The organism is Sorangium aterium, from assembly GCF_028368935.1.
Classification (GTDB): domain Bacteria; phylum Myxococcota_A; class Polyangia; order Polyangiales; family Polyangiaceae; genus Sorangium; species Sorangium atrum.
This window is the reverse complement of the sequence record NZ_JAQNDK010000007.1, coordinates 460,718-518,388: the sequence shown is the minus strand read 5'-3', so window position 1 is coordinate 518,388 and position 57,671 is coordinate 460,718. Positions and strand designations below refer to the sequence as shown.

General features: G+C 70.9%; 45 protein-coding genes and 1 tRNA gene (2 of these 46 running past the window's edge). 26 read left to right on the top strand and 20 right to left on the bottom strand.

Annotated elements, in window-relative coordinates; genetic code table 11:
* The 12 genes from POL72_RS49850 to POL72_RS49795 form a co-directional block, all read left to right on the top strand.
* A protein-coding gene (locus POL72_RS49850; RefSeq protein ID WP_272104470.1) for a 30S ribosomal protein S1 crosses the window boundary here: on the top strand, positions 1 to 584 show its 3' portion. It extends 1,513 nt beyond the left edge of the window; the window shows 584 of its 2,097 coding nt (coding positions 1,514-2,097); the start codon falls outside the window, past its left edge; the stop codon is at positions 582 to 584.
* A 189-nt stretch (positions 585 to 773) separates the two neighbouring features.
* On the top strand, positions 774 to 1,337 hold the full coding sequence (locus POL72_RS49845) for a YfiM family lipoprotein (RefSeq protein WP_272104468.1): 564 nt from the start codon (positions 774 to 776) through the stop codon (positions 1,335 to 1,337).
* A 138-nt stretch (positions 1,338 to 1,475) separates the two neighbouring features.
* Positions 1,476 to 2,027, top strand: coding sequence for an HIT family protein (locus POL72_RS49840; protein WP_272104466.1), 552 nt, complete (start codon positions 1,476 to 1,478; stop codon positions 2,025 to 2,027).
* Entirely contained in the window at positions 2,024 to 3,484 is a 1,461-nt protein-coding gene (locus POL72_RS49835) for an AI-2E family transporter (RefSeq protein WP_272104463.1), read from the top strand. The genes POL72_RS49840 and POL72_RS49835 overlap by 4 nt, the downstream gene beginning before the upstream one ends.
* Positions 3,485 to 3,608: 124 nt before the next feature.
* Positions 3,609 to 4,556 carry a hypothetical protein gene (locus POL72_RS49830; protein ID WP_272104461.1) on the top strand — a complete coding sequence of 316 codons (948 nt, stop codon included), beginning with the start codon at positions 3,609 to 3,611 and terminating at the stop codon, positions 4,554 to 4,556.
* A gap of 160 nt (positions 4,557 to 4,716) precedes the next feature.
* Positions 4,717 to 5,658 carry a type 1 glutamine amidotransferase family protein gene (locus POL72_RS49825; protein WP_272104459.1) on the top strand — a complete coding sequence of 314 codons (942 nt, stop codon included), beginning with the start codon at positions 4,717 to 4,719 and terminating at the stop codon, positions 5,656 to 5,658.
* A gap of 152 nt (positions 5,659 to 5,810) precedes the next feature.
* The gene (locus POL72_RS49820) at positions 5,811 to 6,236 is read left to right on the top strand and encodes an HIT family protein (protein ID WP_272104457.1); all 426 of its coding nucleotides are present in this window, start codon (positions 5,811 to 5,813) and stop codon (positions 6,234 to 6,236) included.
* Positions 6,237 to 6,891: 655 nt separating this feature from the next.
* A complete protein-coding gene (locus tag POL72_RS49815) occupies positions 6,892 to 7,560 on the top strand; it encodes a carbonic anhydrase (RefSeq protein WP_272104456.1) in 669 nt (222 codons plus the stop codon).
* 107 nt (positions 7,561 to 7,667) lie between these two features.
* Positions 7,668 to 9,227, top strand: a complete 1,560-nt coding sequence (locus POL72_RS49810; protein WP_272104454.1) for a SulP family inorganic anion transporter — start codon at positions 7,668 to 7,670, stop codon at positions 9,225 to 9,227.
* A 111-nt stretch (positions 9,228 to 9,338) separates the two neighbouring features.
* Positions 9,339 to 9,500 (top strand): hypothetical protein, encoded by a 162-nt coding sequence (locus POL72_RS49805; protein WP_272104452.1) that lies wholly within the window; start codon positions 9,339 to 9,341, stop codon positions 9,498 to 9,500.
* Between the two features lie 199 nt (positions 9,501 to 9,699).
* Complete coding sequence (locus POL72_RS49800) at positions 9,700 to 11,304, top strand: FAD-binding oxidoreductase (RefSeq protein WP_272104451.1); 1,605 nt, start codon at positions 9,700 to 9,702, stop codon at positions 11,302 to 11,304.
* Between the two features lie 312 nt (positions 11,305 to 11,616).
* The gene (locus POL72_RS49795; RefSeq protein ID WP_272104449.1) at positions 11,617 to 12,207 is read left to right on the top strand and encodes a PDZ domain-containing protein; all 591 of its coding nucleotides are present in this window, start codon (positions 11,617 to 11,619) and stop codon (positions 12,205 to 12,207) included.
* 42 nt (positions 12,208 to 12,249) lie between these two features.
* Here the strand turns inward: POL72_RS49795 and POL72_RS49790 are convergent, their stop codons facing one another.
* The 6 genes from POL72_RS49790 to POL72_RS49765 all read right to left on the bottom strand — a co-directional run bounded on the left by POL72_RS49790 (position 12,250) and on the right by POL72_RS49765 (position 22,208).
* Positions 12,250 to 13,668: a pyridoxal phosphate-dependent decarboxylase family protein gene (locus POL72_RS49790; RefSeq protein ID WP_272104447.1), complete on the bottom strand. Its 1,419-nt coding sequence runs from the start codon at positions 13,666 to 13,668 to the stop codon at positions 12,250 to 12,252.
* The gene (locus tag POL72_RS49785; RefSeq protein ID WP_272104446.1) at positions 13,665 to 14,594 is read right to left on the bottom strand and encodes an alpha/beta hydrolase; all 930 of its coding nucleotides are present in this window, start codon (positions 14,592 to 14,594) and stop codon (positions 13,665 to 13,667) included. The genes POL72_RS49790 and POL72_RS49785 overlap by 4 nt, the downstream gene beginning before the upstream one ends.
* A gap of 125 nt (positions 14,595 to 14,719) precedes the next feature.
* Positions 14,720 to 15,685, bottom strand: coding sequence for a tetratricopeptide repeat protein (locus POL72_RS49780; protein ID WP_272104445.1), 966 nt, complete (start codon positions 15,683 to 15,685; stop codon positions 14,720 to 14,722).
* 1,092 nt (positions 15,686 to 16,777) lie between these two features.
* Positions 16,778 to 18,541, bottom strand: a complete 1,764-nt coding sequence (locus tag POL72_RS49775; protein ID WP_272104444.1) for a serine/threonine-protein kinase — start codon at positions 18,539 to 18,541, stop codon at positions 16,778 to 16,780.
* 353 nt (positions 18,542 to 18,894) lie between these two features.
* The gene (locus POL72_RS49770) at positions 18,895 to 21,393 is read right to left on the bottom strand and encodes a beta-glucosidase family protein (RefSeq protein ID WP_272104442.1); all 2,499 of its coding nucleotides are present in this window, start codon (positions 21,391 to 21,393) and stop codon (positions 18,895 to 18,897) included.
* 251 nt (positions 21,394 to 21,644) lie between these two features.
* Entirely contained in the window at positions 21,645 to 22,208 is a 564-nt protein-coding gene (locus POL72_RS49765) for a hypothetical protein (RefSeq protein ID WP_272104440.1), read from the bottom strand.
* Positions 22,209 to 22,592: 384 nt separating this feature from the next.
* Between POL72_RS49765 and POL72_RS49760 the strand changes: the two genes are divergently transcribed.
* Both POL72_RS49760 and POL72_RS49755 read left to right on the top strand, forming a co-directional pair.
* Positions 22,593 to 23,159 (top strand): DUF2127 domain-containing protein, encoded by a 567-nt coding sequence (locus tag POL72_RS49760; RefSeq protein WP_272104439.1) that lies wholly within the window; start codon positions 22,593 to 22,595, stop codon positions 23,157 to 23,159.
* Positions 23,160 to 23,250: 91 nt separating this feature from the next.
* Complete coding sequence (locus POL72_RS49755) at positions 23,251 to 23,859, top strand: hypothetical protein (protein ID WP_272104437.1); 609 nt, start codon at positions 23,251 to 23,253, stop codon at positions 23,857 to 23,859.
* Here the strand turns inward: POL72_RS49755 and POL72_RS49750 are convergent.
* Positions 23,848 to 24,468 (bottom strand): RNA ligase family protein, encoded by a 621-nt coding sequence (locus POL72_RS49750; RefSeq protein ID WP_272104435.1) that lies wholly within the window; start codon positions 24,466 to 24,468, stop codon positions 23,848 to 23,850. The two genes, POL72_RS49755 and POL72_RS49750, sit on opposite strands and share 12 nt — an antisense overlap.
* Before the next feature lie 187 nt (positions 24,469 to 24,655).
* Here POL72_RS49750 and POL72_RS49745 point away from each other — a divergent pair, with 187 nt between their 5' ends.
* Both POL72_RS49745 and POL72_RS49740 read left to right on the top strand, forming a co-directional pair.
* Entirely contained in the window at positions 24,656 to 25,786 is a 1,131-nt protein-coding gene (locus tag POL72_RS49745; protein WP_272104434.1) for an AAA family ATPase, read from the top strand.
* A 66-nt stretch (positions 25,787 to 25,852) separates the two neighbouring features.
* Entirely contained in the window at positions 25,853 to 26,614 is a 762-nt protein-coding gene (locus tag POL72_RS49740; protein WP_272104432.1) for a Uma2 family endonuclease, read from the top strand.
* 28 nt (positions 26,615 to 26,642) lie between these two features.
* Here the strand turns inward: POL72_RS49740 and POL72_RS49735 are convergent, their stop codons facing one another.
* From POL72_RS49735 to POL72_RS49725, 3 genes are read right to left on the bottom strand one after another with little or no spacing between them, the layout of a single operon-like run.
* Positions 26,643 to 29,771 carry an ATP-binding protein gene (locus POL72_RS49735; RefSeq protein ID WP_272104431.1) on the bottom strand — a complete coding sequence of 1,043 codons (3,129 nt, stop codon included), beginning with the start codon at positions 29,769 to 29,771 and terminating at the stop codon, positions 26,643 to 26,645.
* Between the two features lie 12 nt (positions 29,772 to 29,783).
* On the bottom strand, positions 29,784 to 30,539 hold the full coding sequence (locus POL72_RS49730; protein ID WP_272104429.1) for an enoyl-CoA hydratase/isomerase family protein: 756 nt from the start codon (positions 30,537 to 30,539) through the stop codon (positions 29,784 to 29,786).
* A complete protein-coding gene (locus POL72_RS49725; RefSeq protein WP_272104427.1) occupies positions 30,536 to 31,588 on the bottom strand; it encodes a RimK family alpha-L-glutamate ligase in 1,053 nt (350 codons plus the stop codon). The genes POL72_RS49730 and POL72_RS49725 overlap by 4 nt, the downstream gene beginning before the upstream one ends.
* A gap of 350 nt (positions 31,589 to 31,938) precedes the next feature.
* On the opposite strand from POL72_RS49725, the gene POL72_RS49720 reads away from it, so the two are divergent.
* The 6 genes from POL72_RS49720 to POL72_RS49695 all read left to right on the top strand — a co-directional run bounded on the left by POL72_RS49720 (position 31,939) and on the right by POL72_RS49695 (position 37,169).
* Entirely contained in the window at positions 31,939 to 33,108 is a 1,170-nt protein-coding gene (locus tag POL72_RS49720) for an acyl-CoA dehydrogenase family protein (protein ID WP_272104425.1), read from the top strand.
* 242 nt (positions 33,109 to 33,350) lie between these two features.
* A tRNA-Ala gene (locus POL72_RS49715) sits at positions 33,351 to 33,423 on the top strand.
* An 86-nt stretch (positions 33,424 to 33,509) separates the two neighbouring features.
* Entirely contained in the window at positions 33,510 to 34,598 is a 1,089-nt protein-coding gene (gene cobT / locus POL72_RS49710) for a nicotinate-nucleotide--dimethylbenzimidazole phosphoribosyltransferase (RefSeq protein WP_272104424.1), read from the top strand.
* The gene (locus tag POL72_RS49705) at positions 34,595 to 35,362 is read left to right on the top strand and encodes an adenosylcobinamide-GDP ribazoletransferase (protein WP_272104422.1); all 768 of its coding nucleotides are present in this window, start codon (positions 34,595 to 34,597) and stop codon (positions 35,360 to 35,362) included. The genes cobT and POL72_RS49705 overlap by 4 nt, the downstream gene beginning before the upstream one ends.
* A 15-nt stretch (positions 35,363 to 35,377) precedes the next feature.
* Positions 35,378 to 36,028, top strand: coding sequence for a histidine phosphatase family protein (locus POL72_RS49700; protein ID WP_272104420.1), 651 nt, complete (start codon positions 35,378 to 35,380; stop codon positions 36,026 to 36,028).
* A 22-nt stretch (positions 36,029 to 36,050) separates the two neighbouring features.
* Positions 36,051 to 37,169: an arginase family protein gene (locus POL72_RS49695; RefSeq protein WP_272104418.1), complete on the top strand. Its 1,119-nt coding sequence runs from the start codon at positions 36,051 to 36,053 to the stop codon at positions 37,167 to 37,169.
* Between the two features lie 6 nt (positions 37,170 to 37,175).
* On the opposite strand, the gene POL72_RS49690 is transcribed toward POL72_RS49695, so the two are convergent.
* Positions 37,176 to 38,048 carry a sulfurtransferase gene (locus tag POL72_RS49690; RefSeq protein ID WP_272104416.1) on the bottom strand — a complete coding sequence of 291 codons (873 nt, stop codon included), beginning with the start codon at positions 38,046 to 38,048 and terminating at the stop codon, positions 37,176 to 37,178.
* Positions 38,049 to 38,856: 808 nt separating this feature from the next.
* On the opposite strand from POL72_RS49690, the gene POL72_RS49685 reads away from it, so the two are divergent.
* Positions 38,857 to 39,102, top strand: a complete 246-nt coding sequence (locus POL72_RS49685; protein WP_272104414.1) for a hypothetical protein — start codon at positions 38,857 to 38,859, stop codon at positions 39,100 to 39,102.
* Between the two features lie 130 nt (positions 39,103 to 39,232).
* Here the strand turns inward: POL72_RS49685 and POL72_RS49680 are convergent, their stop codons facing one another.
* From POL72_RS49680 to POL72_RS49665, 4 genes are all read right to left on the bottom strand, one after another.
* Complete coding sequence (locus tag POL72_RS49680) at positions 39,233 to 40,828, bottom strand: DUF1552 domain-containing protein (RefSeq protein WP_272104412.1); 1,596 nt, start codon at positions 40,826 to 40,828, stop codon at positions 39,233 to 39,235.
* A gap of 14 nt (positions 40,829 to 40,842) precedes the next feature.
* Positions 40,843 to 42,321 carry a DUF1592 domain-containing protein gene (locus tag POL72_RS49675; RefSeq protein ID WP_272104410.1) on the bottom strand — a complete coding sequence of 493 codons (1,479 nt, stop codon included), beginning with the start codon at positions 42,319 to 42,321 and terminating at the stop codon, positions 40,843 to 40,845.
* Positions 42,322 to 42,789: 468 nt separating this feature from the next.
* Positions 42,790 to 44,412 carry a DUF1552 domain-containing protein gene (locus POL72_RS49670; protein ID WP_272104408.1) on the bottom strand — a complete coding sequence of 541 codons (1,623 nt, stop codon included), beginning with the start codon at positions 44,410 to 44,412 and terminating at the stop codon, positions 42,790 to 42,792.
* A 177-nt stretch (positions 44,413 to 44,589) separates the two neighbouring features.
* A complete protein-coding gene (locus POL72_RS49665; RefSeq protein WP_272104406.1) occupies positions 44,590 to 46,653 on the bottom strand; it encodes an O-linked N-acetylglucosamine transferase, SPINDLY family protein in 2,064 nt (687 codons plus the stop codon).
* Positions 46,654 to 47,266: 613 nt separating this feature from the next.
* Between POL72_RS49665 and POL72_RS49660 the strand changes: the two genes are divergently transcribed.
* Positions 47,267 to 47,833 carry a hypothetical protein gene (locus POL72_RS49660; protein ID WP_272104404.1) on the top strand — a complete coding sequence of 189 codons (567 nt, stop codon included), beginning with the start codon at positions 47,267 to 47,269 and terminating at the stop codon, positions 47,831 to 47,833.
* A gap of 198 nt (positions 47,834 to 48,031) precedes the next feature.
* On the opposite strand, the gene POL72_RS49655 is transcribed toward POL72_RS49660, so the two are convergent.
* From POL72_RS49655 to POL72_RS49645, 3 genes are all read right to left on the bottom strand, one after another.
* Positions 48,032 to 48,796 (bottom strand): hypothetical protein, encoded by a 765-nt coding sequence (locus POL72_RS49655; protein WP_272104402.1) that lies wholly within the window; start codon positions 48,794 to 48,796, stop codon positions 48,032 to 48,034.
* 205 nt (positions 48,797 to 49,001) lie between these two features.
* Positions 49,002 to 50,633, bottom strand: a complete 1,632-nt coding sequence (locus POL72_RS49650) for a DUF1552 domain-containing protein (protein WP_272104400.1) — start codon at positions 50,631 to 50,633, stop codon at positions 49,002 to 49,004.
* 19 nt (positions 50,634 to 50,652) lie between these two features.
* Positions 50,653 to 52,377: a DUF1592 domain-containing protein gene (locus tag POL72_RS49645; protein ID WP_272104399.1), complete on the bottom strand. Its 1,725-nt coding sequence runs from the start codon at positions 52,375 to 52,377 to the stop codon at positions 50,653 to 50,655.
* A 736-nt stretch (positions 52,378 to 53,113) separates the two neighbouring features.
* On the opposite strand from POL72_RS49645, the gene POL72_RS51100 reads away from it, so the two are divergent.
* Both POL72_RS51100 and POL72_RS49635 read left to right on the top strand, forming a co-directional pair.
* Positions 53,114 to 53,854 carry an FxLYD domain-containing protein gene (locus POL72_RS51100; protein ID WP_272104397.1) on the top strand — a complete coding sequence of 247 codons (741 nt, stop codon included), beginning with the start codon at positions 53,114 to 53,116 and terminating at the stop codon, positions 53,852 to 53,854.
* 251 nt (positions 53,855 to 54,105) lie between these two features.
* Positions 54,106 to 55,662: a helicase HerA domain-containing protein gene (locus POL72_RS49635; protein WP_272104396.1), complete on the top strand. Its 1,557-nt coding sequence runs from the start codon at positions 54,106 to 54,108 to the stop codon at positions 55,660 to 55,662.
* Positions 55,663 to 55,731: 69 nt separating this feature from the next.
* Here POL72_RS49635 and POL72_RS49630 read toward each other — a convergent pair whose 3' ends face one another.
* Both POL72_RS49630 and POL72_RS49625 read right to left on the bottom strand, forming a co-directional pair.
* Positions 55,732 to 57,381 (bottom strand): serine/threonine protein kinase, encoded by a 1,650-nt coding sequence (locus POL72_RS49630; protein ID WP_272104394.1) that lies wholly within the window; start codon positions 57,379 to 57,381, stop codon positions 55,732 to 55,734.
* 195 nt (positions 57,382 to 57,576) lie between these two features.
* A protein-coding gene (locus POL72_RS49625) for a DUF2254 family protein (protein ID WP_272104392.1) crosses the window boundary here: on the bottom strand, positions 57,577 to 57,671 show its final stretch. 1,564 nt of this gene lie beyond the right edge of the window; only the last 95 of its 1,659 coding nucleotides appear in the window; the start codon falls outside the window, past its right edge; the stop codon is at positions 57,577 to 57,579.

Sequence of the window (57,671 nt, the reverse complement as noted above, 5' to 3'; positions counted from 1 at the left end):
CGGGCAAGGTCCGATCGCTCACCGACTACGGCGTCTTCGTCGGGATCGAGGAGGGCGTCGACGGCATGGTCCACAAGAGCGATCTCTCGTGGTCGGTGCGCGTCAACAACCCGAGCGACCTCTACCACAAGGGCGACGACGTCGAGGCGATCATCCTCTCGATCAACCACGACGAGAAGAAGGTCTCCCTCGGCATCAAGCAGCTCTGGGACGATCCGTGGCCGAGCATGCTGACGGAGTACCCGCCCGGCCGCGTCCTCGACGACGCCCAGGTGGTGAGCATCGTCGACTACGGCGTGTTCGTGCGGCTGCGCGAGGGCGTCGAGGGGCTCATCTCCCAGGGCGACGTGCAGGAGCCCGAGGAAGGCAAGCTCAAGGTCGGCGACAAGGTGAAGGCCGAGATCTCGTCGCTCGACACGGTCGATCGCCGGCTCTTCCTGACGATGAAGAACATCGGCATGGAGCGCCCCGCGCCCGTCCAGCGCCAGCAGCAGAAGCGCAAGGACGACGACGACAAGCCGGTGGCCGGGACGATCGGTGATCTCATCAAGGAGAAGTTCGGCGCCAAGCTGGACCTGAAGTGACGCTGCCCGGCGCGCGGCGTCGCTGACGCGGCCGCGCGCCAGGCGCTCACCCGCCGCACGTCAGGTGCGGCGGGCCGAGGGCGCCCCGGTGCCCTCGGCTCGCCGAGTGGACCCGATGTCGACGAGAGGCGAGGCCCTCCCCAGGGCCTCGCCTCTTGCTTTTTCCGCGAGGCCGCGGACGATGCCGCGATGAGAGGCCTCCTTGCGCGCTCCGCCCTCGCGGCGCCCGTCCTCGCCGCCCTGGCGCTCAGCGCTCTTCCTGCCCGCGCCGACGGCCCCCGCACCTCGACGGCTCCCGCTGCCCGCGCCGACGGCCCCCGCGCCTCGGCCGCTCCCGCTGCGCGCGCCGGCGTCCCCCGCGCCTCGGCCGCTCCCGCTGCGCGCGCCGACGGCCCCCGCGCCTCGGCCGCTCCCTGGGCGGGGTTCCAGGCGCAGCCGCTCGGGCGCGCCTACGCCCCGCTCCGCGCCGCCGACCCGTGGTTCGGCGATGACAAGATGCGCCATTTCTGCGCGTCAATCGCCCTCGCCGGCGGCGGCTATGCGCTCGGCGCGCTCGCGACCAGCGACCTCCGCCAGCGGCTCGCTGTGGGCGCCGCGGTCGCGCTCGGCGCTGGGCTGGCGAAGGAGGTCTACGATGCCGCCGGGCACGGCACCCCCTCGGTCCGCGACTTCGTCTGGGATGCGCTCGGCACCTCCGCCGGGCTTGGCCTCTCGCTCTGGTTCGATCTCGCGGCCACGCCGCTCCAGTTCTGAGCCCCCATCGACGGCGCTGCGGCGGGGCGGCGGAACGGCGGAACGTGAGGCGCGCCTGCGCGGCAACTGCGAGGACGACGCGGCGACGAGCGAGCGGTGGTCCCGCGCGCGTTGCCGCCGTGCTAGCGTCTCCGCGACATGGGCAACCCCCTGTGGGCGCCCTGGCGCATCGATTACATCCTTGCGCCGAAGGGCCAGGCCGACTGCATCTTCTGCGGCATTCCCCGCGCATCCGAGCATGAACAGCGCGACCGGCTGGTCGTGGCGACGACCCGCCGCGCGTTCGTCATGCTCAACCGCTACCCGTTCGCGTCGGGCCACCTCCTCATCGTCCCGCACGCGCACGTCGCCTCGCTCGACGCGCTCGAGCCAGCCGATCACGAGGCCCTCTTCCGCCTCGTGCGCGAGTCGACGACCCGCCTGCGCGCCGCGCTCAAGTGCGAGGGCATGAACGTCGGGATCAACCTGGGCACCGCGGCGGGCGCCGGGATCGCCGAGCACCTGCACGTCCACATCGTCCCGCGCTGGCCCGGCGACACCAACTTCATGCCGGTGCTCGCCGACGTCCGCGTCGTCCCGCAGGCGCTCGAGGCGACGCGTGACCACCTGCTCGGCTTCTTCGCCGACCTCCCCGCGTCGCTCGTCGACGAGGGCACCCACGGCCGGGCCGCGCGCGGCGAGGCGCTGTGAGCGAAGGCCCCTCGCGGCGCACCGTGTTCCTGACGGTCAGCGCCGTCCTCACGGCGGCGCTGCTCATCGTCTCCCACGCGGTGCTGCTCCCGTTCGTGCTCGCGCTCGTGGTCGCCTACGTGCTCACGCCGGCGGTCCTCCGGCTCGAGCGCGCGCGCGTCCCGCGGTGGGCGGCGATCCTCGTCGTCTACGCGCTCGTGCTCTCCGGGATCGCGGGCTTCTTCGCCCTCAGCGTCCCGCGCCTCATCGCCGAGGGGAAGGCGCTCACCGCCGAGGCCCCGCGCCTCGCCGCGCGCCTCCGCGAGGAGTACCTGCCCGCGCTCGACGCGCGGCTCAACCGCTGGTCGGGCCGCGAGCCCGAGGCGCCGCCGCCGGCGAACGCGCCCGCCCAGGAGCCCGATCAGGCCGCGCGGCCGCCCGACTCCAGCGCGGCCCCTGCTGGAGGAGAGGAGAGCGCCGAGCGCCCGCCGATCCGCATCTTGCCCGGGCCGGACGGCTCATTCGACGTGCAGATCGCCGACGACGTCGAGGTCCGCGAGACGCGCGACGGCGTCTGGCAGATCGCGCAGGCGCGCCCGAGGCACCGCGGGCTCTCCAGCGCGAACATGCTCCAGGAGGGCTACGAGAAGGGTGCCACCTACCTGAAGGAGAACTCGCTCGCGGTCCTCCGGATCGGGCAGGCCATCGCGACGGCCATCTCGCGCGGCATCTTCAACCTCTTCATGACGTTGATGCTCGCCGGCTACATCATCCTGACGCACGAGAAGATCCTGCGCTTCTTCCGCGAGCTCTGGCACCCGACCTCGCGCGACTCGTTCGATCGGTTCCTGCGCCGGCTCGACCGGGGGCTCTCCGGCGTCGTCCGCGGGCAGCTCCTGATCTGCCTCGTCAACGGCGTCCTCTCCGCGATCGGCTTCTGGCTCTTCGACCTCAAGTACTGGCCGATCCTCTCCGTCCTCGCGGCGGTGATGTCGCTGATCCCGATCTTCGGCTCGATCCTGAGCTCGGTCCCGGCGGTCCTCATCGGCCTCACGCAGTCGTTCGGCACGGCGGCCGGCGTGCTCGCGTGGATCGTGGGCATCCACCAGCTCGAGGCGAACTTCCTGAACCCGAAGATCATCGGCGACTCGGCGAAGATCCACCCGGTCCTCGTGGTGCTCTCGCTGCTCGTCGGCGAGCACTTTTTCCAGATCACCGGCGCGCTCTTCGCGGTCCCCTGCCTCTCGCTCGCGCAGACGATCTTCCTCCACTTCCGCGAGTCGACGCTGGGCCTCGCCGATCCGACGGCCACGATCCCGCCGCAGCGCGGCGTCCCGATCATCGCCCCCACGATCGAGCCGCTCCCGCCGCTGCGCGGCTTCGAATCCGCCCGCCCGGCCTCCACGCCCGTCCCCGCCGCCGAGCCCGAGGGCGAGCCCAGCGCCCGCAGCAGCGACCCCGACAGGGCCGCGAGCTAGCCTCCACCGCCCGAGCCCCTTCCCCGGGGCCGATCGGCTCGCCCGTCCGCCTCCGCTGGCCGCTCCCCCGCAAGCCGGCTATGAGACCCCGCGCCCCGCGCAGGAAATCAGCTCCACGACCTCGATGAAGACCCCCGGCAAACCCACCCCGAAGAAGCAGAGCCCCAAGCAGCAGCGCGAGCAGGCCATCGCCGCCCTCCGCAGTGGAAAGCCCCCGGCCGACCCGCTCTCCCAGCTGAACCCGCGCTCGCTCGCCATCCGCGTCGGCATCCCGGCGCTCATCGTCTGGGCCATCGCCCTGGCCATCCCGGGGGTCTGGCCGAAGGCGGCCGCCGGCGTCCTGACGGTCATCGTCGGCGGCGTCATCGTGTGGGCGCTGCGCTTCGCGACCCGGACGCGCGCCGTCGCGCAGATCGTGCAGACCGCCGACTCCGCCGAGGCCCGCAAGGACGCGATCGCCAAGCTCGACACGGAGTTCAAGAAGGACGACGCGGCCGCGACGTTCGCGAAGGCGCAGCTCCAGATGCAGGAGGACCCGCGGGCCGCGCTCCGGACGCTGGAGACCATCAACCTCGACAAGGTGATGGCCCCGATGGCCGACGAGGCGCGCGCCCAGCGCGGCATGATCCACCTCATCCTGAGCGAGACGGACGAGGCGCGGGCGCTCGTCGACAAGATCGACATGACCCGCCACAAGGAGCCGAGGATCCGCGCCATGATGGCCGCCATCGTCGGCGAGGCGTGGGCCCGGACCGGCCAGGCCGGGAAGGCGGTCGAGCTGCTCGAGACCTTCGATCCGAACGACGAGGCGTTCGCCGAGCTCAAGCCGCAGCTGCTCCGCTCGCGCGCGTTCGCCTATGCGTGGGCGAACAACACGAAGCAGATGAAGACCACGCTGCGGAGCCTGAGCGCGCTCAACCCGCAGTACCTGAGCGGCTTCGTCACGAAGAAGAAGAGCCCCATGGGCGTGCCGCCGCGCGGCGTCCACCCGATGCTCGAGAAGGAGGCGTTCGAGATGCTGATGCGCTCGGGCGCCATCCCTCGCAAGATGCAGCAGGTGCGGCGCGGCTGACGCGTGGCGCGTGGCGCGTGGTGCGTGGTCGACCAACGAGCGGCCGAGGCCGACCAGCGCCGCGCCTCGCCGTCGACGCGCCGAGCTCGCCCGCCGAGCCCGCCCGCCGAGAGCGGCCCCTTGACGCGAGGCGCGGCGAGCGGCTCAGATGCGCGCCCTCATGAGAGGGACCGCGCTGCTCTACAGCTCCCATAACCGCTGCAACTTCATCCACGACCGCTACATCGCGCAGCGGGCGCTCTCGGGGCGGGACAACAAGCGCATCCTGTTCCTGCCGATGTCTGAGGCGCCCCGCGACGGCAACGAGCGCGAGCGGCAGGAGTTCGCGTACGGCAACTTCAGCTGGTTCTTCCGGTTCTACGAGCGGTTCGGCCTCGAGCACGTGCCGTTCTACTGGACCAGCAACCTGCGCAGGGAGGACGTGGACGTCCTGTGGCACTACCTCGCGTCGTCCGAGGTGGTGATCCTCGGCGGCGGCTACAGCACGACGGGGCTCTGGCGCTACAAGCAGCTCGGCGCGATGTTCGACGGAGAGCCCGGCAAGTTCGGGCGCCTCCTGCACGAGCGCCGGCAGCGGGGCCTGCTCACCGTCGGGTTCTCCGCCGGGGCCGACCAGCTCTGCCAGCACCTCTTCCGCCGGGTGTGGGACAGCCCCGGTGACAACGACGCGTTCGGCCTCGCGCGCGACACGCTCGTGACGCTCCACCACGAGCAGAGCCGCAACGGCGATCTCTGGCACGCGGCGCGGCGCATGCCCCGCTGCTTCGTCTTCGGGCTCCCGAACGACTCCGGGGTCCAGGTGGACTGGGGAGTGCTGCCGTCCGGCAACCTCTGGCAGGTCTACGAGCTCATCGTCGACACGTCGTGGGACGATCCCTCCGACGCGCTCCACGTCAAGACGCGGCAGGGCGCGCTCATCGACCACTTCGACCACACGGGCCGCCACTGGGCGTTCCACGGCGGCGATCACGTCGTGCGCGTCACGTCGCAGGACGGCGGCTTCGACAGGGCCTGGATGACGGCCGGCGGCCTTCTCCTGGACTACTGGACGCGCGAGCCTGCCACCTACGGCTCGATCGACGCCATCCTGGCGAGCCACTGACGACCGCGCGCGCCCTGCGCAGCCGCGCGTGCCCAGCGTGGCCACGGCCGCGCGCGCCCAGCGTCGCCGTGACCGCGGCCGCGCGCCGCTGCCCGCGCGGCCGGCATTGACGCCAGGCAGGCCGCGCGGCATCGAAGAGCGCGAGGCTCACCATGCCGTCCCGCCCCTGCGTGTTCTGCAGCATCGCCCGGGGCGAAACGCCGGCCCACGTCGTGCTCGACGAGCCGGAGGTCCTGGCGTTCCTGGATCACCGCCCGCTCTTCCCCGGCCACTGCCTGCTCATCCCGCGCGCCCATCACGAGGTGCTCACCGATATTCCGGCGTCGCTCGTCGGTCCGCTCTTCGCGACCGCCCAGCGCCTCGCGTGCGCCGTCGAGTCCGCATGCTCCGCAGACGGCTCCTTCGTCGCCATCAACAACCGCGTCAGTCAGAGCGTCCCCCACGTGCACATCCACGTGGTCCCGCGCCGTCAGCGGGACGGTCTCAAGGGCTTCTTCTGGCCTCGTTATAAATATGCGGGTGAGCACGAGATGCGCGCCTTCCGCGACGCCATCGTGACGGCATTGACGGCGGGTTGAATTCTGTCGCTGGTACGGGTATTTGGACGTGGCGCCGTGCTGGCTCAGGCGCGAGACGTCCGCCCCAGCGCGGGACATTCTGCCCCACACGATCTGCACCTCGTTGCGTCTTGCGACGAACCGAGACCGCTGCCAGGTTAGGGAATAGACAGGGCGCCTCCCTGGTTCCCGCGGCCGACAGCCTGTCACTCCTCGAACGATGCTGGCCCTCCGGTCATTTTTCCCTCGGATCGCGCTGCTCTTCCTGCTGATCCTCGCCCCCACTGCGCTGGGACGGGCGAATATCAGCATCATCGAAGCCGGCAACTCCGATGTTTCGGGATCGTTTCGTACCGGGGCCAGCGAGAACGACGGTGTGCTCGAGGCCTTGCAGCCGCCGGTCCGCGACGGGGCCCGTCGTTCCGTCGCCTCCCGATCGGCGCCGCGCGCCGGCGCGGCGCCGCCGCGCGCCGTCCTCGTCGCCGATCTCCGGCCCGTCCGCGTCCCGTCCCCCGTCCCCCACCCTCCCCTCCGTCGTCCTCCACCACGCTTCCTGAACTGATAGGCTAGCTCCGTGGCCGAGGCCGCTCGCGGTCCGGCTCGGAGTCGCTGGAATCGGAGGTGTTCACGACGGCTGCCGCGCCGGATCGGCGCGGCCAACGAGAGGGTTTATTCCATGCAGAAGCTCGCTGACGGGTTGCACAAGTTCCATGCCGAGGTGTGCGGTACACATCAGGACCTCTTCCGCCACCTGGCGAGGGGTCAGCGGCCCGAGGCGCTGTTCATCACGTGCTCGGACAGCCGCATCAACCCGAACCTCATCACGCAGACCCAGCCTGGCGACATCTTCATCGTGCGCAACGTCGGCAACATCGTGCCGCCGTACGGCGCCAGCAACGGCAGCGAGGCCGCCGCGATCGAGTTCGCGGCCGCGCACCTCGGGGTCAAGCACATCATCGTCTGCGGTCACACGCTCTGCGGCGCGATGCGCGGGCTGCTCGATCCCTCGGGCCTCGACGAGCTGCCGGCGGTCAAATCGTGGCTCCAGCACGCGGAGCTGACGCGCCGCCTGGTGCAGGAGAACTACCCGCACATCGAGGGGGAGGATCGGCTGACGATCACGGTGGAGGAGAACGTGCTCGCCCAGATCGAGAACCTCCGGACGCACCCGACGATCCGCGCGCGGCTCGCGCGCGGCGAGCTCTCTCTCTACGCCTGGGTCTTCAAGATCGAGACCGGACAGGTCTTTCAATTCGAGGCTTCGACCGGCCAGTTCGGGCCGATCGGTGACGCGGCGCCCCCGTCGGCGCTGCCGGAGACAGCGGTCTACCGGCGGGCCATCTGAGCGCCTGTTCGACACCGATCCACGTCTTAACTCGAATTGAGAGGGCCCGTTCGATGCAGCTTCCGAATCCTATCCATGCAGGCGCGGGGGTGAATCCCGCCGGCGCCGTGGCGCTTAGCTCCGAGAGCCCGGGTGCGAGCCGGGAATCACCGCCCGCGGAGAGCGCGCCGCCGCTCGATCCGCGCCTCATCGCGAACCTCAAGTACGACATCCCGGCCGGCCTCGTCGTCTTCCTCGTCGCCCTGCCGCTCTGCCTGGGCATCGCGCTCGCGTCGGGGGCCCCGCTCCTCTCCGGCATCGTGGCCGGCATCGTGGGCGGGCTCGTCATCCCGCTCGTGAGCCGCGCTCAGCTCAGCGTGAGCGGCCCGGCGGCGGGGCTCGCCGCCATCGTGCTCGCGGGCATCACCAGCCTGCAGAGCTTCCAGGCGTTCGCGATGGCCGTGGTGATCGGCGGCGTCCTTCAGCTCGGGCTCGGCCTGCTGAGGGCGGGCGCGATCAGCCATTTCTTCCCCTCCTCGGTCATCAAGGGGATGCTCGCGGCCATCGGCGTCCTGCTCATCCTGAAGCAGCTCCCCCACGCCGTCGGCTTCGACAAGGACAACTTCGCCTCCGAGTCGTTCAAGGCCGACGGCGGCAACACCTTCACGATGATCGGCCAGGCGGCGCAGGCCATCGAGTGGGGCGCGTTCCTCCTCAGCGCCGTCTGCCTCGCCATCCTGGTCGGGTGGGAGAAGTCGCGCCTCGCGAAGATCTCCTGGCTCCCCGCGCCCCTCGTGGCCGTGCTCGTCGCGACGCTCGGCAACGAGCTGTTCAAGGCGGCGATCCCGTCCCTCGCCCTCGAGCAGAAGCACCTCGTGACGCTGCCCACGGGCGACCTGGTCAGCGCGCTCCAGCTCCCGGACTTATCGGCGATGCTGCGGCCCGAGGTGTGGGTGCTGGGCGTGACGCTCGCGATCGTGGCGAGCCTCGAGACGCTGCTCAACCTGGAGGCGGTGGATCGGATCGATCCGTGGCACCGCAAGTCGCCGCCGAACCGGGAGCTCGTCGCGCAGGGGCTCGCCAACATGCTCTCCGGGTTCGCCGGCGGTCTCCCGGTCACGTCGGTCATCGTCCGCAGCAGCGCCAACACGAACGCCGGCGCGCGGACGCGGCTCTCCGCCTTCACGCACGGCGCGCTCCTGCTGCTCGCGGTGGTCTTCGCCGCGGGGCTGCTCTCGCGCATCCCGCTCGCGTGCCTCGCGACGATCCTGCTCGTGACCGGCTACAAGCTGGCCAAGCCCAAGATCTTCGCCGAGATGCGCCAGCTCGGCTGGAACCACTTCATCCCGTTCGTGGTGACGATCGTGGCCATCGTGCTGACCGATCTCCTGAAGGGCATCGCGATCGGCCTGGCGGTCGGCGTCCTCTTCGTGCTGAGGACCCAGATGTCCCGGGTCTTCGACGTGATCCACGAGGGGGCCCGGGTGACCATCCGGTTCAACAAGGCGGCCTACTTCTTCACCCAGGGCAAGCTCGTCACGCTGCTCGAGCGGCTGCCGAGCGACACCCACGTGGTCGTGGACGCCCAGGGGGTTTCCTACATCGACCATGACGTCGCAGAGCTCCTCCGGCGCTTCCAGCAGTCGGCGCACCGGCGCAACATCCACGTCGAGCTCCGCGGGTTCTGAGCGACACTCGGATACCTGCCCGTCGGCGCCCCGCGTAAGAGCCCCCTCCCCGGGGGCTCTTACGCGTTAACCAACGCTTCGCGCCGCGTTCTCCCACCTCTCAACGTTTACGTGGTCGTTTACGTGAACGTTTACGTGGTCGTTTACGTGAACGTTTACGTGGTCGTTTACGTGAACGTTTACGTGGTCGTGGTCGTGGTCGTGGTCGTTCACGGCTTACCGTTGACGACCACGACCACGACCACGACCACGACCACGACCACGACCACGTAAACGACCACGACCACGTAAACGTTCACGTTGGTACGAGCTTGGTTAGCGCCTCGGGCCCGGGGAGCTACCGCTGAAACGCGAAAACAGCGGCTAATTTGGCCGGCCGGGGCGGCTCGAGCGAAGCTGGTGGGATGCGCGCTGCTCCCGATTGGGCCAGGACGACGGGCGAGGTTCATTGCTGCCAGCCGTCGGGTTGAACATGGTCGCTCGATTCATCGGCGGGGCGCCCTCGGGCTCCCCTCGCGAAGACGAACGCGGCAGCGCCGGGCTCGCCCACGTCGGGGAAGCGCCGCTGGCGCCACGGATCGACGAGATCCGACGGAGACCGCTCTTCTCGCTCCAGGGCTACAGCGGGCTGCAACGATCGTGCGGAGACGTGTACTTCCCGGCGTCGGTCGAGGAGCTCAGGGTGCTCTTCCGCATGGCGAAGCGGACAGGGCGCAGGATCACGTTCCGCGCCGGAGGCCAGTCGTTCGACGGCCAGGCGCTGAACGACGACATCGTGATCTCGATGCACCACTTCAGATCCATCGAGATCGACACGCAACGAGCGCGGATGACCGTGGGCGCCGGCGCCACCTGGGGAGCCATCGCCCGCGAGCTCGCCGCCCGCGGCTTCGTGCCCTACACGGTCGTCTCGACGAGCCACGCCACCGCGGGAGGCACGGTCTCGGGGGACTGCCTCTCGCGCTTCTCGGGCATCGCCAGCAAAGAGGGACACTACGTCGAGCGGCTCTCCCTCCTCCGCCTCGACGGACAGCTGCTCTCCCTCAGCCCCGATGACGCGACGAGCGCGCTGTTCCACGCGGTGATCGGCGGGCTCGGCTACCTCGGCGCGGTGATCGATGTCACGTACCGCATCGCGCGCGTCGCCCCGGCAGGGACGCCGATCCGGGTCGTCACCCAGGCGACGCGCTGCACCTCGCTCGAGGAGCTCGCGACGGCGCTCCTCCCACGCCCGGAGCAGCTCCTGCCGTCCGAGGGAGGCACCGCGCTCGAGGACGGGTGGATCCCGGAGGCGCTCTTCTCCATCGCCTTCCATACCCTGGAGGGGACCAAGGGCATGGTCCTCCGGTCGCGGTACGTCCCGGGGACCTCGCACGAGCTCCGCCCGCTGCTGATCCATCGCCCCCGGCACGTGCTCCGCGTCCCGATCGAGTGGCTGATGCGCGCGTCCGTGGTGAGCCGGGGCCTCTGGACCCTCATCGACCGCTTCCTCTTCGATGTCTCACGCCCGTACGTCGATGAGCTCATGGGCTACCTGTTCTTCATGGACGGCAACGTCCGCGCGAAGCGCATCGCGCAGACCTTCGGGATGCCCATGCTCACGCTGCAGCAAGCGTTCATGATCCCTTACGACCCGCGCGCCCCGGAGGACAGCCTGCGCCGGCTCGTCGATTTCCTGGGCAAGGTGGATGAGATCGCTACCCGAGACGGAATACCGCCGCTCCTCCTCGACGTGCTCCACATCCAGGGCGACCAGTTCCTCCTCTCGGCGAACCACGGGACCGACGGGTTCGCGGTGACGCTCGCGTTCGAGGTCTCGGAGGAAGAGAGCGCCCACCGGCTCCGCCTCCGCCTCAGCGAGCTCAGCGCGCGCGCGCTCGAGCTCGGCGGCCGCGTCTACCTGGTGAAGAACGTCCACGCGACAGCGGAGCACCTCCAGGCGATGTACGCGCACGCGCTCCCGGAGTTCGTCCGCCTGAAGCGGCTCGTCGATCCCGACGGGCTCCTGCGCAACGAGTTCCTCGAGCGGGTGTTCCCCGCGCACTTCGGCCCGGCGCCACGGCCCGCCAGCCCATGAGCGCGGCGCGCCGGGGACGGACACCCTCCCTGCTTTCCGGTGAGTTCAAGGCGCGAGGACGCCGCTCGGGCTCGCGAGAGACGGAATTGCGAGGGCGCAGCGAGATAGAGAGAAGAACGCCCTCCGGGCCCGCCTCGCCCCGGTCTTCGCCGCGCGCCGAACAACGGCCCGGACAGCGGCGGGGAATCGGTGGTTGGGATCTTGCAGTTCTCGACGTGGGCGACGTGAGCGACGTGTAGCGACGTGAACTGACGTGAGCCACGTGAGCACGCGTGGCGAACGCGCAGAGGACACGCGGAGGACGCCGGGGCCATGCATGGCAGTCAACAGCGGGATCAGCCCCTCCGGACGCGCGGCGCGTACGGGTGGGTTCGACGCCTCTCAGGGGTGCTCACGCCGCTCGTCCCGCTGGCGGTCAGCGCGTGCCGCGGCGACTGCCCGCGCGTCGAGGCCTCGCAGCAGCGCGCCGAGGACATGCAGCAGCGCACCGAGGACGCGCAGCAGCGCACCGGCGCGCCGGCGAGCCCGGCGGCGATCGCAAGGCCAGAGAAGCGCGACAAGCGGTCGAGCCACGCGCCGACGGCCACCTCCGTGCCGGCGCCCTGGCTGCTCACCATCCAGCCGACCACCGGGGAGGGCGCGAGGATCGCGAGCATGGATATCCGCAGCTTCACATCCCCGCTGCTGGAGCCGGGCGACGTCATCCTCGCGGTCGATGGGCAGCCAGTCCACTCGCTGGCAGGCCTGGAGAGCTACCTGCGCGCCCGCGTGCCCGGCGACATGGTGGTGCTCACCGTGCTGCGCAACGAGACAACGATCAACTATGCGATGCTCCAGGTGCCGGCCGGCGACCCTCCGGTGCCCCCGTCGGCCGCGGCGACCGGGGCCAGAGGCGGCGGCTGACCGCCCCGCGTCCGCCCGCGGACGCGGCCCGGCGCGTGGTCGTCAGGGCGGCGGCGCGCGGTCGATGACGAGCGCCTCGATGCGCGCCGCGAGCGCCTCGATGTCCCCGTCCGTCGTCTGCGGGTTCATGATGACGAGGCGCAGCCACGACTCGCCGCGCAGCGTGGTGCGCGTGATGTAGAAGCTCCCCTCCTCCACGATCTGCCGCCGGACGCGATCCTGTACGGCCGAGTCGCGGCCGACACGGAAGCAGAGGATGTTGGCCTGCGGGGCGCCGAAGCACTCGAACGCCGGCCGGCGCGCGAGGAGGCCGTGGAAGCGCCGGGCGGCGTCGAAGAGGCGCTCGACGTGCGCGGACATGCCCGCCTCGCCGACGAGGGCGAGGTTGAAGAACAGCTTGAGCGACAGCTGCGCCTTCGTGCACTCGAACGTGAGCTTGGACAGATCGACGCCCTGCCGCTCGTCCTCGCCGTGCAGGTACGGCGCGTACTGCTCGTAGGTGCCGGCGAGCGCGGCGGGATCCTTGACGAGGACCGCGCAGGCCAGCGTCGATGTGCCGAGCATCTTGTGCATGTCGCAGACCAGCGAGTCGGCGAGCTCGACGCCGTCGAGGAGGTCCCGGTAGCGTTCGGTGAAGCGCGCCGCCGCGCCGTGGGCGCCGTCGACGTGGAGCCAGAGCCCCTCCCGCCGGCAGAACGCGCCGATCTCCCGCAGCGGGTCGAAGGCCCCGTTCGGCGTCGCGCCCGCGTTGGCCACCACGGCGAGCACCCGCTTGCCCGCCCGCTTCACCTCCTCGTACGCCCGCGAGAGCGCCCCCGGGACGATCCGCAGCGCGTCGTCCACGGCGACCTTCACGACGGCATCGCCGCCGAGGCCCATGATGGCGGCGGCGCGCGCGACGGAATAATGCGCCGCCTCGGAGGCGAGCAGGACGAGGCCGGGCGGGACGCCCGCCTTGAAGCTCCCCGGGGCGACGCGCTCCCTGCACGCGAGCAGCGCGCTCAGGTTGCCCAGGCTCCCGCCGTGGGTGATGACGCCGTCCCCCTCGGCGCCCCAACCGATCTTGCCCCGCATCCAGCGGAGGAGCCCGCGCTCGATCGCGGTCCCGGCCGGCCCCATCTCGTAGACGGCCATGCCGTTGTTGAGGACGCCGTGCACGAGGTCGGCGAGCGACGACGACAGCATCGGCACGGCCACCTGGTGACCGAAGTAGCGGGGATGGTGCAGCCGGTTGCTGTTGTCGAGGACGGTGGCGACGAGGGCGGCGAGATCCGCGCCGCCGTGCGCGACCGTGCGATCGAAGTCGAGCGCGGCGAGGATCTCCTCGATCGATCGCTGCACCAGCACCGGCCCTTCCCGGCGCTGCGCCCTGCGCACGTGATCCGCGAGCAGCGCGCCCAGGCGGGCCGCCTCGCGCTCGAGGAAATCGGGGGAGAGCGCGGTCGTCAGCGCGTCCTTCATCGCGATCCAGCTCCGCGCCCTCTGCCGGGCGCCTTGTCGCCGCCTCGCCTGCCGCTCAGGAACGCGAACGCCTGGTCGACCTGCTCGTCGGTCATCGCGTGCCCCGCGCGCGGCTTGCCGAGCGACCTCGAGGGCCACTTGAGCCTGCGGAGCATCTTCGCGAGCGCCACCTGGTCCTGGTGCGCCGGGTCCTTCCCTCCCCAGCCGACGAAGACCGGCGCGCGCAGCTTCGTCTGCGCGCCCGCCCGCTGCAGGTAGCGCGCGCCCGATCCGCCCGCGAACGCCGCGTAGCCGTCGACCGGCAGCCGCCCGCGCATCGCCAGCGACGTCGCGTAGTACGCCCCGTTCGAGAAGCCGAACACGAGCACCCGCTCGAAGCGCCCGCCCGCGCGCCGCTCGAGCTCCGCGCGCGCCGCGTCCCACTCGGCGATCAGGGCGTCCTCGTGGGCCGTCTGCGCGGCGGAGGCGGTGGGCCAGCACCACCAGTCTTCCATGGTCTTCGGACCGATCCCGCGCCGGCCGCGGGGCATCATCACGGCGACCCCGTGCCGGGCGCCGGCCCGCGCCGCGCCCCGCTGCTGCGCCCACTGCCACCCAGAATCGGGCTGAACGACGCCGTGCAGGAAGATCACGAGCACCCGGGGGCCAGGCGCCTCCCTGGCCGGCAGGAACGCGCAGACCTCACCGGGCAGCGACGCGAGCTCCGGCGCACACCAGCGCGCCGCCGCCGCGTCCTGCGGGGACGCGGGCGCGCTCGCCGTGGGCGCTGCCGCAGGAGGAGCGCTCGCCGCGGGCGCGGCCGCAGGAGGAGCGCTCGCCGCGGGCGCGGCCGCAGGGGGCGGGCTGGTCCCGTCGCCGTTGGCCGAGGCGGATGCGCCCGCGGCCAGGAGCGCGGCCAGGGACAGCACCGTCACGAGCGAGCGCATGGGCGCGCAGTACCATGTCCTCGCTTCCGCCGGGAAGTTCCCTCGCCGCCTCTATTTTGCGTCTTTTCCCCGTCCTGGCGTCGAGCGCTCGCCGCCGCGGTGGGCTCGGCGCGGGCCGCGCGGCCTCAGAGCCGCACCTCGATGCCCGCGCCGGACGCGCTCAGCCATGGCGTCACGGAGCCCGCCTTGGGCGTGCTCGGCGCGGGCTCCTTCAGCAGCAGGTAGAGCCCGACGCCCACGGTCGCGACACCGGCGACGCCGAGGACGTCGCCGGCGATCCCCTTGGCCCGCGCGGCGCCCGCGTCCGCGCCCGAGCTCGAGCGGGCATCGCTCGCCTGCCTCACGCCCGAGAGCCCGAGGATGGCTCCGCCGGCGAAGAGCGCGCCGCCCGCGCCCAGAACGACGAACGGGAGCGTCCGGCTCGACGATGCATCGGCAGCGCCGGCCACAGGAGGCAGAGCGCCCCCGGCAGCCGAGGCGTGCCTCGTCTCGGTCGTGGCTCGCGCCAGGGCGATCGGGACCTCGACCGAGCTGCCCGCGCCGACGCTGAACCGGGCGACCGCAGCGCGGAACCCTGGGGCGCTCGCGGAGATCTCGTGAGCGCCCGGGTCCAGCTCGATGACCTGCCCAGGCGCCGCGCGAAGCGGCCGCCCATCCACGGCCAGCGCAAGCCCGTCGATCTCGGCAGGCTTGACGGCGATCGTCGCTCGGCCGATGCGCCCTTCGAGCGCCGCGACCGCCTCGCGCGCCGGCCCGACGTAGGGCGTGGTCGTCGGCGTCGGCGGCTCGGCCAGGAAGGTGCGAAAGCTGGCGAGCGCCTCGACGAGGTGCCCGGTCTCCCTCTGCGCGACGCCGAGGCTGTAGCGCGTGAGGGGAGCCGCCTTGATCTGGAGCGATCTTGCGTACAGCGCGCGCGCCTCCTCCCAGCGCCCCTGCTTCGCCAGCTTGGCCCCCTGGACGAACAGCGCGCGCGCGGACTCCACATCGCCCGCGTCCTGCGCGGACGCGGGGAGCGGGACCGCGGCCATGAGCAAGGCCGCGGCGAGCGCGACGCCGAGCCGTGCGGATCGCGCTGCAGGGCGCGCGCTCATAAGCACTCTCCTTGCCGGCACTTCGTGCGGGCCGGGCATCTGTTGTCACAGGCGCCGCAATGAGCGTCGTTGTTCCACAGGTTGGTCTCGCAATGGTGCGCCGGGTCCCCGTCGCAATCGGCGAAATGGCCATTGCAGGTCGCCTCGCTGCCTGGGCCGCTGCTCGGTCCGGCGCCTCCGGCGCCTCCGGCGCCGCTCCCGCTGCTCGCGCTTCCCTCGCCGCTCGCGCCAGCACCGCCTCCGCTGCCCTCGCCTCCCTCGCCGCTCGCGCCAGCGCCCCCTCCGCTGCCCTCGGCGCTCCCGCTACCTTCGCCTCCCTCGCCGCTCCCGCTGCTCGTGGCAACGCCGCTTCCGCTCTCGCCTCCACCGCTGCTCAGGCTAACGCCGCTCCCGCTGCTCGGGCCAGCGCCACTCCCGCTGCTCGGACCAGCGCCACTCGGGCCAGCGCCGCTCCCGCTGCTCGGCCCAGCGCCACTCGGGCCAGCGCCGCTCCCGCTGCTCGGGTCAGCGCCGCTCCCGCTGCTCGGGCCAGCCCCACTTCCGCTGCTCGGGCCAGCCCCACTTCCGCTGCTCGGGCCAGCGCCACTTCCGCTGCTCGGGCCAGCACCACTCGCGCCAGCGCCGCTCCCGCTGCTCGGGTCAGCGCCGCTCCCGCTGCTCGGGTCAGCGCCGCTCCCGCTGCTCGGGTCAGCGCCGCTTCCGCTGCTCGGGCCAGCACTACTTCCGCTGCTCGGGCCAGCACCACTCGCGCCAGCGCCGCTTCCGCTGCTCGGGCCAGCGCCGCTCCCGCTGCTCGGGTCAGCGCCGCTTCCGCTGCTCGCGCTCCCGCTGCCTCCATTGCTCGCGGCGGTGCGGCTCGTGCCCTCGCCGCTGCTGCCGTTGACGTCGCCCCCACCACGCCCGTCGCCGGTCTGGTCCTCGAGCCCTCCGGCGCCCTCTGTTTCGTCGGCCTTGTCGGACAGCTCGTCGCTGATGAGAACGGAGCAGCCTCCCGGCCCGAGCGCCCCCGCGGCGAGCGTGACCAGGAGGAGCAGCAGATCGCCAGAACCACGAAGGCAACGGAGCTTCACCCCGGGAGTGCGCATGACCACCTCAGAAGTCGGGCGCCGCCGGCAGCGGCATGGACGTGGAGACAGGCCGCGGACGCGGGGACGCAGCTCGCGGAGCGCGCGGCTCGGCCACCCGAGCGCGCGGCTCGGTCACCTGAGCGCGCGGCTCGGCCACCTGGGCGCGCGGAGCGATCCGCTGGCCAGGCGGCTCGGCCACCTGGGCGTGCGGCTCCACCGGGGCCGGCAACAGCTCGTCCCATGGGTCGCTCGGCCCCTCCCAAGGATCGCTCTGCTCGTCCCGCTCGGGAGGCGCGCTGTCCGTCGGCGCGCCCCTCACGGCCGTCCCGGAAGCAGCCGCGCGCCGCGCGCCGGCATCGGGGGGCGCGACGCCGATGGCGGAGGCAGCCGACGCCGTCCCCCGCACCGCTTCCGACGCGCCCAGGCCGACGGCAGGAGCAGCCGCAACGACCGCCGTTCGAGCGGTGCCCGCGCTCGCCCTTCCACCCCGCGCGTCCAGCCCCAGGACGACGACCAGAGGCGCGGCGAAGGCGAGGACCCCGGCGACGAGGGCCTTCTGGAGCCACGGCGGGGGCGTGAGCCCGAGCGGAGCTCCGCGCCATGCCTTGGGCATCTCGATGGTGCTGCCCCGGCGCGCGATGGGCGTGGCCGCCGGCGTCGGCAGCGCGCCCGGCGCCTCCCGCGCGACGGCCGGGCGCCGCGCCGCCGCCTCCGCCCCGGAGGTCGCGCCCGCAGGCGCGGCGATCGTGGCCGCCGTCTCCGCCGCCAGCGGCGGCTCGGCCCCTCGCGCGAGCCACTGGTGAGCGAGCGACGTGCCCGCCACGTCCGCGGTGACCCCGCGCTCGATCGCCCAGGCGGCCAGGGCGCGGCCGAGCGCGCGCATGCTGGGCCATCGATCGGCCGGCGACTTGGCCAGCCCGCGCCGGAGGATCGCCCACAGCGCCTCGTCGCCGGCGCCGAGCTCCGTCGTCGGCACCGGCTCCTTGCTGAAGATCGACACGATCACGGCGCTGAGCGTCTCCCCGCTGAACGGCCGCCGCCCGGTGATGAGCTCGTACATCACCACGCTGAACGCCCAGACGTCGGTCTGCTCCCCGACGTCCAGCTGACCGTCGGCCTGCTCCGGCGACATGTACTCCGGGCTGCCGACGATCATCCCTCGCTGCGTGATCGCAGGGCTCGCCGCGTTGGCGAGCTTGGCGATGCCGAAGTCGACGACCTTCGGGACGTGGCCGCCCGCGCCGTCGGGCACGATGAGGATGTTGGCAGGCTTGATGTCGCGATGGACGATGCGCTGCGCGTGGGCCGTCGCGAGCGCACACGCGACCGGCAAGAGCATCTGGACTGCCTGCTCCGCCGGCACCCGGCCCCTCGCCTCGATCCAGCTCGAGAGCGGCGTGCCCTCGAGCAGCTCCATCACCAGGAACGGCTCGCCCGCGTCGGTCTCGCCGAAATCGAACACGCGCACGATCGCCGGATGGCCGAGCTTCGCCGTCGCGCGCGCCTCCCGGAGCAACCGCTCGGCGGCGTGGGCGTCGAGCTGCTCCTCGTGGAGCACCTTGATCGCCACGTCGACGTCGAGCCAAAGGCTGCGCGCCCGCCACACCGTGCCCATGCCCCCGGCGCCCAGCCGACCCACGATCTGGTACTTGCCCGCGAGGACCTCGCCCACGGCGCGCTCCCGCTGCGATCCACGGACGCTCGACGAAACGCCGCCCGTGCTCTCATCGCCTCTCCCGGCGAGCGCGAGCCATCCGCTCTGGCCGGGGACATGGTGCTCGTCCATCATGGGTCGCCCTCCAGGAAAGCAAGCGGCGAACCAGGAGCCGTCTCCTCACCTCCGCCGGCGCCTGCGCGGCGAAACACAGAGCCCACGTCCTGTCGCGCGCGCAAACGCCGGCGAGCTCGACGCTCACCCGCGCGCCCTCACGACAAGACCAGCACGGACTCCCCTTTTCGGCGGGGAATCGGCCGCGCGCATCGGTCACGCTGAGGCAATTTGCACCAAGGCATGACGAGGGGGGCGAGGCGCCCGCCATGATCCTTGGCAAAGCCTCGCTCCGGGCTCATCGATTCGATCCGGGGATCGTCGGATCGATCGCAGCGAGCGCGCGCAGCGCCCGGGGCCGCGCAGCTGCGCTCTCACTCGTGCAGGTGCACCGCGGTCTGTCTCGTCAGGACGGCGGCCGAGTGTCCCGCATGCAGCGTGTACGCGCCGGCCTCCACCTGCCATCGGCCCGCCGCCCAGTGCGCGAAGGCCCGCGGCTCGACGGTGACGGCGACGTCGACGGACTGATCGGGCTCGGCCTCGACGGACGCGAAGCCGGCCAGCCAGAGCGCGGGGCGCTCGACCCCGGAGTCCGGCCGCGACAGGTAGAGCTGGACCACGTGGCGCCCGCGGCGCGCCCCGGCGTTGCGCACGCGCACCCGCGCCTCGACCGCCGCGCCGGCGGCGACGCTCGGCGCTTCCACGTCGAGGATCTCCCAGCGCGTGTAGCCCAGGCCGTGCCCGAACGGGTAGGCCGGGGCGACGCCGGCGCGCGCCCAGGCGCGGTACCCGATGTGCAGGCCCTCGGCATAGACCAGCTTGCCGTTCTCGGGCTTCGTCGAGAGCACGGGCACGTCCTCCACGCGCGCGGGCCAGGTCGTGGGCAGGCGACCGCCGGGCTCCACGGCGCCGAGCAGCACGTCGGCGACGGCGGCGCCGAACTCCTGGCCCGGGAACCACGTGAGGAGCACAGCGGCCACCTCGTCGCGCCAGGGCATGGTCACCGGCCCGCCGGAGTTCACCAGCACGATCGTCCGGGGATTCACGGCCGCGACGGCGCTGATCAGCTCGTCCTGGCGGCCGGGGAGCCCGAGCGTGGTCCGGTCGAAGCCCTCGCTCTCGATCGCCTCGGTGGTGCCGACGACCACGATCGCGACGTCGGCGGAGCGCGCGAGTTCCACGGCGCGCGCCAGCTCGTCCTCGTCGGACAGCGCGGGCACCTCGGCGCCCAGGGAGAACGCCACCGCCAGCGTGCCCACGGGGACGGTGTGCGTCAGGGCGAGATCGACCTCCTGGCCGGCGGCCAGGGACAGCTCTGCCGCCCGCTGCGGCGGGGCGAGCAGGGCCGCGGCGATGTCTTCCTTGTCCGGCAAGATGGCCTCGTCGAAGAGGACCTGCCCGCCGGCGGTGAGGCGGTAGACGCCCACGCCGGCCACGCCGATCCGGTGGAGCCCCGCCTCGGCGGCGCGGAACCGCGCCGTCACCTCGATCGTCGCGGCCTCGTTCGCGCGCTGATCCCCGATGAACGTGAGGCGCCCGACGTCGCGGTGCTCCTCGTGCAGGACGGCGCCCTTCGCGTCGAGGAGCCGCACGTGGACGCCGTGCTGGCCGCTCACGGGGTCGACGACCTGGTCTCCGGACACCGGCACGAGCCCTTCGTGGATGCGGGTGCCGACGGCGTGGAGCACGTCGGCGCGCCGGCCGAGCGCGGCGCGCAGCCCGTCGAGCGGCGAGACCGCGTAGTGCGGGTGGACGCTGGCGCTGCCGCCGCCCTGGATCCGCCCGGCCGCGGCGTTGGGGCCGATCACGGCGATGCGCCGCAAGCTGGCCGCGTCGAGGGGGAGCGCGTCGCCCTGGTTGCGCACGAGCACCATGCCGGCCGCGGCGGCCTCGCGAGCGAGCGCCCCGGCCTCGGCGCCCGAGAGCGGGGCCGGGACGGGGGCGGCCGGCGCGACGCCCTCGAGGGCGCCGACCCGGGCGGCGAGGCGCAGCAGGCGGCGGACCTTGTCGTCGATGGCCTTCTCGGGCACCGCGCCGCGGCGGACGGCGGCGACGAGCGCCGCGCCCCACGGCCCTCCCGGGCCCGGCATGGCGAGGTCCAGCGCCGCGCGCGCCGCGGCCTCGGTGGAGCGGGTCGCGGTCCAGTCGGAGACCACGACGCCGTCGAAGCCCCACTCGTCCTCGAGCGGCGACGCGAGCAGCGCGCTCTCGGTCAGGGTCACCCCGTTGACGGCGTTGTACGAGGCCATCACGAGCCACGCGCCCGCGCCGGTGATCATCCGCTCGAAGGGCGCGAGGTAGAGCTCGCGCAGCGTGCGCTCATCGACCCGGACGTCGACCGTGAACCGCTCGGTCTCCGAGTCGTTGGCGACGTAGTGCTTGGGCGTGGCGCCGACGCCGTGGGCCTGCAGCCCTCGGACGTAGGCGGCGCCGAGCCGGCCGGTCAGCAGGGGATCTTCCGAGAAGCACTCGAAGTGCCTGCCGCCGAGCGGGCTGCGGTGCAGGTTGACGGTCGGCCCCAGGACGACGTCGACGCCCTTGCGCCGCGCCTCCGACGCCAGCGCGGCGCCGACGCGCTCCAGCAAGCCCTCGTCCCATGTGGCCGCGAGGGCGGTGGAGGAAGGGAGGCACACCGAGGGATCGCGCTCGTCCCAGCGCTCGCCGCGCACGCCGACCGGGCCATCCGAGACGACCACGCGGCGCAGGCCGATCGCGGGCTCGGGGTGCGTGCTCCAGAAGTCGGCGCCGGTGAGCAGGCGGACCTTCTGCTCCAGCGACAGCGCGGCGAGGGCGTCCGCCACCCGCCGTTCGACGGCCTCGGGCAGGTGATCGGTCTTCTGGGGACGAGCAGCGTGCGAGTCGGCGACGGCCATGGACCCTCCTGGATGCGCGGAGGCGCCGCAGACGGAGGCGGCGCCGAGCACAGTGCTACCACGGTCGAGGAAACACAGGGTCCACAGGAGCGTGACGGCCGCCGGTGAGCTCGCGCTCCGCCGGAGGTGTGGCGACCAACGCCCTTGTGCTGCAAACATGGCTCCTACCCGGGGTTTCCGATGGCGGCCGGCATCGCCGTCGATGCCGGCCGGTCCAGCTGCACCCGAGCCCGGGCTCCCCACCGGGGGCGCTATCCCTTCGCGGGCGCGGGGACCGCCGCCTCGGGCGCCGTCGAGCGCTGGTAGCGGCGGATCGCCGATTCCCCGATCGCCCGGGAGACGGCCGCCGCGGCGAGCGCCCCCGTCGCCACGGCGAAGGCCGGGTTCAAGCTCACCGCGAGGACGGCCACCGGCGCGGCGGCGCTGGCGGCACAAGCCGCCACCACGGCCGCGAGCTCCTTCACGCGCTCGGATTCGTCGATGTCCTTCCCGAAGAGCAGGGCTATCTCGAGGACCAGGTAAAGGTGCATCCTGGTAAGGATGGATGTGCCTGCGACGAACCCCACGCCTTCGTACACGATGCCGAACCCAGGGATGATGGAGGGCACATGGACGACGCCGCCCGCGGCCAAAGAGATCGCCTTGGTCGATGCGATCAGCCGGCGCGCCTGCTGCTCCGGCGACTCGTCTGGATACATGCGCCGCACGCGGGCCACCACGGACTGGATACGGGATTTTCGAAGCCTCAGGATGAAGTAGAAAAAATCATCGGTGAACAGGCTTTGCTGACCCGCTTGTTGCTGCCCGACGGCCATATGTACCCCACTTGCAGGAATGCCTCGCGCGGATTCTGCCCTGATCAAGAGATCATCGGCGAAACCCCATGATTATACACGCTGGCGGCCACGGCTGCCGCGGGAGCGGCCAGGCGCTGGCGAGGCAATGCCACGCAGCCGGCCAGGACGTCGCAGGCCACGGCCCGAGCTCCGTACACGTCGCGCCTGCTGCCGTCCTCGACACGCGTGATGTCAATGAGGTCGAGCTCCGCGAGCCCAGGGTCGCGCATGTCCCGAAGTTCGGGCCCATCCTTGCCTCGTGGCCGGGTTCGTTCCATGGCGTCCCGATGGTTGAGCTCGGCGGGCCTATTCGAGGTCGATACGGGCCGCCGCGCGCGGGAGACACGTGCCAGGATGGATCGCATGGCCGCCAGGGATCGATTCGCAGCCGGTCAGGCCCATGCTCTGCGGCGGGCGCTCGGCGTGCGCGTCATCATCGTCTACAAGCTCGCCAAATCGGTGCTGCAGATCGTGCTGGCGATCGCGATCTTCCTCCTGGCCTCGTCCGGGCTCGCCGCCAGGGCTCACGCGTTCGCGGTCACGCTGGGCAGGGAGAGCGCGAGCGCCTGGAGCGCCGCGCTGATGGACGTGCTCTCGAAGGCGACGACGCCGCACGGCGCCCACGTCGTGAGCGCCGCGCTCGCGGCGGACTCCCTGCTCAGCTTCATCGAGGGTTCGTCGCTCCGCCATGGCTACAGGTGGGCTCCCTGGCTGGTCGTCGGAGCGACAGCCTCGCTCGTCCCCTTCGAGATCATCGACCTCGTCGGCCATGGATGGCGACTGACGCGCATCGTCATCCTGGTGATCAACATCGTCATCGTGGCCTATCTGAGCCGGCGCGCTCGGCGCGAGCACCGGAGCTGCTCGGCAACCACAGGCGACGACACGACGCTCCCCCCTGGTGCCGGCGAGCGGACGACCGAAGGTTGACCATCCCGCCAGCTCCGTCGCGCGCGCGCCGACCGTTGCGCAGGGATGGCAACGGCGCGATGCTCACCGTCCCTCGAGCGAGGCCGCTGCCATGAGCCTCTCCACCGTGCTCCGCGTCCTCGGCCGCAACGACGGCGAGGTTCACAGCGTCTTCCGCGCCGGATCGCGCGTGTACGGCACCGCGTCCGCGACGTCCGACGAGGATTTCGTCGCCGTCCTCGCGCGGCGCGACGCGCGGCAGGACCTCGCCTTTGCGCCGGGCGTCAACGTCGTCGTCCACGGCCTCGACACCTTCCGCGGCGCCATCGCCGAGCACAGCGTCTTCGCGCTCGAGTGCCTGTTCTTGCCGCCCGAGCACCGGCTCAAGGAAGGGAGGCCGCCCTTCCCGTTCAAGCTCGACAGGAAGAAGCTCGCCGCGTCGGCCGCGAGCCGCTCCGCGTCCGACTTCAAGAAGGCCGGCGCCCGCTTCGACGACGAGCCGGAGGCCTCGAAGAAGAAGCTCTTCCACGCCCTCCGGGTGCCGCTCTTCGCCGTGCAGATCGCCGAGACGGGCGTCCTCCACGATTACGGCGCCGCGAACCCGTACTGGCGCGAGATCGTCGCGGACGAGCGCCTCGACTGGGAGGAGTACCGCAAGGCCTACGGCCCGATCCGCGAAGGCCTCTGCGATCGGCTCGCGGCGCTGGCCTCACGGCGGTGACGCGTCTACCGGCGCCGGCGCCGGCCCCGGGGCGAGGCGCTGGGGCCGGATCTCCTGGTGCATCCAGTGCTCGTCCGTCTGCACGTGCCCGCGCCGCACCCACTTGGCGAGCCGCCGCTGGAACGCCGCGTCCGGGAACTCGCCGGCGGCCCGCACCACCACGCCCTCGCGCGGGCCGCCGAACGCGGAGGGCTCGCGCGCGAGCGCGGTCGTCAGCGCCTCGAGCTCGCGCTCGCCCTCGACGATGCCCCGGAACAGGACAGGCACCGTGGGGAGCCCCAGATCGTTCGCCTGGGCCACGACCATGTCCCACTCCCAGAAGAGGCTCCGCACGTCGTCCCGCACGCCGAAGACGAGCGAATACCCCGGGAGCGCCTCGTACTCGATGGAGTGGACCGCATAGCAGTACTCACAGAAGAGCGACATGCCCTCCGAGAGCAGGTGCGCGATGCTCGCGTGCGTGGCCTTCGCGAGGTCGAAGCTCGGGTGGGACGGAGGGCCCGAGTGCGAGCGGGAGAAGACGCTCGCCCGCGTGTACGTGAGGTTGCTCCCGTCGCACTTCTCGGTGATGACGATCTCGACGCCGAGCAGCCCCGACACGTCCGCCATCCTCTTGTCGTCGGACGTTCCGCCCGGGGACCACGGCAGGTGGAACGAGCGAGGGTATTTGGCGGACATGGCGGCGTCAGGGTAGCACCGGCGTCCTTTCGCGGACATGCTACGGCCCTCACGCGCGCTGCGCGGCGCGCGGCGTTGACTGCGGAGCCGACCGCGCGCTCGCCAGGGGTCCTCCGTCATGTCCTCCGCGTCCTCGCTCCTCGACCTGCTCACGCCCGATCCGGGGCGTGTCCCCTGGAATGAGCTCCAGGTCTTCGACTGGGTCCGCGCGCTCGAGGCTTGCCCGCAGGACCCGATCCACCACGCCGAGGGCAACGTCTGGATCCACACCCGCATGGTGCTGGAGACGCTCCTCGGGCTGCCCGAATGGCAGGCGCTGCCGGCCGAGGAGCAGCGCGTCGTGTACCTCGCGTGCCTCCTCCACGACGTGGCGAAGCCGGCGACCACCCGCGAGGAGGACGGGCGGATCACGGCCAAGGGCCACTCTCGCGCGGGGGAGCTCCTCGCGCGCCGCCTGCTCTGGGAGCTCGGCGCGCCGTTCGCGCTGCGCGAGCAGGTGTGCGCGCTCGTGCGCTATCACCAGATCCCGTTCTATCTCATCGAGCGCGACGACGCGCGGCGCGTCGCCGCCGAGATCAGCCTCCAGGCGCGCTGCGACCTGCTCGCGCTCGTGGCCGAGGCCGACATCCGGGGGCGCGTCTGCGCGGACATGGGGCGCGTCGTCGACAACATCGAGCTCTTCCGCGAGTTCTGCCGCGAGGAGGGGTGTTACACCGCGCCGCGGTCCTTCGCCTCGGATCACACGCGCTTCGTGTACTTCCGCTCCGATCCCGCTGGCGGCCGCCACCCGGACGTCGAGATCTACGACGACACGCGCTCCGAGGTCGTGGTGATGAGCGGACTCCCGGGCGCCGGGAAGGATACCTATGTTCGACACCACCTCGCCGACTGGCCGGTCGTCTCCCTGGACGCGCTGCGGAGCGAGCTGGAGATCGATCCGGCGGACACGCAGGGACAGGTGGTCCAGGCCGCGCGCGAGCGGGCGAAGGAATACCTGCGGCGCGGCGAGCGGTTCGTGTGGAACGCGACGAACCTCTCGCGACAGCGGCGCGGCCCGCTGCTGCAAATGGCGGCCGACTACGGGGCGAGGATCCGCGTCGTCTACGTGGAGGTGCCAGCGTCCACGCTGTTCGCGCAGAACCGGGCGCGGGAGGCGGCGGTGCCGGAGGCGGTCATCCGCCGGATGATCGAGCGCTGGGAGATCCCGGCGAGGACCGAGGCCCACGAGGTGGTGCTGGCGGTGCGCTGACGCGCAGCCCCGGTCGGCCGGCTGCGCCAGCGCGCGGCATGGGGTACGCTGCGCCTGGAGCGACGTATGCCCTTCCAGAGCGAGAATTCTTTCATCCCGATTCCCCCGCCCGGCGAGGACGAGCTCCCGTACGACGATGGAGAGCCGATGGAATCCGAGCGCCACCTCGCGCAGATGGGCCTGCTCATCGAGGCACTGCAGCTGTTCTGGCGCGACCGGGACGACGTGTACGTCGCCGGCAACATGGCCATCTATTTCAGCGAGCTGCAGGCGAAGAAGAACGACTTCCGAGGCCCCGACGTGTTCGTGGTGCTCGACACCAACAGGCGCGAGCGCAAGTCCTGGGTCGTCTGGCAGGAGGACGGGAGGACGCCCGACGTGGTGATCGAGCTGCTCTCCGAGAGCACCCAGGCCGTCGATCGCGGCGACAAGATGCGGATCTACGCGAAGCTCCTGCACGTGCCGGAGTATTACCTGTTCGATCCGTTCTCGGGCGAGCTCGAGGCCTATGCGCTCGATCGAGCCACGCGGTCCTACCTACCGATGCCGCCCGAGGCGAACGGCGAGGTCGTGAGCGCGTGCCTCGGCCTGCGCCTCGGGGTGCGCCACGGCACGTACCGCGGCCTCGCGGTCGACTGGCTGCGCTGGATCGATACCCATGGGCGCGTGCTGCCGACCGGCGAGGAGCAGGCCCGCGCCGCCGAGGAGCAGGCCCGCGCCGCCGAAGAGCAGGCCCGCGCCGCCGGCGATGAGACGAAGCGGCTCGCCGCCCGGCTCGCGGCCTACGAGAAGCAGTTCGGCCCGCTGCCCGGCGGCGGCTCGGGCTAGCGGCTCCCCGACCGCCGAACGCCATGGGTCAGCCCCAGCCGACCCGCTCGCCCCGCCCGAACCCCGGCGCCAGCATCGCCGCCCACCGCGCCGGGCTCTTGATCCGCTCCCGCGCCATCACCGCGTCCGCCACGAGGAGCCGCTGGAGCCCCTTCTCCCCTCCGAGCAGCTCGCCCGCCTGGCGCCGCGCCGCCGCCGCATAGAGCGGCATGTCCGCCGCGTCGAACCCGGCCGCCGCCGCCTCCAGCTGCGTGATCGCCGCCTCCCTGTCGCCCCGTAGCTCGGCCGCGCCCGCGCGGATCAGCGGCACGAACGGGTCCGACCACGCCGTCTTCTCCCGGGCGAGCGCCGCGGCGTCCCGGAGCGCCACCTGGATCAGCGGCTCCGGATCGGGCGCCGCCTCGGCCACGGCGAGCGCCGTGCACGCGCGCTCGGCGTGGGCCATCACCCGGCTGTTCTGCATCATCAGCAGCATCGAGCCCTCGATCCTCGGCCAGGCGTCCGTGAGGCGCTTCATCGCGGCGCCGGCGCGGCCAGCGTACCGGTCGACGTAGGTCTCGCCGAGCAGCCCGACGAAATGCTCGAGGTGGAACCCCGACGTCGTCCACCTCGACAGCGCCCCCGCGATCGCGCCGCGCGCGCCCGCCACGTCGTCCGACGCGAGCGCCACCCACGTCGCCTGCGCGCTGAAGATCGCCACCGCGTAGAGATCCCCCCGCTGCTCGGCGGCGCGGAGCACCGCCGGCGTCGTCCGCGCGAGCGCGTCGATCTGCCCGCGGTAGTACCGCGCCCACGACGCCATCAGCTGCGTCGTCGCGAGCTCCCAGGACACGCCGGCGCAGCGGTCGCGCAGGAGCTCGTCGGCGACCTCGTACCACGCGGACGCGGCCTTCCAGCGCCCGGCCGTGAACGCCTCGAGCATGCCCGACACCATCATCGACAGGCCGAGGAGGTGCGGGCTGTCGAGCCGCTCCGAGAGCGCCCGCACCGCGGTGACGAGCTCCTCCGCGCGCGCCCGGCCCGGCGCCCCCATCATGCACGCGGACGAGGCCTCGAACGCGAGCGCGCGGCCGATGCGGTACGGCTCGCCGGCCCGCAGCGCGAGCAGCAGGGCGCGCGCCGAGAACTCGGCGGAGCGGACCATGTCGACCCCGGACAGCCCCACCGTCACCGTCCAGCAGGCGTCGATGCGCGCAAGCTCCTCCGGTCGCACCTCCGCCTCGGACCGCTCGCGGAACCGGAGGCCCCGCAAGCGCAGCTCCGCCCGGTGCAGGAGCAGCGCCACCAGCGCGCGCCGCGGCGTCTCCGGGAACGACAGGCCGACCGCCCGGAGGACGGCGCGGACGAGCTCGATCCCCTCGTCGATGTGCCCGCTCCGCAGGTACTGCTCGGCGGCCCGCCGGCGGAGCTCCAGCGAGAGCGCGCCGTCCGCCCCTTCGGCCGCCGCCGCGTAGATCCTCGCCGCCTCGGCGCTCTTGCCCGCGTTGACCATGGCGTCGGCGCACCGCACGCCGAGCGCGCGCCGCTCCGCCTCGGGGACGTCCGCCTCGCGCGAGCGCAGGCGGAGCGCGAGCTCGTAGAGCCGCGCCGCGCGCTCGAACGCGAGCGCCTCCGCCGCCTCCTCGGCCGCGCGCTCGGCGAGCCGCCCCGCCCGCGCCGCGTCCCCCGCGCCGAGCCAGTGCCGCGAGAGCGCCTCCGCGTCCGCCGTCCCCAGCGCCTCGAGCGCCCGTCCTAGCCTCCGGTGCCGCGCCGCGAGCTGCTCCGGGCCGAGCCGGCCGACCACGGCCGCGCGCACCCTGTCGTGCGACGCCTCGACGAGCTCGCCCTCGCCGGCGCGCCGCGCGGAGATCAGGTCCTCCATGAGCAGCAGCGTCATCGCCGGGGCGAGCTCGTCGTCGCGGAGCTTCGCCGCGCGCGCCACGACCGCCGCGTCGATCGACTCCCCGGCGACCGCGATCACCTCCAGCAGCCGGAGCGCCTGCCCCGGCAGGCGGCGGAGCCGCGCGTCGAGCGCCCTGCTCCACGCGGCGTCGCCCCGGGCGGCGTCCTCGCCCGAGAGCTCCTGCGCGTCGCGGGCGAGCTCGCCGAGCAGCCGCGGGTTGCCCCGCGAGGCGCGGGCGATGGCGTCCGCCCGCGCGCGGGTGACATCGTCGCGCGCGAAGAGGAGCGCGAGCGAGAGCTCCTCGGCCTCGAGCGGCGAGAGCGGGCCGACCGCGATCTCGCGCAGCTCGCCGTCCCGGCGCGCCGACTCCATCCGCCCGCGCGCGCCGGCGGTCTCGGCCTCGGCGGCGGCCGGGTGCTCGAGCCCCATCCCGTCGAGCAGCGCGCGGAGCGGCGCGCTCGTGGCGACGTCCTCGTCCCGGAAGCTGCCGAGGAACATCATCGCGGGCGCGTCGGGGGGCCGCGTGAGCTCGAGCAGGAGCGCCACGCTGTCGATGTCGCTCCACTGCAGGTCCTCGATCGCCACGACGAGCGGGCTGCGCTCGGCGATCCGCCAGAGCAGCTGGCGGAGCGCGGCGAAGCTGCGCTGCCGCAGCTCCTGCGCGTCGGGCGACTCGCTCGCGCGCGGCGCCGACGCGACGGCCGGCACGCCCGAGAGCACCGGGAACACCCGGGCGAGCGCGTGGACGTCGCGCGGCAGGAGGCGCTCCACCTCGTCGCCCGAGACCCGCCGGAGGAAGCGGCTCAGCGCCTCCATCACGCCCCCGAACGCCTTGTAGGACTCGCCCGCCGCGAGGGCGCAGCGCCCCCGCAGGACGACCGGCCCCCTGTCGCGGCGGAGCCCCATCAAGAAGTGGTGGATGAGCGCGCTCTTGCCCATGCCCGCGGCGCCGTGGACGAACACGGCGACGGGCCGCTCCAGCACGAGGGCCTCGGCGGCGCGCTGGAGCGCGCGCAGGTGCGGGCGGCGGCCGATGAAGTGCTCTATCGCCGGCGGCACGGGCGGGAGCAGCGCGCTCGCCGGCGCGGCCTCGGCGCTCGCCGGCGCGGCCTCCGCGCTCGCCGGCGCGGCCTCCGCGCTCGCCGGCGCGGCCTCCGCGCTCGCCGGCGCGGCCCCGACGCTCGCCGAGGCAACCCCGGCGCTCGCCGGCGCGGGCTCCGCGCCCTCCAGCGGGGGCTCGGCGCCCTCAGGGTCCTGCCGCTCCGCGCCCTCCACGCCGCGCCACCGTCACTTCTTGCTCAGGAACGTATCCATCGCACGCCGGTGCTCCGGGCCGTTCCACTGCTCGGCGAACGCCCGTCGCTCGACCTCGGCGGCGGAGGCGCGCAGCGCCTCGCGCACCTCGCGCAGGGACCGCTTCATGGCCGCGACCGACGCGCGCGGGCCCTCGGCGATGCGGCCGACCTGCGCGATCGCCCGGCTCCGCGCCGCGCCCGTGGGGACGACCTCGCTCACGAGGCCGATGCGGAGCGCCTCTGCGGCGTCGATCCTCTCCGCCGTCAGGAGCAGCCGCGCCGCCGCGAGCGGCCCCACCCGCTCGCAGAGCCGCGTCAGCCCGCCCCAGGCCGGGGACAGGCCCATCTTGACGTGCCGGAACGAGAGCGCGGCGTGCACCTCGACGATGACGAAATCGCAGAGCAGCAAGAGCTCGCAGCCGCCTCCCAGCGCGTCGCCCTGCACCGCGGCGACGATCGGCACCTCGCTCTCCTCGAAGGCAGAGAGGCCCTCGAACAGCCGGAGGACCTCGCCCCCCTCCGCGCCGCCGGCGGCGAGCGCGTGGAGCTCGCGGATGTCGCCGCCCGCCACGAAGACGTCGCTGCTCGTCGCGGTGAGCACGACGCCGCGCACGCGCGGGTCGGCGCTGGCGCGGCGGATCGCCTCGCCGAGGCGGCTCGCGAGGTCGCTGTCGATGGCGTTCCTGCGCTCGAGACGATCGATGGTCAGGACGACCGCATCGCCGGCCGCCTCGACCCGCAGGGTCACGAGAGGGCCCTCCGCGCGCCCCTCCCGCCGGTGAGCGCCGTGGCCTTCCGGCGGCTCGCGCCCGCCCCGTTCTCCGCCGCCGCGCGGCTGAGCCGCCGCGGCGCCGGCATGCGCTCGTCGTGGATCACCTCGGCGATCCTCGCCTCGAGCGTGCGGCGGCTGAGGCCGCGCTGCTCCGCCGCGTACCGCTCGGCGTAGGTGATGATCGCGCCCGCGACGTCGACGCCGCTCGCGCGCTCGATCCCCTCCAGGCCGGGCGAGCTGTTGATCTCGAGGATCTTCGGCCCGGAGCGCGCCTCGAGCATGTCGACGCCGGCGACCTCGAGGCCCATCGCCTTCGCGGCGCGGATCGCGACGCTCCGGTAGGCGCGCGGCAGCTTCACCCGATCGCCCTTGCCGCCGCGGTGGAGGTTCGAGCGGAACTCGCCCGGCTTGGCGACGCGGCGCATCGAGGCGACCACGCGGCCGCCGACGACGATGACCCGGATGTCGCGCCCCTTCGACTCGCGCACGTACTCCTGGAGCACGATGTCCTGGCCCATGGCCCAGAACGTCTCGAGCAGCGCGTGCACGGCGTGGGGCGTCTCGGCGAGCATGGTGCCGATGCCCTGGGTCCCCTGCTGGAGCTTCACGATCGCGGGGCAGCCGCCGACGAGCGAGAGCGCCGCCTCGACGCCGGCCGGGCTCCGGGCGCACACGGTGATCGGCACGTTGAGCTTGCGGCGCGTGAGCAGCTGGAGCGCGCGCAGCTTGTCGCGGCTCCTCGCGATCGAGACGGCGCCGTTCAGGACGGGAACGCCCATGAGATCGAACTGGCGGACGACGGCGAGGCCGTAGTTCGTGATGCTGGCGCCGATGCGCGGGATCACGATGTCGAAGCGGGGCACCGCCGAACCACCGACGAGCAACGACGGGCGACCGCGCGACACGACGATCTGGAAATCGAGCGGATCGATGACGCTGACGTCGTGACCACGCGCGCGCCCCGCGAGCACGATCCGGCTCGTCGAATAGAGGGACGCGTTGCGGGACAGGACGAGGAGTCGCATGTGGCCCGGAGGCTAGCAGAGCCGGCAGACTGCGTGGATGGATGCGCGTGCCGATTCATTTTTCGCTCTTCGGCGGTTCTTCTGCCGCTCGCGCCGCTCGCGCCGCGCCACCGCTCGCGCCGCGGCCCGCACGGTCGCGCGCCGCGCCATCGGCCCTCGTTTTCCATGGGGCTCCACGCGGCCCGCTCGGCGCCGCGTGGAGCCCGCGTGGCGCCGCGCGGCCCCGTGAGGTTCCCCGCGCGGTCCGCGCGGCGGCCCAGGCGCGGCAGAAGCGCGGAGATGCGGCGCTTGCGCTGGAAAATGTTTCGTGTACGAATCATCTCGGTCGTGCCGGCGAGGAGGGGTTCGCTATGTGGCAGCCGTTCACGGAAGAACATCAGCAGTTCAGGAAGACGGTGCGGGCCTTCGCAGAGAAGGAGCTCGCTCCTCATGTGGAGGAGTGGGAGGCGTCGGAGTGCTTTCCCAACTGGGTGTTCAAGCGCGCCGGCGAGCTCGGGATCCTGGGCGCGCACTTCCCGGAGGAGCACGGCGGCGCCGGGCTCGACTACTGGTTCTCGGCGGCCAAGGCCGAGGAGCTCGTGCGCTGCACGATGGCGGGCGTCTCGATGGGGCTGCTCGTGCAGAGCGACATGGCGACCCCGGTGATCAGCGACATCGGCACGAAGGAGCAGATCGAGGAGTTCCTCAAGCCGGCGCTCGCGGGCGACAAGATCGCCGCGCTCGGCGTCTCCGAGCCGGCGGCCGGCAGCGACGTGGCCGGGATCCGGACGATCGCGCGCAAGGAGGGCGATGATTACGTGCTGAACGGGCAGAAGACCTTCATCACGAACGGGACGCGCGCCGATTTCGTGACGTTGCTCGCCAAGACGTCGCCGGACAGGGGCGCCCACGGCTGCTCGTTCTTCCTCGTGCCGACGGCGCTCCGCGGCTTCAGCGTCGCGAAGAAGCTGAAGAAGATCGGCAACAAGTCCTCGGACACCGCGGAGCTCTTCCTGGAGGACGTGCGGGTGCCGGGGCGCTACCTGCTCGGCGAGCCCGATCAGGGCTTCGCGTACCTGATGCAGAACTTCCAGACCGAGCGGCTGGTCGCTGCGGTGAGCGCGATCGCGAGCTCGTTCATGACGCTCGACGGCACGGTCGAGTACGGGCGCGAGCGGGTGGCGTTTGGCAAGCCGATCATCAAGCGCGAGTCGTGGCAGCACAAGCTCGTGGACCTGTACACGCGCTGCGAGGCGGCGCGCGCGTTCGCGTACAAGTGCGTCGACCACTACAACGACGAGCGGTACGTGCGGAAGGTGCCGATCAGCTTCGACACGGTGAAGCTCATCTCGATGGCGAAGATCCTGGCCGGCGACGTGGCGAACGACGTCGTGGACACCTGCCTGCAGTTCCACGGCGGCTGGGGCTACATCGAGGACTTCCCGATCGCGCGCGCCTGGCGCGATCAGCGGCTCCTCCGCATCGGCGGCGGGACGACCGAGACGATGAAGTACTACCTGGCAAAGCTGATGAACTTCTGAGCGCCCCCGCGGCCCGGCGGCCGCATCGCCGCCAGGCCGCGCGCACCCCTCCGCTGGGCACACCCACCTGGCGACGAGCGCAAACGGAAGCGAACGCGCGCAAACGGAAGCAAACGCGCGCAAACGGAAGCAAACACACGCGAGCAGCCGCGAACCGACGCCCTCGGAACAAAAACGCGCCGGTCGAAAAAAAGTAGAGACAAGCGGCGCGAGAGGCTGTAGATATGCCGCTCCCAACGACCGGGGCTGTAGCTCAGCTGGGAGAGCGCATGACTGGCAGTCATGAGGTCAGGGGTTCGATCCCCCTCAGCTCCACCGATAGGACCGAAGGACTCCTGTTTCCGTAAGGAGTCCGCAGCGCCGTGCCCGCTTGCCGGCGTGTCGGAGTAGAGAACCCGGACATGGCTCTCTCGCCTCACTGGGTCTTTCCGGAGCTCGACGCGAGCGCGGTGGGCGCGGCGCGCGCGCGGCAGGACACGCTGACCAAGCCGCGCGGCAGCCTCGGCGTGCTCGAGGATCTCGCCGTGGCGCTCGCCGGCATCCAGGGCGGGCCGCCCGCGAGCCGGCCTGCGGCGGCGGTGCTCTTCGCCGCCGATCACCCTGTCGTCCGGCACGGCGTGTCGGCGTACCCGCCGGAGGTCACGGCGGCGATGGTGGCGAACTTCGTGCGCGGCGGCGCCGCCGCCAGCGTCCTCTGCCGGAACCTCGGCGTCGAGCTGCGGGTCGTGGACGTCGGCGTCGCCCACCCGTACGAGCGCGTCGACGGCGGCGATGGAGCGCGGCTGCGGCGCGATCCGGTCGCCGACGATCCCATGGGCGACCTGCGGATCGAGGACGCGCTCTCGGAGGCCGTCTACGAGCGCGCGCTCCGCGCGGGCGCCGCGGAGATCGACGCGCTCGGGGGCGACACGCGCGTCGTCCTGCTCGGCGACATGGGCATCGGCAACACGACGGCGGCGGCGGCCATGACGGCGCTGCTCCTCGGGCTCGCGCCGGAGGACGTCGTCGGCGCGGGGACCGGCGTCTCCGGCGACGCGCTGTCGCGCAAGGTCGAGGTCGTGCGCGACGCGACGCGGCGCGCGCAGGGCGCCTCGGGCGTCCAGCGCACCGATCCGCACCGCGTCGTGCAGGCGGTCGGCGGCAAGGAGATCGCCGCGCTGGTGGGCGCCATGGCGCGGGCGATCGAGCGGCGGATCGCGGTGCTCGTCGACGGCTTCATCGTCTCGGCGGCAGCGCTCGCGCTCGTCCGGATGTGCGCCGGGGCGCGATCGGGCATGCTCTTCGCCCACCGCTCGGCCGAGCGCGGCCACGCCCACGTCCTCGCGGCGCTCGACGCGCGCCCCTTGCTGGACCTCGGGATGCGGCTCGGCGAGGCGAGCGCGGCGCTGGCCGCGCTGCCCCTCCTCGACGCGGCCTGCGCCCTCCACGCCGGCATGGCGACGTTCGCGAGCGCGAGCGTGCCCGATCGCGCGCGGCCCGGGACTCCATGACAATGCCGCCGGTGCTGCGCGGCGCCCGCGCAGCGGCGACCTTCCTCACGCGCGTCCCGGTCGGCGGCTTCCCCTACGCCGAGGCGGACTGGCGCTGGGCCTCGGCCTGGTTCCCGTTCGTGGGCGCCGCGCTCGGCGCCGCCCAGGCCGCGGTGTGGCTGCTCGTCGACCGGGGCGGCGCCCTCGTCGCGGCGAGCGTCACCGTGGCCCTCGGGCTGCTGCTGACCGGGGCATTCCACGAGGACGGCCTCGCGGACACGGCCGACGCGCTCGGCGGCGCGCTCGATCGCGCGCGGATCTTCGAGATCCTCAAGGACAGCCGCATCGGCGCGTTCGGCGCGGCGGCGCTGATCGTGGTCCTCGTGCTGCGCGTCGCCCTGCTCGCGCGGCTCGACGCAGCGGCGCCCGTCGCCCTCGTGCTGACGCAGTGCCTCTCGCGCACCCCGCCGATCTGGCTGATGGTCGCGCTGCCTTATGTCACCCAGAGCGGCTCGCGCAGCCGCCCGGTGGCGCAGGCGGCGCTCCCGCAGGCGCTGCTCGGCTCGCTCTGGCCGGCGCTCGCGCTCGCCGCGGCGCACGCCGCAGGGGCCCTCACGGCGGCCGAGGCGGCGGGCATGCTCGTCGCGGCCGCCGCCGCCGCGACGATCTGCGGCCTCCGCTTCCGCGCCCGCGCCGGCGGGCTCACGGGCGACTTCCTGGGCGCGACGCAGCAGATCGCCGAGTGCGCCGCGCTGCTCGCCCTCGCGCTCGTGCGGGGCGGCTGAGCCGCGGGCGCGCGCGTGGATCCCCTCGCCCACGGCCTCATCGCCTTCCGCCACGCCCCTGTCGCGCTCTCCGGCGTCTGCTACGGCCGCCTCGACGTCGCCGCGGAGCTCCCCCCGGAGGCTGCCGCGGCCGCGATCGAGCGCGCGCTCCACGAGCTCTGCGTCCGCCCCGGCGTGGTCTGGTCGTCGCGGCTCTCCCGCTGCGCGCTCCCGGCCGCCGAGCTCGCGGCGCGCCTCGGGGTGCCGCGCGCCCTCGACGATCGCCTCGTCGAGATCTCCTATGGCGCCTGGGAGGGGCGCGCCTTCTCGGACATCGAGCGCGACGACCCGGCCGCATACGCCGCGTGGCTCGACGGCTGGGAGCGCGTCGGGCCGCCCGGGGGCGAGTCGGCGCTCGAGGTCGAGTCCAGGGTGCGGTCGTTTTGGCGCGAGCTCAGCGCCCCGCGCGCGCCGCGCGGCGTGGACGGCGTGGACGTCGCGTCCGACGCGGACGTCGCGTCCCGCGCGCGCCCGCACCTCCTCGTCGCGCACGCGGGCGTGCTGCGCGCGCTCCGGGTCGTCGCGCGCGGCGCCAGCTGGCCCGCGGCGATGAGCGCGCCGGTCCCTCACCTCACGGCCGAGCGCTTCCCTCTGCCCGCGTCCGCCCTTTCGCTGGCGGCCCCCTGAGGGGCGCGTACCCTCGTCGGGCATGACCCCGCAAGAAGAGCTCGCGCTCCTGCTGCGTCCGGCGGCCGGAGGCCTCTACCTCGTCTCGACCGGCCGCGCGCAGCAGCTCGAGGTCCAGCGGAGGCTCTACGGTGCCGCGACCGAGGAGGAGGTCCTCGCGCGGTTCCGCGCGTCGCTCGACCGCATCGCCGGCGCGCGCGCCGTCTTGCTCGGCGTGCCCTCCGACGTCGGCGCGGGGTTCCTCCGCGGCTCCAACATGGGCCCGCAGGCCATCCGGACCGCGCTCCTCGACGCCTTCCCGGGCTTCCCCGAGCGGGCGCGCGAGGTCGGGCTCGTCGACATCGGCGACGTGTTCGTCGTTCCCCAGCTCCTGCACGACGACATGCTCTCGGAGGCGCAGAAGGCCGCGTCGCGCCGCGCGCTCTACCCTGGCGTGCCCGAGCCCGCGGCGTCGCGGCTGCCGGTCTCGCCGCTCTCCATCGCGGAGCGCGCGCTCGATCTCGTCTTCTCGATCAACCCGGGCGTCGCCCCCATCGTGCTCGGCGGCGATCACTCCACGGCCTTGCCGGTCGCGCGCGCGCTCGCCCGCGCGCGGAAGCGGCCGTGGGGCATCGTCCAGCCGGACGCGCACACCGATCTCCTCGAGGAGCGGCTCGGCATCGCGTACTGCTTCGCCACGTGGTCGTACCACGCGAACGAGCTTGTCGGGCGGGGCGGCCGGCTGACGCAGGTGGGGGTCCGCGCGTCGCAGAAGCCGCGCGAGCACTGGGAGAGCCGCTACGGCGTGCGCCAGTTCTGGGCGGCCGAGTGCCGCGCCGATCCGGCGGCGGCGCTCGACGCCATCGTGGCCCACGTGAAGAGCACCGGCGTCGAGGGCGTGTATTTCTCGAACGACATCGACGGCACGGACGCCGCGTACGCCGACGCCACGGGGACGCCGGAGCCGGACGGCCTGTCGCCCGAGTTCGTCGTGGCGCTCATCCGCCGGCTCGGGCGCGAGGTCGGCCTGATCGGCGGCGACGTCATGGAGGTCGCGCCCGCGCTCCAGCCGACGCCGGAGAGCGCGGCGCGCACGGTCGCGCTGGCGGTGCGCTACCTGCGCGAGACGATCGAGGCCACGGTCGGCCGCGCGCTCGCCTGACGCCGCTCAGGGCTCGGGGCCTCTGGCTGCGGGCAGGGCGGCGTCGCGGGCCCAATCGCTCCAGGACCCCTCGTAGAGGATCGCGTCCTCGCGGCCGAGCGTCGCCAGGGCGAGGAGGTCGTGGCAGGCGGTGACGCCGGAGCCGCAGTAGCAGACCACGGTGGCTGCATCGAGCGCCCCGAGGTCGCGATAGCGCCGCTCGAGCTCGGCGCGCTCGCGGAAGGCGCCCCCGGGGGCGATGAGGTTCTCGACGAACGGGGCGGAGCGGGCGCCGGGGATGTGGCCCGGGCGGGCATCGACGGGCTCGGTCTGCCCCTCGTAGCGCTCGCGGGCGCGCGCATCGAGGATCACCGCCGCGGAGTCGCGGCGCAGCCTGTCGACAGCGGCCTTGTCCGCGACCGGGGCGCCGCCGGCGGCGAGATCCATGGTGGGCGCTGACGCGAACGAGGGTGCCTCGGTCGAGAGGGGGTGTCCCGCGGAGGTCCACGCCTGGAGCCCGCCGTCGAGCACGCGCCCGCCGGGATGACCGAAGTAGCGCAGCAGCCACCAGAGACGGGCGGCGATGGCCCCACCGGCGTCGTCGTAGCCGACGACCACCGAGCCTGGGGCCACCCCGATCCGGCCGAGCACGCGCGCGAACGCCGCCGCGTCGGGGAGCGGGTGGCGGCCTGGTCCTCCGTGCGCCGGGCTGGAGAGATCGGCATCGACGTCGAGGTGGACGGCGCCAGGGATGTGGCCGCGGGCGTACTCGTCGACGCCGCGGCGACCGCCGAGGTACCAGCGGCAGTCGACGACGCGGACGCGGGGATCGCCCGCGTGCGCTGCGAGCCAGGCGGCATCGACGAGCGGACCGGGGGGCACGAGGAAGGGATCGCTCATGGGCGAAGGGTACCCACCCTGCTCGCGCCAGGCCACATCGCGTCCTCGCCACGCTCGACGTGCTCGGCTGCGCCCGACGGCGCCGAGCAGCCGCCCGCGACTCCAGCGCTCGACGACGCACCCCGAAGCGACGGCATTTGCAAGCACTTTTGACAGTCGAGACCGGCTTGATGGATCAAGCATGTACGTCAATCGGCACGTACAGCATCGCTGGATGCGAGGAGTGCCATGACAAACCGCTTGATTCTCAAACGCTCTTGCTCGTCCTACCCACCCCGGACGGCACCTCTGGCCTCGCTCAGCGCCCCACCGAGCGAGCCGCCGGGGACACGGGCGACGTGCTCACAAAAGTTTGGCTTCATCAGATCCATTCATCGATCGTGCTTCGCCTTGAAGGTCCGACGGTTCGAAGCCTCTCCTTTGGTCCCAACAAGTGAGAGAGAGAGAGCTATACTTTTCTCTCCAACCACTTTAATCACGATCCATGAAACTTCGATTCTCAAATTACGCCGCCGCAGCGATCGTCACCCTCCTGTCCCCTCTTTCAGGCTGCTCCGACGATGGAAGCGCCGGCACCTCGGAAGCCGGCACGACCGGTGGAGGGTCTAGCTCGAGTGCATCCACGTCCGGCGGGGAGGGCTCGGGCGGGGATGGCGCCGGAGGGGCCACGGCCTCCAGCTCGAGCTCCGCTGGCACCGGTGGTGGCGGCCCGGCGGTCGACCCGACCTTTGAGACGGTCCGGGCGGTCGTCGCGCAAGCTGGCTGCTCCACTGCGAGCTGCCACAACGGCGAGGCGAAACCGACGCTCGTGGACGACAACACCCTTTACACGACCCTGACGACGCACATCTCCGAGGCTTGCGGAGACATTCCGCTCGTCACCCCCGGCGAGCCGGAACAGAGCGCCCTCGTCAAGATCCTGAAAGGCCCCTGCGGGAACATCGCCCGCATGCCCAACGGATGCGTCGGCGTGCCCGGCCCGGAATACACTTGCTTGCTCCAGGAATACATCGATGCGATCGAGCAGTGGGTCGCGGACGGCGCGCCGCAGTGAGCGGCCGATGACGACGACGCGGGCTCCGCCCTGGAGCTCCGCGACGTCGTGCTGATGAAAGGAGGCCCCTCCCTTCACGAGGAGCCTTCTTGCATTCCGCTCAAGCGGGTCGACCCGGCCCGAGCGACGATCAGCCGTTCGCGCGGAGCATCTTGAACTCACCAGGATCCTTGATGGACACTGGGTTGTTCTCGCTGACGAAGAGCTTTGTGTCGTCGTGCTTGCCGAAGCAGGTCACCTCTGCCGAGCCGCCGATCGCCGGGAAGCCGTCCGCGCCAGCCTTCACCCCGATGGCGTTCAGCAGGTTGCAGAAGTATTTGTTGATCGGCTGCGTGGCGACATCCGGCGGAGTCCCTGTGCCATCGATCGCGGCGAAGTCGAGCTTCGTCTGGCCCGGTCCGCAGGCAGCCTCGCTGCTGCCGACGGCCAGGTCAGCCTTGCCACCTTCGACGTTCACGGCCTGGCCCACCTTGAAGTAGCCGCCGCAGTCCCCCGCCTGGAGGATCGGGAGGTTGTTGAGGTTGTGGCTGTTGCCGTCGGAGTCTTCCTGGAACCAGACGGTCGCGGTGTTGTCGAGGAGCTTCCGGTCGCCCTCGTCGATGCTGTCGAGCCGACCGACGAGGTAGGCGAACTTCTTCGCGTACCAGTCGTCGATCTCGTGAATCATCTCGATGACACCAGGAACGCAGTCCCCGCCCATGTTGGCGTCGCCGACGCGGTGGGAAATGCCATGGGAGTCCTTCGAGTGGTTGATGCCACCCCACTTGAACGTGACGCCCCCGGGGAACTTCATGAAGATGACGCGGTTCTGGTCGCAGATGGCCGAGAGCACCGCGAGGTCCATCATGACGTTCGTCGACTTCGACAGGTCGACGCCGAGGCCACCCCCCTGCGAGGCCGCCTGCACGGACTGGGCCGTCAAACCGAGCGCCTCTGCCTGGGCGGCGCTGCACTGGGCCCTGACCGTGTTCGTCGTCTGGTGGAGGAGGTCCTTCCAGTCGGAGAGCCGCTGCTTGTCCGCCTTGCTCATCCTGACCCTCTCGAAGGACTCCAGATCCTCCCGCACGACGTCGATCACGCTCTTGCCGCGGGCCACCTTGTACGTATCCTGCGACACGGGGCCTTGACCGAAGAGGCCCGTGAGGTTGTTGTAGATCGTCGTCGGAGACCCGATGCCAGGGAAGATCTGCTTGGGCTGGTCGTACGAGAAATTGGAGAAAGAATCCTGCCGCACCCCGCCGATCTGCATCACGAGGGGAGCCGCGCCGTTGGGGTTGACCTGCTCCGCGGCGATGTGATCGAGCGACCGCCCGGTCGACTTCGCGTTGAACTTGTCGCTCTCGGGCGTCACCGGGTAGCAGGTGAAATACGACCCCATGACCTGACCGTGCGGGTCATTGTTCTGGCCGTGGGTCCGCCCGAAGCTCCACTCGTTCATCGCCCGGATGCCACGGGGCATCAGGAGCTTCTTTGCAAAGGGAGCGAGGTGCTTGAGCGTCGTCGCCTCGTAATCGGCGGCGGTCAATTCGCCGTGGGACTTCTTCGGGAACCAACGGTTCGTCAGGCAGCCATAGTGCGTGAAGAGCACGATCAGCCGCTTCGGGGCGCCGCCGCCGGCCGACTGCGCCTCCGCGTCACGCTCGGCGACAGAGCCCAGGAAAGGTGCAGCGACGACAGCTCCACCCAGGCCTCGGAGGAATACTCTTCGGTTGAGGTTCTTCATCATGGTCGTATTCCTCCTCAGTTCCCGACGATGGTGCGCAGGCGGAACGAGTCGGCCTGGGTAAGATCCGTGAGCAGATGGATGATGGTGTAGCCGTCGTTGGACAGCTTGTCGCTGAGCTCGTTGACGGTGCAGGCGTCGTTCGTGTTCGGCACCCTCCGGCGAGCCCAGGAGACCCACTGCTCGGCATAGTGACGCTTGGCGATCTCCCCCGCGCCGAGCTCGGTCATCATCTCCAGGGGCGTCGTGATCGCCTTGGTGTTGGTGTCGCTGAAGTAGACGTCGCCCGTCGCGTCGATGTCACCGCCGAGCGGATCCTTCGTCTGCACCTTGCCAAGGGAGTCGAACCTCTCGAGCACGAAGCCCGGCGGGTTGACGAACTTGCTGTGGCATTCGACGCACCCCGCAGGGGAGGTCAGCGCCTCGATGGCCTCACGCTCCGTGGAGAACGGGCCCGGCGGCCGCGGCGTCTGGTCCGCGCCGGGCGTCGGCTTCAGGGTGAGCCCGAGCAGCCTGTTGGAGACGAACGCGCCCCGGAGGATCGGGCTCGTGGCGCCGAAGGACGAGTAGGAGCTCAAGAACCCAACGCGGGTCAAGAACCCCGGCCGCTCGGTCGGGTCGAGCTCCACCCGCGTCAGCTCCGCGCCGTAGTCCGCGGCGTTGAGCCCGTAGATCGGAGCGGTGTCCTTGTTGACGTAAGCGACGTTGCTCAGGAAGATGTCCTTGAACGACCCCCCCTCGAACGCCACCTCCTCGAAGAAGGCGTCGATCTCGGCCAGCATCGGAGCAACGATGTCCGGGGAGTAGTCGGGGAACCGGGTCGTGTCGTGCTCGACCGTTCCCCAGTGCGACCCCTGACGAATGTCCGCATAAGCACGATGGAACAGGGCCACGATCGGCGCCGTCTTGGCGCGGTCCTGGACCATCCGCCCCGCCTGCGCGAGGATCTGCTCCTTGGTGGTGAGCTGACCGGCGTCTGCGGCCGTGTTCAAGGCGTCGTCTGGAATGGAGCCCCAGAGCAGGAACGCGAGCCTCGTCGCCACCTCGTGGCTGGAGAGCTGGATGGCGCCGCTCTCCGCGTCGTCCGTCAGCTCGGGGACCGTGATGAACGAGGGCGAAGCGAGCATGGCGAAGAGGATGGCCTCGGCGACCTCTGCGGGCGTGCCCTTGGGCTCGAGCGTGTTGAAGCGCATGTAGCGCTGCACCTCTTCGTCCGTCACAGGGCGGCGGAAAGCCTTGCGGCCGAAAGCGCGGATCGTCGACTCGAGGCACCCGGCCGCGGCCGGATCGCAGGCAATGAACTTGGACTTGTTCGCCCCGGCCATCACCTCGGCGGCGATGCTCTCGGCAGTCACGAGGTAGGAGTTCCAGGCGATATCCGTCATGCTGCCCTCGAAGTCGGCCACGAGGAGCGAGGACGGGTTGCCCGTGGGGGCGTTCGGCAGGTTCGTCACGCCGAGCAGATCCCTCACCACCGCGTCGTACTCCCGGTTCAAGAGCCGCGGGACCTGGGATGTCGCCCATATGCCGGGGGTGCAGACATCCGGGTCGCCGGGGTCCGGCTCCTCCGGTCCGCCCCCCGTACCGGCGCCAGAGGTCTCCCCACCGCTGGAGGAGACCCCCGGTTCACCGGGCGCGATCTCGCCAGTGCAACCAGCGAGAAAAGTTGATGACGTCAAAAATGTCGCCGTACCGATGTACGCTAGTTGCCGCAGCGTTCGCATAACGACACTATCCCCGACCCGCACAGAACTGATCCCCTAGCGCAGGATTCCAACGCGGCACAACCAGCAAGCCCCCGATTCGGTGAGTTGGCGCCCGCAATCGCTTTTGCGGCCGCTCGCGCGGCAGAATCTTCGCGCATGACTCTACGAGAACGTGTCATGAGCGCGGAGCGCCGGAGCACCGGGCCCACGCGGCGCACTCATCACTCGAGCGCGCGACAGGCTCGGGAACGAGACCGCTCAGGCGTTCGCCCTGAGCGCGGTGAACTCGCCTGGATCGTGGATGGTGGAAGGATTGGTCCCGCCACCGATGAAGTCTTCCGTCCGGTCGTACCTGCCGAAGTGGGTCACCGGCTCCGAACCGCCCTTTGCCGGGAAACCATCCGTGCCTGCCTTGACGCCAAGGGCGTTCATCAAGTTGCAGAAGTACTTGTTGATCGGCGCGTTGGCGAGCGACGGATCGGTCCCCGTTTCCTGGGAGACCCCGTCGACCTGGTCCGACGTGCCAGGGGCACACGTGATCTCGCTGTTGCCGGTCGTTAGATCGGGCGAGCCGTCGTCGACGTTCACGGCCCAGCCGGTCTTGAAATAGCCGCCGGCGCTGCCGGCCTGGAGGATCGGCATGTTGTTGAGGTTGCGGGCGCAGCCGTCCGACACGTCCTGGAACCAGACCGCCGCGCAGTTGTCGAGGAGCGTCCCGTCCCCCTCGTCGATACGGTTCAGCTGGCCGACGAGGTGGGCGAACTTCCTCGCATAGTAGTCGTCGATCTTGAGGAGCATGTCGAGCACCCCCGGGACGCAGGTCCCCGTGATGTTCGCGCTGTCCAGGCGACCCGAGATACTGGCGCTCTCGTACTCCAGGCCGAGCCCCTTGAACAGGAAGGTCCCGGGGTACTTCAGGAAGATGACAGGGTTCGCGTTGCACGCCGCCGCGAGCACGGCGAGGTTCGAATGGAGGTCCGCTCCGTCCAGACCATCCGAGATTCGCCGCGTCAGCCGGTCGTCGACGCTCGGGGTCGTGCTCGCCAGGTCGACGTTCTCCTGCGTCGCGCCGAGCGCCATGGCGAGGGAGGCGTCGCACTGCGATGAAGCCACCACGCTTCCTGTCGCGTCGAGGAGCTCCTTCCAGGCCGCGAGCTTCTGCTTGTCGGCACGGCTCATGTCGAGCCGCTCGAGCCTCTGCAGATCATCCTTCACGATGTCGAGGACGCTCTTGCCGCGCATCGCCGCGTAGGTGTCCGGAGACGTCGGCTTCCCCGGTTCGAAGATGCCCGTGAGGCTGCTGAAGGCCTGCGACGCGTTGAGGCCCTTGAAGAGGGTCTCGGCGGCGGAGTAGGAGATCGCCGAGAAAGCGCCGTCATTCTGACCAGCGGTGTTCAAGAGCAACGGAATGCCTTGCGGGCTGAGCTGTCGCGCGATGACGTGGTCCAGCGAGGGACCGGTCGGCTTGGCGTTGAACTTCGTCGCTTGGTCGAAGCTGAACGGGTCGTCGCTGTTGGGAGTGACCGGGTGGCAAGTGAAGTACGACCCGTTCACCTGCAAGTGGCGATCGTTCCCCTGCCCCCGCTCCAGCCCCACCGTCCACTCGTTCATCGCGCGGATGCCTCGGGGCATGAGGAGCTTGTCCACGTACGGCGCCAGGTGCTTGAGCGTCGTCGACTGGAGGTCCGCGGCGGTGAGCGGGCCGTGCGACTTCCTCGGGAACCACCGCGTCGTGATGCAGCCATAGTGCGTGTACATCACGATCAGCCGCTTCGGTGGCGTGACCGGCTGCGCCATCACGGTGCGGTCGGTGAGCGAGCCGAGGAACGGCGCCGCGACGCAAGCTCCGCCCAGCCCCCGGAGGAAAATTCTTCGGTTCACACGCTTTGCCATGGTCGTACTTTTCTCGCTTCAATGGAAGTAGCCGCCCGGCTGCCACCCGGAACGCCCTCCGGATGCCCGCGCGTGCCACCTCTCCATCACCCCTGCAATCCCCGCGGGCCCGCGAACGTATTTGTAATTCGTCCGGCCGGGCGCGTTCGTCGAGCGGCCTTCGCCTCAGGTTCGAGCGCAGAACCGGCGCCAGATGTCGCGGTAGATCGACTCGAGGTTGCGGGCGAAGCGCGGGCCGTCCATGAGCGGCGATCGCTTCATGCGATCGCGCAGCGTGCGGCGAAGCTCGCCCAGGTGCTCGAGGTCCCCGGCGAGCGCGCTGGCGACCCGAACGTAGTGTTCCTGAGTCGTCGCGATGAGCTCCGGCAGGCCCAGGTTCATCGCCTGGCAGACGCCGGCGCGGCCGACCACGGTCTCACCTGCGAGGGTCACCATCGGTACGCCCATCCACAGCGCGTCCAGGCTCGTGGTGTGGCCGTTGGAAGGGAACGTATCGAGACAGACGTCGATCTCGCGGTACCTTCGCAGGTAGTCGAGCCGCCCGCACCGATCGACGAACTCGATCCGATCGAGCTGGACGTCCCCTTCCGCGAGGATCGAGCGCACCCGGTCCCGCGCCCTTCCCTGAGGCGCCATGAGCGTGAGCCGCGACCTGGGCACCGCGGCCAGAACCCTCGCCCAGACGCGAAGCACCCCTTCATTCACCTTCCTGAAGTGGTTCAGACAGCCGAAGGTGACTCTCCCCTCCGCGAGAGCGGGGAGAAAGCTCACGTCGGGTACGTCGGTGAGCGGGTCGTAGCACCAGAAGGAGTCGGGGAGCCGGAGGGTCTCCTCCGAGTAGACGTCCGTTTTTGCGTCGAGGGGATCGAGGAAGGGATCGGACAGGCGATAGTCCATCGACTCGAGGCCCGTCGTCCCGGGGTACGCCAGCCAGCACACCTGAACGGGCGCGGGCCGGCGGGCGAAGACCAGAACGCGGCGGTCGGTCATGTGCATGGTGAGGTCGACAAGGATATCGATCCGATCCCGTCGGATGACCTCGGACAGGGCAGCGTCGTCCAGGGCGGCGACCTCGCGAAAAACATCCGCGTATCCGCGGATGCGCTCGGTCAGGTTATCCGGCCTGTCCGCGCTCGAGTAGCAAAAGATCTCGAACTGCCGGTGGTCGTGGTTCTGGAACAGGGGGATCGTGAAGAGAGACTGGACGTGGGTTCGGAAGTCGGGTGACACGTAACCGATGCGGAGCCGCCGGTCGGGGGAGCGATCGGTTGTGTGTGGGGGAGCCTGCGCGGCGAGGGGGCGGGCATGCCGCGCATTCCACGCGCGCGCCTCGGCGAGGATGTCGCTCTCGGTGACGTTCGGCCAGAACGGCATGTTGAAGAGAAGAGCGCTGTGAGCAGCGGGATCGTCGGGACACAGGGCGACGGCTTCGCGGTACATCGCCTGGGACTCGTCGAGGAGCCCCGACTCGCCGAGCGCGGTGGCGAGGTACTCCCGAGCGACATGGAAGCTCCGGTCGATCTCGAGCGCTCGACGCAGATCGTCGATCGCCTCGTCGAAGCGTCCTGCGTCCGCGTGAATCGCGCCGAGCGCAGTGTACGCGTTCGCCATCCGCGGATTCAGCCTCAGCGCCACGCGGTACCAGACCGCGGCGTCGTCCGGCCGGCCGCCGAGGCGCAGCGTCTCGCCGAGGGCCGCCAGGGCGTCGGACGCGCTCAAGCTCGATTCGGGGCTGCGCGCCGCTGCCGGACCGACCCCGGCGGCCGACGCGTCCCGTTTGCCCTTCAGGCTCGCGAGGCGCTCACCCGCCTGCAATAAGCCGGGTTCGAGATCGCGGGCGCGCTCGTAGCACACCGCCGCCGCATCCAGGTCGCCTTGCTCCTCGAACGTGAGAGCGAGGTTGAACACCGCCTCGGCGAAGTCGGGCTTTCGAGCGACGGCCATGAGCAGCACGGCGACCGCCTGGGGTCTCCGGCCGAGACAGCGATATACGTCGCCGAGATGCGACAGGTAGAGGGCGTTGTTCGGGGCGACGCGGACGGCTCGCTCGAGGAGCCCGCCAGCCTCCGCGAGCCGACCGGCTTGGGCGGCGAGCACGCTGAGGAGAAACAGCGCATCGCCATGCCCGGGCGCTTGCTCGAGCACGCCGCGATAGAGGAGCTCTGCTCGATCGACTTGCCCGGCTCGATGAAACTGCACTGCCAATTCGAAGAGCGAAGCGGCGGTCACGGGGAGCTCCTTGTCGGAGGAGTGCGAGTCGTCGCTGCGAAGGATGGCTGCGCCCGGGCGCTGGGCGCAAGGCGGTTTGTAGTTCAACCAGCGCGTCCAGCATGGCTGTACGATGAAACGGCCACTCCGAGGCGCTTGACATCCGGTTCGCGTCTGGATCTCCTGCCCCCCGACGCGGCTCGTGCCGGACCCAGCCAAGCAGCCGAGCGCGGGCGCAGCGCGAGGCGCGGCGACGAGCCCTGCTGAGATGGTGCGACGAGGAGCAACGACGCGATGCGCACGACCCCGGCTATCTGGTAACCTGGTCACGCGTGGTCTTGAGAGGCGCTCTTGGACACGTGAGACCGGCTGGAGGGCACAAGGCACGAATGTCAATCGACGCGTACAGCAGGGCTGTACACGAGCATGGCCCCCACGAACCGCTTGATTTTCGGCTCGCGTTTGCTCATTCTATCCGTACAAGAGGACGTTTCTCGCCTCGCGCAGCTCTTGCCCACGGGCGACGCGGTCAGAGATCGCACGTCGCCTCTGCCTTCCGAAGCTCGAAGCCTTTTGCTTCGATCCAACGGGAACGAGAGCTAAACCTTCTCTCTCACCATCCTCGTCGTGAACCATGAAAGTTCGAATCTCAAGCTTCATCGCGGTAGCATTCGTCGCCGTCCTGTCACCGCTTCCAGGCTGCTCCGACGACCCTGACGATACCGGCGCTGGAGGCGCTGGCGGCACGGATGCCAGCAGCACGAGCGCCAGTGTGTCTACCTCGAGCGCGGTCGGGTCCGGCGGTTCGGGCGGGGCTGGCTCGACCAGCGCGAGCACCGGTGGCGACGGCGGCTCGACCGGCAGCGGCAGCGAGATCGAACCGACGTTCGAGACGCTGCAGTTCGTCATACAAAACGCCTGTTTCGGGGCGGGTTGCCATAACGACGACATGAACCCCCTGAACTTGATGATCGACGGAGAGCTTCACACGAGGGTGAGCTCTCACACAACCAAGAATTGCGGCGATCTCATCAATCCCGGTAATCCGGAAGAGAGCGGGCTCATCAAGATCCTGAAGGGGCCGTGCGGCGCAACTCCGCGAATGCCCCTTGAATGCGTCAACGATGGGGATTCCAAGTGCATACCCCCGGACTACATCCAGGCGCTCACGCAATGGATCGCCGACGGCGCTCAGGAGTAGCAGTGCTTGGCGAGTAGCCGCCGACGGGTTGCGGCGCCCTCCAGGCGCAGCGTGAAGGAAGCTGCCTTCGACGGCAGCTTCCTTCACCGCGCGTGACGCGTCTCCGCACACGCGTGCCCTGGGTTGCACGCGCGCAGGCGCCGGCTGCTTTTCGGAAACGCCTCGTGTCAGGGTTAGCCGAGCGGCTCATGGGATGGTCTACTGCTTTGCCATCGCGCCTGCCGGATATGCGGCTTGATCAGCTCCGGGCGTTTCCACGGTGTTCGTCTCGAAGGCCCAGCTGCCGCCCGGCGGCACCTGGACTGCGCCGCTGGCGATCGCCACGCCGAGCGGACGCCCGACGCGATTGACCGAGAAGACCGTGGCGGAGGGATCGTTCACCGCGACGTCGAGTCCGTTGAAGAGCGTGCCCGTGTACGCCGTGCCGGAGCCACCCGTCACGGCCTTCACGTCGCTGATGGTGAGGCCATCGATGGGAACGACGTCGAGGGCAAAGTAAGGGCACCGGTAGACGACGTATCCCACGTCTTCGATCACGATGTCCGAGGGCAGATCCGTCACCGCGGTCATGGTCACGTCACCTGGACCCACGCACGCGGCGATCGCGTCCGAGCCGTCCGTGACTCGATAGAAATGCTGAGTCAGCAGCCCGTTGATCCCGGATGCCACGGACTGCTGGGCCTTGTTGTAGAGCTCGACGGAGAGGGCAGCGCTGCAGGCCGGGGTATCCCCGTCGTTCCTCAAGGCGGCGTAGAGCTCGGTGTTGGTCGGCCCTCTGCGAAGAGTTAGCGCGATCACGTTGAGCACGCCGTTTCCGCCGGGGAGCGCCATGATCGTGAGGTCTTCCGGGACGACGAGCGCGTCGTCACCAGTGTCCTCGCCCACCCCGGCACCTTCGCTCGCCTCGCTCGAGCAGGCCAGCGGGAGGAGCACCGCAGCCGGGATGAGGAGACGCTTCGCCATCAGGAACATGAGAAGAGATGTCCAGCTTATCGCTGTCCGCCATCGTCGAGCAGCACAAAGTCGCAAAGTGAGACACACCACAGCGAGCGGCGGATTCTCGATACCCGCGGTCACCGACGGCGCACAAACACAAAGACCCCTTCGGGAAGAAGGGGTCTTTGGACCCGAACTCGTCGGGGTGTTCAGGACCTGGCCCCGAGAGCGCTCAGGCCTTGAGCTCCGTGAACCCGCCCGGATTCTTGATCGAGGCGCCGGCGACCGCGCCCTTGCCGCCGATGAACTCTTCCGTCTTGTCGGAATAGCCGAACTTGGTCACCTCCGCGGAGCCACCCTTCGCAGGGAAGCCATCCGCACCCGCCTTCACACCCATGGCGTTCATGATGTTGCAGAAGTACTTGTTGATCGGCGCGTTACCGACCTTCGGATCGGTCCCGGTGCCTTGATTGATACCGTTGACCTGGCCGGAGCCGTTGGCGCACTGCGACAGGCTGTTGCCCTGCGTCGGGGTCGACCCGGGGTCGACGTTGATGATCTGACCCTGCTTGAAGTACCCGCCGCCGCTGCCGGCCTGAATGATCGGAGCGTTGTTGAGGTTGTGCGCGTTACCGTCCGACATCTCGTTGAACCAGATGGCGACGCTGGTGTCGAGGACCGTCTGCCCATTCCCCTGGGGGATGCTGTCGAGCATTCCGACGAGCTTCGCGAACTTCTGCGCGTAATACGTGTCCACCTTGACGAGCCACTCGAGCGCGTTGGGCAGGCAGCTGCCCGTCATACCTGCATTGTCGAGGCGGTGCGAGAGGGAGTGCGACTCCATGGTGATGCCGAGCCCCTTGAAATTGTAGTTTCCCGGGTACTTCAGGAAAATGACGGGGTTGGCGTTGCAGGCGGCCGCGAGCGCCGCGATGGCCGAATAGATATCCGCTCCATCCAGATCGCCGGAGACCTTGGTCGTGAGGACGTCGACGCCCAGGCCACCGCCCGCCGCCTTGGAGGCGTTCGCGGACGTCGCACCGAGCATCACGCCGAGCTCCTCGCTGCACTGCGCGGAGGCCACGACCGTCCCTGTCTGGTTGAGGAGCTCCTTCCAGGCTGCGAGCTTGCGCTTGTCGGCCTGGCTCATATCGAACCGCTCGAGCGTCTGCAGATCATCCTTGACGAGGTCGAGGATGCTCTTGCCACGGAGCGTCGCGTAGGTGTCCGGATTCATCGGCTGCCCCGCCTGGAAGAGGCCCGTCAGGCTGCTGAAGGCCTGCGACGCGTTGAGGCCCCTGTAGATGGTCTCGGCGGCGGAGTAGGAGATCGCCGACTGGGAGTTGTCGTTCTGGCCAGCCGTGGCCATGAGCAACGGCGTGCCCTGCAGGCTGAGCTGCTGGGCCATGACGTGATCCAGCGAAGGACCGACAGGCTTCGCGTTGAACTTCGTCGCCTGGTTGAAGCTGAACGGGTCGTTGCTGTTCGGAGTGACCGGCTGGCAGGTGAAGAACGACCCCACGATCTGCGTGTGGGAGTCGTTCCCCTGTCCACGCTTCATGTTGGAGGTCCACTCGTTCATCGAGCGGATGCCGCGCGGCATGAGGAGCTTCTTCGCATAGGGAGCGAGGGCCGCGAGGCTCGTCGACTCGAGATCGGCAGCCGTCAGCTCACCCTGGGTCTTCGTGGGGAACCACTTGTTCGTGACGCACCCGTAGTGGGTGAACATCACGATGAACGCTTTCCCACCGGAAGCGCTCTGGGCCTTGGCGTCGCGCTCCCACACGGAGCTGAGGAACGGCGCAGCCAGGGCGGCTCCGCCCAGGCCACGAAGGAAGATTCTGCGGTTCAGTTGCTTGCTCATGGTCAAGTTTCCTCAGCTTTCACGGCGTTTCGCGGACGCGCACGCGGAAGGAATCCGCTTGAGTGAGATCGGCCAGCAGGTTGAGAATGCTGTAGCCACCCTCAGACAGCTTGGTGTCGATCTGATCGACGACGCACTTATCTTTCCCGTTCGGATCCCGCCCAAAGGCGTAGGAGACCCACGCCTCGGCGTAGAGCTGCTTGGCCTTCTTGAGCTGAGTGATCTCCTGCATGAGCTGCAACGGAGAGGAGATCTCCTTCACATTACCGTCGCCGAAGTCGATGGTGTTCGTCGTGACGCTCGCGTCGATCGCTCCACCGAGCGGATCGGTCGTCTGCAACTTTCCGATGCCGTCGAAGCCCTCCATCACGAATCCCGGCGGATTGATGATCGAGTGGCAGCCGTTGCAGGTCGCAGGCTCCGTCAGCTTCTCGATGCGCGCGCGCTGCGTCGCGAAGTCGCCCTGAACCGTCTGCATGGTTGCGCCGGGGATGGGCGGCCCCGGATTGACACCGAGCAGGTACACCGAGATGAACGCGCCGCGCAGGATCGGGCTCGTGGCGTCGTAGCCCGCGTAGGAGCTCAAGAACCCGACGCGCGTCAGGAAGCCCGGCCGCACGTTGGCGTCCAGCTCCACCTTGGTCAGCTCGGTGCCGTAGCTCGCAGGATCGAGCCCGTAGATCGCCGCGTTGTCCTTGTTGACGAAGGCGACATTGCTGAGGAGGAGGTCGTCGAACGAACCGCCCTCGAACGCGACGTCCTCGAAGAAGGAGTCGAGCTCCGCCTGCCAGCTGGGCTTGGCGGCGTCGGAGTACAGCGGATACGTCTCGGTGTCGTGATCCATCTTCCACCAGTGGGCGTTTCCGTTGTTCATCTGCGCCCAGTTGCGGTGGAACGACGTCACGAGCGGCCCGGTCTTCTCGCGCACGGCGATCATTCGCTGCGCCTGGGCCAGGATCTGCTCCTTGGTCTGGAGCTCGTTGTTGTCGGCCGCCGCGCTCAGCACCTCATCCGGAGCGGAGCCCCAGAGCAGGTACGAAAGCTTCGTCGCCACTTCGTAGCTGGACAGCTTGATGCCCTGACCCGACGCGTCCTGGTCGGTCGCCAGCTCGGGGAGCATGATGAACGAGGGCGACACGAGGAAGCCGACCAGCGTTGCCTCGGCGACCTCGGCCGGCGTTCCTGCCGGCGTAATCTGGCCCAGCTTCTGGAATCGCGCCACCTCCAGATCGGTCAGCGGGCGACGGAACGCCTTGCGGCCGAAGGTCTTGATGGTCTGCTCCAAGCAGCCGGCCGCCGAAGGGTCGCAGCTGATGAACTTGGATTTGTTCGGCCCGGCCATCACTGCCTTGGCGATCTTCTCGGCGACCTCTTGATAGAGGCGCCACGCGTCCGGGGTCATCGGGCCGTCGAAGTCGTCGACGAGCTGCTCGGACGGCAGCTTGCTGTCGACGGTGGTGACGCCAAGGAGATCCCGCACCGTGTTGTCGTACTGCCGGTTCAGCAGCCGCGGGATCTGGGTCGTCATCGGGATGCCGGGGATGCAGACCTCGGGGGGACCGTTGTCGGGTTCGTCCGTGCCCCCCGAACCGGTGCTGCCGCTGCCGCTGCCGCCGGTGGTATTCCCGCCGCCGGTGACCTCATCCTCACCGGATGCGATCTCGCCAGTGCAGCCAGCGAGGAAGGTTAATGACGCCAAAAATGTTGTCGTACCAATGTACGATAGTTGACGCAACGTTCGCATGACCTCACTATTCCCGGTCCGCGCCCGAGTGATCATGGGAGCGGATCAAAAGTGATGGGTCGACCCGGAGGTCGCCATCCGCGAGATCACGCGCACCTGACCGACGGCTTCTCTTGGAGACGTGAGAGTGAAACGCCGGCGTACGAGCGGCGCGCTGATGCCGCTTCGACCGCGACAAGCTGCCCGAGAGGCGCGCGAACGCCGAGTTCCCTGCGGAACAGCGACGCCCGCGAGCCACTGCAGGGGCCGTCAGGCGCGTCATTGCGACGCGGCGCGGCGGCGCGATCGGAGCCATAAACATGCTCTGCTCGGCCGCTTCGGCGAGCGGGGCCGCCACGAAGTGGAGAGACCTCACGAATCCAGTAGGTCCCCAAATGTGCAACCATGGCATTCTGACCCTCATTCGTGGACAACGCGCCGCATCACCCGACGTGAGGGCCACCACGCCAATCGGGTCATCTGCGGTGAGGGCGGTCATTTCTGGCCCGGATAGCCGGGTTGGCTCGCGACGTCGTCGACGCGGTCGATGGGAAGGGCGCGGATGCAATCAAAGTCCTTGGTCGTCATCGGGGCTGTCGCTCTTGCCCTCTCTCTCGCATGCTCGGGGAGCGCCCTCGATGATGGGGCGGGCACTGCCGGGAGCGGACCCGGCAGCGGCGGGGATACTGCCAGTGGCGGCTCGTCGGGGAGCGGTGGAGTTTTCCTGCCAGCCGGCGGAACCGCGAGCAGCGGAGGCGTGGGCGGCGACGAGGCGGGAGGTGGCTCGAGCGGCTCGGGGACGGGCGGGGGCGGAAAAGACGAGGACCCCGGCGGGGGCCTGCATTTCGTGCCGGCGGGCTTGTCCAGCACCGAGATGGACGAGGAAGGAGCCGGGCTCAAGCTGGTTGCCTTCACCCTGGTGCAGGGGGCGACGGGTCCCGAGCTCTACGCCGCTGTCAGAAACGACGGAGAGAGCCCGTCCTGCGACGCCGGCCTGATGTTTTACTTCATCGACAAGGCCGATCAGCTCGTGACGACCTGGGGCGGTAGCTTGCTCAGCGGCCGGCTCTATCGGATAGACGACGGCTCTGGCGTGATGATTCCCTGCATCGCTCCGGGCGAGATTGCGATGACTGGCTCAACGGATCTTCCCGGCGAGCTCGTGATAGAGGAGCTCGGGTATCTGCAGCATAGGTTTCCGGCCTTCACCGTGGACGTGGTCCCTGTCGATGCCGTCACCGTCAGCGACGTGAAGACCGTCCGCAGGGGCGCCGGGAGCGCCTACACGGGCACGCTCGAGAACCGACTCGATGTGGCCGTGAGTGACCCCAAGATAACGGTCTTCCCGGTGAATCGCGTCGGACGGCCGCTGGGCATGGCGACGAGCAGCGCGGCTGCCGACATCCCGCCCGGCGGGACCTGGAGCTTCGAGACAACACCTGTGGACGATGTCGGCGTTGATCACGTCGCCTATCCGACGGTCTCGATTCCTCCGTGAAGCGGGGTGCAGGTTCGTGGGGTCCGGGTGCAGCCGCTGGGCAGGCGAACGAGACGCAGGAATTACGCCGCAACGAGCCGAACGACGCGGATGAGCCCGCGGGGCGCGTCGCACCCGATCGCAGAGAGGCTCGGCGTGCCCCGTGGCCTTCGACTCCGCCGCGACGCTGCCCTCGCCTCCCGCCCGGTCGCGCGCTCGCCTACAGTCTTCCACCGAGCGCGCCGATCCCACCCCCGGCCCGAAGCGACCCAGTGAGCCCGATCTTCTCCCTCTGCGACGGCTTCCAGCTCGACCTCTCCGACTACGCGCGCACCGGGCTGCGCGTCGGCATCTGGGCCTCGTCCGGCCGGGGCAAGAGCTTCGGCGTCGGGGTCCTCTGCGAGGAGCTGCTCGCGGCCGGCATCCCCATCGTCGCGATCGATCCCGAGGGGGAGCTCTACACGCTGCGCGAGCGGTTCCGCGTCCTCGTCCTCGGCGGCGCCCACGCGGACCTGCCGTTGCCCTCCGGCGAGCGCGCGGCGGAGATCGCGCTCGCGAGGGTGCTCGGCGAAGGGCTCGGCCTCATCGTCGATCTGTCGGATCAACCGACGAACCGCTCCCAGCAAGAGGCCGCGCTCCCATTTCTAGAGCGGCTCTGGGTCCTCCTGTCGGAGCGCCGCGCCCCGGCGGCCCTCGTGATCGAGGAGGTGCACGTCTTCGCGCCTCAATCGGGGGCGTCGCTCACCTCCGAACTCCTGCACCGGTTCGCCAAGCAGGGCCGCAAGCGCGGCGTCCTCCTCGTCGTCGCCAGCCAGCGCACGCAGGCGGTCTCGAAGGAGCTCATGAGCCAGCTCAACTTCCCCGCCATCGGCGGCTTCGAGATCGAGCGCGACTACGACGCGGTGAAGGCGCTCGTCAACGGGCACACGTTCGAGGAGTTCCGCGCGCTCCCGGCCGGCGAGTTCTTCCTGCCCGCCGCCGGGCGATTCGAGCGCTGGCGCGCCCGCCACACGGCCCACGGCGGCGAGGCGCCGAGCTGGACCGGTGAGCCCGGCGGCGCGCCGCGCGTCGCGGACGCCACGCTGAGCACGCTCATCGACGAGCTGCGCGAGGCGCTCGCGGCCGAGAGCGCGAGCCAGCACGGCCCGGATCCGAGCGCCGCGCTGCGGGCCGAGATCCGCCGCCTCCAGCAGCAGCTCGCCCGGGCCGACGAGGCGCGCAGAGCCGCCGAGGCCGAGGCCGAGCGGCTGCGCACCGCGCTCCAGGTGGCCGGCGTCGTCAAGGTGGTGATCCAGAGCGAGATCGTGGCGCGTGTCGGCCATGACGAGGTCGCGCAGGCGCCGGCGGCTGCCGCCCCGCGCGCACCCGCGGCTGCCGCTCCGCGCGCCCCCGCGGCTCCCGCGCTCGGCGCGCCCGTGGACCGCGTCCCCGTGGCGCCCGCGCTCCCGCCCGCTGCGGCGTCGGGCGGCCCGGCTGTGAAGATCATCGCGAAGCCAGCCTCTCCGTCGCTCCGGGATCTCGCGATGCCAGCGAACACGATGCTCGAGGTGCGCGGCGTCAAGCAGATGGTGAGCGCCGCGAGGAGCCACGCGCGGCGCCGATCCCCCCGGTCCGTGCCGCACGTCGCCCTGGCCGCGAAGCTGCTCGCCCGCGGCGCGGCGCTGACCGCGGAGGAGCTCGCCGCCCGCGCCGGCTCGCGCAGCCAGGTCGAGATCCGGCGCGCCGCGCACGCGCTCGCCGCGCTCGCGCGCACGGGCTTCGCCTCGCTCCAGGGCGGCCGTCACGCGCTCAACGAGGCGGCCGTGCTCCGCGCGATCCAGAGCGGCTGACGAGAGACGGCTCCGTGCCGAGACCTGACGGGGTCGCCCAGGCGCTCGCGGCGCGCAGCTCGACCTGCGCTAGCAGTAGGAGACGAAGATCAGGCGGATCGTCGCGAGCGTCCCGAGCACGAACAGCCCTGCATAGAAGATCGTCCGCTTGCGCCGCAGCTGCTCGGCGCTGAGCCCGGTAGACGCGGGCTCCTCCCCAGGCGCCACCTCCCCGCCGGTGTGAACCGCCGGCGCCGCGATCGGCTCGCTGCCTGCGGGCGGCGTGCTCGCTCCAGGCGGCCTGCTCGCGACGGGCGGCGTGCTCGCGATGGGCGGCCTGCTCGCTCCGGCCGGCCTGCTCGCTCCGGTCGGCCTGCTCGCTCCGGTCGGCCTGTTCGCGGCGGGCGGCCTGCTCATCGTGGAAGCCACGCCGTCTGCAGCCTCGACCGCGCCCAGCCCTCGCTGGAGCTCCCCCTCCGGCGTCGTCGACATCGCGTGCAGGAGCGGGCGCTGCGGCACCTCGTCCGGGCCGTCGAAATCGAGGTACTGCACCGAGAGCGAGCCCGTCGCGGTGCCGAGAGGGAGCGGGGCATCGCTCCGGCCCGCCGCAGGCACGCTGCGCCGTCCATCGGGCGATGACGGGCGGACCGACCTACGGTCAGCGGAGGTGGTCGCGACCGCCGGCGCCTTTCGCCCGACGCCCGGCGAGCTCTGTCTCGGCGCGCTCTCCGGAGGGAGCGACGGTGAGGCGCGGTAGCCGGCGCCGCTCAGCGAGCCTGTCCTCGCGATGTAAGCCTCGACGTGCTCCTTCAGCTCGCTCAGGGCCTCTTGCTCGGCGCCGTGGCCCATCTCGCGAAGCACATGCTCCAGATCGCCGGCCAGCTTGCCCGCGCTGGCGGTCCGCTTGTCGACGGAGAACTCGGTCGCCGCGTCGAGCGCAGCCGAGAGCCGCGCGCTCAGGTCGGGCAGGAGCTCGCGCGCGCGGGGGATCGGCATCGACGCGACGCCCATGATCAGCTGCCGCTGCGTCTCGGCCTTGCGCACCCGGCTGCCGAGCAGCGCCTCCAGGAGCGTGATTCCCAGAGAGAACACGTCCGCGCGCCCGTCGAACGGCTCCCCGCGCGCCTGCTCCGGAGGCATGTACGGGAGCTTCCCCTTGAACACGCTGCTGTCGGACTGCTCGTCCGCGAGGCCCGGTATCCGCGCGACCCCGAAGTCGGTCAGGCAAACGCGGCCGTCCCGCCCGATCAGGATGTTGGACGGCGAGACGTCGCGGTGGACGACCGCGTAGCTCTGCCCTTCGTCCTCGCACAGGCCGTGCACCGCCTCGAGCGCCCTCGCCATCTCCCGGCCGATGTACGCCACGGCGCGCGGCGAGAACGCGCCCGCCTTCTTGAGCACGCGATCGAGGGCGGGGCCGTCGATGTAGTCGAGCGCGAGGTACACCGAGCCCTCGAATTCCCCGAACTCGACCAGCCGGACGACGTTCGGGTGATCGAGCCGCGCGATCACCAGCGCCTCGGCGAAGAACGACTCCCTCGCGCTCTCGCCGAGCCCTGGCCTCGGGACCAGCCGCTTCAGCGCGACGTGGCGCCGGGCGTCGGGAGGCCCCTCCTCGGCGAGCCATACCTCCCCCATCCCGCCCTTGCCCAGCATCCGGATGAGCCGGTACTTGCCGGCGAACAGCTCCGGCGGCGGATCGGACTCGGCGTTCTTGCGACGCGGGCGGGAGGCGGGCATCTCGTGGTGTGCAGCGCTCGATCTCGACTCCGTCGAGGCTAGCCCTCCTGCTCGGGGTGGAGAGGGTGCAAGCAAGGCATGCCCGATCCTACCGCCGCCCGCGCGCCGCCGGAATCACCGCGTCGATGCCCGGCGCAGATACAGCCTGCGTGGACTGGGTCCCGCCTCACCGAGAGGGCGCGGCTCACTCCTCGCTCACTCCTGCGTGTGCTCCTCGCGGATCGGCTCCCGCATGGTCGTCGCCGGGAACCACTCGAAGAAGCGGTGGATGAGCTGGCGCCGCTCGGGCT

Bases quoted from the DNA above. Each gene is read 5' to 3' on its own strand.
- POL72_RS49845 (WP_272104468.1), top strand. From the start codon at position 774: ATGAGAGGCCTCCTTGCGCGCTCCGCCCTCGCGGCGCCCGTCCTCGCC.
- POL72_RS49840 (WP_272104466.1), top strand. From the start codon at position 1,476: ATGGGCAACCCCCTGTGGGCGCCCTGGCGCATCGATTACATCCTTGCG.
- POL72_RS49830 (WP_272104461.1), top strand. From the start codon at position 3,609: ATGAAGACCCCCGGCAAACCCACCCCGAAGAAGCAGAGCCCCAAGCAG.
- POL72_RS49825 (WP_272104459.1), top strand. From the start codon at position 4,717: ATGAGAGGGACCGCGCTGCTCTACAGCTCCCATAACCGCTGCAACTTC.
- POL72_RS49820 (WP_272104457.1), top strand. From the start codon at position 5,811: ATGCCGTCCCGCCCCTGCGTGTTCTGCAGCATCGCCCGGGGCGAAACG.
- POL72_RS49815 (WP_272104456.1), top strand. From the start codon at position 6,892: ATGCAGAAGCTCGCTGACGGGTTGCACAAGTTCCATGCCGAGGTGTGC.
- POL72_RS49800 (WP_272104451.1), top strand. From the start codon at position 9,700: ATGGTCGCTCGATTCATCGGCGGGGCGCCCTCGGGCTCCCCTCGCGAA.
- POL72_RS49795 (WP_272104449.1), top strand. From the start codon at position 11,617: ATGCATGGCAGTCAACAGCGGGATCAGCCCCTCCGGACGCGCGGCGCG.
- POL72_RS49790 (WP_272104447.1), bottom strand. From the start codon at position 13,668: ATGAAGGACGCGCTGACGACCGCGCTCTCCCCCGATTTCCTCGAGCGC.
- POL72_RS49785 (WP_272104446.1), bottom strand. From the start codon at position 14,594: ATGCGCTCGCTCGTGACGGTGCTGTCCCTGGCCGCGCTCCTGGCCGCG.
- POL72_RS49780 (WP_272104445.1), bottom strand. From the start codon at position 15,685: ATGAGCGCGCGCCCTGCAGCGCGATCCGCACGGCTCGGCGTCGCGCTC.
- POL72_RS49775 (WP_272104444.1), bottom strand. From the start codon at position 18,541: ATGATGGACGAGCACCATGTCCCCGGCCAGAGCGGATGGCTCGCGCTC.
- POL72_RS49770 (WP_272104442.1), bottom strand. From the start codon at position 21,393: ATGGCCGTCGCCGACTCGCACGCTGCTCGTCCCCAGAAGACCGATCAC.
- POL72_RS49765 (WP_272104440.1), bottom strand. From the start codon at position 22,208: ATGGCCGTCGGGCAGCAACAAGCGGGTCAGCAAAGCCTGTTCACCGAT.
- POL72_RS49760 (WP_272104439.1), top strand. From the start codon at position 22,593: ATGGCCGCCAGGGATCGATTCGCAGCCGGTCAGGCCCATGCTCTGCGG.
- POL72_RS49755 (WP_272104437.1), top strand. From the start codon at position 23,251: ATGAGCCTCTCCACCGTGCTCCGCGTCCTCGGCCGCAACGACGGCGAG.
- POL72_RS49750 (WP_272104435.1), bottom strand. From the start codon at position 24,468: ATGGCGGACGTGTCGGGGCTGCTCGGCGTCGAGATCGTCATCACCGAG.
- POL72_RS49745 (WP_272104434.1), top strand. From the start codon at position 24,656: ATGTCCTCCGCGTCCTCGCTCCTCGACCTGCTCACGCCCGATCCGGGG.
- POL72_RS49740 (WP_272104432.1), top strand. From the start codon at position 25,853: ATGCCCTTCCAGAGCGAGAATTCTTTCATCCCGATTCCCCCGCCCGGC.
- POL72_RS49725 (WP_272104427.1), bottom strand. From the start codon at position 31,588: ATGCGACTCCTCGTCCTGTCCCGCAACGCGTCCCTCTATTCGACGAGC.
- POL72_RS49720 (WP_272104425.1), top strand. From the start codon at position 31,939: ATGTGGCAGCCGTTCACGGAAGAACATCAGCAGTTCAGGAAGACGGTG.
- cobT (WP_272104424.1), top strand. From the start codon at position 33,510: ATGGCTCTCTCGCCTCACTGGGTCTTTCCGGAGCTCGACGCGAGCGCG.
- POL72_RS49705 (WP_272104422.1), top strand. From the start codon at position 34,595: ATGACAATGCCGCCGGTGCTGCGCGGCGCCCGCGCAGCGGCGACCTTC.
- POL72_RS49695 (WP_272104418.1), top strand. From the start codon at position 36,051: ATGACCCCGCAAGAAGAGCTCGCGCTCCTGCTGCGTCCGGCGGCCGGA.
- POL72_RS49690 (WP_272104416.1), bottom strand. From the start codon at position 38,048: ATGAGCGATCCCTTCCTCGTGCCCCCCGGTCCGCTCGTCGATGCCGCC.
- POL72_RS49680 (WP_272104412.1), bottom strand. From the start codon at position 40,828: ATGATGAAGAACCTCAACCGAAGAGTATTCCTCCGAGGCCTGGGTGGA.
- POL72_RS49660 (WP_272104404.1), top strand. From the start codon at position 47,267: ATGAAAGTTCGAATCTCAAGCTTCATCGCGGTAGCATTCGTCGCCGTC.
- POL72_RS49655 (WP_272104402.1), bottom strand. From the start codon at position 48,796: ATGGCGAAGCGTCTCCTCATCCCGGCTGCGGTGCTCCTCCCGCTGGCC.
- POL72_RS49650 (WP_272104400.1), bottom strand. From the start codon at position 50,633: ATGAGCAAGCAACTGAACCGCAGAATCTTCCTTCGTGGCCTGGGCGGA.
- POL72_RS49645 (WP_272104399.1), bottom strand. From the start codon at position 52,377: ATGCGAACGTTGCGTCAACTATCGTACATTGGTACGACAACATTTTTG.
- POL72_RS49630 (WP_272104394.1), bottom strand. From the start codon at position 57,381: ATGCCCGCCTCCCGCCCGCGTCGCAAGAACGCCGAGTCCGATCCGCCG.